This window comes from Parapedobacter indicus, from assembly GCF_900113765.1.
GTDB classification, from domain to species: Bacteria; Bacteroidota; Bacteroidia; order Sphingobacteriales; family Sphingobacteriaceae; genus Parapedobacter; species Parapedobacter indicus.
The window spans coordinates 115,107-163,798 of the sequence record NZ_FOQO01000014.1; the positions used below are offsets into that span (position 1 = coordinate 115,107).

Consider the following 48,692-nt stretch of genomic DNA (forward strand, 5'->3'; position numbering starts at 1 on the left):
TGACGGAGCCATTATCATAAGCGGCAGCGAAAGAAAGCGATGATCAAATCATACCGCTTTTTGGCTAACTTTACCTAATTATAAAATCCGTCGTTATGAAAATATTAGCCTTACTTTCCATCATCCTATTGGTATCCTGTGGACGGGCCCACCGCGCATGCAAAGAAAAGAGGCTGCCTCCTGTTTGGTGGAGCTATCAGATAGATACACTGGTTCACCCATTATTTTTTCAACATCAGCTTGGGTAAATAGTTGTTCGAGATTTACGGCCGTGGTGTCCGTCTCTGACCTGATTCGCATGTGTGTTTCGGGCTGTTCGTTGACAAGCGTTTTAGGGCCACTAGGTGTTTGAGAACAGGCAGCTATTGTCGTTAGCAGCAGACTGAATAAAGCAAAAAGAAGTAGTTGTGTTCCGTGTTTTAAAGGGGAGTGCTCAAGCAAGCTTGGCACCCCCCTTTAAAATAAAATGCCCCTGCTTTTGCAGGGGCATCTTTGGCTGGTCGGGGTGGCGGGATTCGAACCCACGGCCTCTTCGTCCCGAACGAAGCGCGCTACCGGGCTGCGCTACACCCCGATGAATCCGGCAACGTGGGTGCAAAAATATTATTTCTCTTTGAAAAAGCGAAGACTTAGATTTGTAAAAAATGAAACGACGTGCTTTCATCCAAAACGGGCTCTTGGCCACTATACCATTGGCGGGTATTACCCCACCTCAGTGGCTTCTAGCCTCTCCCGCTCAGGTCATGACCGTAAACGGACCTGTGCCGGTGGGGAAACTCGGCACCGTGTTGCCGCACGAACATTTACTGGTTGATTTCGTTGGCGCCGACCAAGTGAGTCCAACGCGCTATGAACAAGACGAGGTGTTCGACACGCTACTGCCCTACCTGCGGGAAGCTCGGCGCCAAGGCGCACAGACTTTCGTGGATTGCACGCCCGAATGGCTCGGCCGCGATGTTCGGCTGCTGCAACGGTTGTCCGACGCATCCGGCATGCACATCGTTACCAATACCGGATACTACGGCGCTGCCGGCGAAAAATACCTGCCGCCTCACGCGTATACGGAAACCGCCGAGCAACTCGCCCAGCGGTGGATTACTGAATGGCGGAACGGCATTGACAACACGGGGATTAAGCCAGGCTTTATCAAAACGGGAGTAGACCGCCATCCGCTGTCGGCGGTACAGCAGAAACTGATACGGGCCGCTGCGCTTACCCATCTCGAAACGGGGTTAACCATCTTTGTACATACCGGCGACGGACGGGCGGCTCTCGAAGAGCTGGCCATTATCACGGACACTGGGGCGGCACCTAATGCTTGGGTATGGACGCATGCGCAGAATGAACCGGATCGAACACAGCATCTACAAGCTGCCAAAGCCGGAGGCTGGGTGGCTTTTGATGGCCTGTACGCGCAACTGGTAGACCGTTATGTAGCGTTCCTGCAAGACCTGAAGGCGCGGCACCTGCTACACCGCGCCCTCATCTCACACGATGCGGGATGGTATGAAGTCGGCAAACCAAACGGCGGCCACATTCGCCCGTATGTCTCCCTCTTCCAAGACTTCATTCCGGCGCTCAAAAAGGCTGGGTTTACTCTGGATGAGCAGCGTCAACTACTCGAGACCAACCCCGCCGAAGCACTGGCTGTCCGAATCAGGAAAACGCACACTTCAACTTAAGTTATTCCATGATCTGCCAGTACTAGCAGTGTCTATGGCTCACGCAATTCATGTCGCGTACCGATGTGCTGGATGTTTACGAACCGCCGCTACCCCTCATCGCCGTTCTTCAGCACCATCAGCAGTGAATATGCGTTTTTGAGTACAATGTCCTTTTCCGGCAGCCCCGAAAGAATTTGGATGTACCCATCTGCTGTGGCTCCCAGCTCCACCGGCCGCATCGCAAACCGACGCGGCCCCTCCACGCTGAATACATAGTGCTGGTTTTCCCATCGTACCACCGCCCCTTCGGGGAGTGTCTCACCCTCTTGTCCGTCAAGCTGAATATTGGCCGTCATAAATGTGCCCGGCATCAACCGCGTCGACGACGGATTGAATGCGCACCACACTTCCACCGCACGGTTTTCGTTCACGCTGCCATTGATCAGTTCGACCGTTGCCTCATACGGTTTTCCCCCGTCGGTGTTGGCATAACAAAGCACCCGCTGCCCCACCTGCAAAAGCCGGGCGTCTTTTTCATAGACAGAAAGCGCCAGGTAAACCTTGGAGGGGTCCACCAGTTCAAACAGCACATCTTCCGGTGCCGCATATTTACCGGGGTTTGCCAGTACCTTGCTCACCACCCCATTGATGGGCGACCGCAGTTCCACCTTCCGCGTAATGTTACCCTCATTCAGCGCAGCGGGGTCGATCCCGATGAGCCGCAGCTTCTCACCGTGCGAAGCCACCAATACCCGTTGGGTTTCGTATTCGGTGCGGGCTTGTTGGAAGACCTTGTCGCTGGCGGATTGCGTGCTGTTCAGCAGCTTCTGCCGCTCGTAGTCCGCCGTCGCAGCGACCAGCCTGCTCTTGGCCATCAGGTAATCCTCCTGCAGTTGGATGAACGCCATATCTTCCAGTGTAGCCATGACCGTCCCTTTCCGTACGGCAGCGCCGTTGACCAGCTGGATGCTGCTCAGGTATCCACCCATCGGAAAGCCTACCGTATAGCGGTTTTCAGGCGGAGCAACCACCAATCCGTTTACCGAAATACCAGCGGATGACGCTTTTTTCTCCGCTTTTCCCGTTACAATATCCGCATGCTGCAGCTGCACATCGGTCAGTTCCACGGTTTCGGACGTCCGGGCACTGTCGGCCGTAGCCGTTTTTTCGGGTTGTTCCACCGGCACTCCTTTTTCACCGGTACACGCGATGGCACTGCAGAGCAGCAGGAGCGCAAACGCTCCGATTTTCGTTACTTCTATCTTATTCATTGTCATGGTTACTAACTGTCAATTCTTCTATGGATATCGCCGTATGGTTCAGCTGGCGGATGGTTTCCAGGTAATCCGCTTTGGTGGTGAACACCTGGTTCACCAGCAGGGTCCATTGCAGGTAATCAATTTCTCCCGCATCCAGTTTCCGATCGACAGCGGCCAGCATCCGGTCCTGATTGGGCAATATCCCATCGTCGTACAGCGCCAACCGATTCCGTAGCTGGCGGTATTGATGGAGGAGGTTCTCCCATCGGTTGTACAAGGCTTTGTGCGCGGCATCTTCGGCCACAGAGGCCTGCCGCACCGCTACTTTCGCCGCCCGGATGCGCGCGTGCTGGGCACCTGCAAAAACCGGAATACCCAATCCCAGGCTAACGGCACTGAAGCGGTCGCCGCTGCCCAGGTACACGTCATTCCCTCGGCTGTCGGTCTGCCAGCCGATGATGCTCATGTTGCCATACCCCAGCTGGATTGTCGGAAGCAGTTTGCTGCGCTCCAGGGCGAGTGTCCGTTCCTGAACGATCGTTTCTGCCCGTTTTTCCAGCAGTGCCGGTGCCGCATGCATCGCCGCGGAATCGGCGCCTGGCAGTCCCTCTCGGTAGACAAGTGCTTCTGCCGACGGCACCCACGCCTCGTCGGCTTGGAGCAGAAATTTCATTCGGTTGGTCAGTATCTGCACTTCGGCGAGCAGCTCTTCCAGTTGCGCCTGCACCTGCAACCGCTGGTTGGCAGCTGTTGTGCGCTCCAACACATCCACATCGCCCGCAGCAAACCGGTTTTCGGTTTTGCGGAGAAATGCATCGTAAATGCTGTCGGCCTGTTGCAGCACCTGCCTTTTTGCCCCAAGCAAAAGCAGGTCGTAAAATACCGATTTGACTTCCGATTCCAGCGCCTGCTGCCACACACGCGTACCGGCAACGCTTCGGTCCAGCAGCGATTCGTTCACGGCTTTCTGCCGCGCATAGACTGTAGGAAACTGAAATCCCTGAGCGATGCTGAAGCGGTTGTCCTGGGTTCCGCTGTTCAGCTGGCCGTATTCGACGCCCACCTCCGTCTTATCGATGTCGTACGCGCTTTTAACCAACTCGCGGTAATACGCATCGTTCAACCGCGCCGCTTCCATACCCGGATGCGTGGATAAAGCCCTGTCCAACGCGTCCTCCAGCGTGATCGGTTGCTGTGCCTGTGCCAGGGTCAGCATACACATCCCGGCCACCAACAGCACTGCTTTTTTGGGCCGGAAGTAGCGGAATCCGCGTTCAAAAACAATGTACAAAATAGGCAACACAAAGAGCGTCAGCAGCGTGGATACAATCAGTCCGCCGATCACCACCGTGGCAAGCGGCTTCTGTACGGCACCCCCCGCCCCGGTGCTGATCGCCATCGGGATGAATCCCAGCGACGGGACCAGCGCCGTCATCAGTACCGCCCGGAGCTTTGACTTGGTGGCGTGGATCACCACCCGCGTCAGGTCGTCCCACCCCTCTTTCCGCAACCGGTTAAATTCGGCCACCAACAGGATACCGTTGAGTACAGCCACCCCGAAGAGTGCAATGAAGCCAACACCTGCCGAAATGCTGAACGGGAATCCGCGGATCCACAGGGCAAGAATACCGCCGATGGCCGACAGGGGGATAGCCGTATAGATGAGCAGTCCCTGTTTGACCGAATTGAATGCAAAATACAACAACAGGAAGATCAGCAGTAGCGCCACGGGAACAACGATGCCCAGCCGGGCTTTGGCCGCATTCATGTTTTCGAATGAGCCGCCATATACGATGTTGTAGCCCGCAGGAAGATCCAGCTGGCTCGCTACCTTGGCCTGGAGTTCTTCCACGATGCTCTGCACATCGCGTCCGGATACGTTGAAGCCCAATACAATGCGCCGGCGTGTATCTTCGCGCTGTATCTGGTTCACCCCCTCTTCTTCCACCACGGAAGCGACATGAAACAGCGGTATCTGCTGACCGTTAGCGGTAGTGATCAACAAATTACGGATGTCATCCACGCTGTTGCGGGTTTCCTCGTCCAAGCGGACAACCAGGTCGAAACGCCGTTCGCCCTCGAAAACCAATCCGGCGCTTTGTCCGGCAAAAGCGGTATTGACCACCCGGTTGATCGTTTCCACATCCAGCCCATAAGCCGCCATGGCCCGCCGGTCGTAGCGGATAACCACCTGTGGCATGCCCGTCACCGTTTCTTCATAGATGTTGATTGCGCCCGGAACGGTCTGTATGATGCGATTCAGCTGATGGGCATAATGGGCCAGTGAATCGAGGTCGTCGCCGAATATCTTACAGACCACGTCTTGCCGGGCGCCTGTCATCAGCTCATTGAAACGCATCTGAACCGGAAACTGGAACCCCACGGTGATACCGGGAACGGCCAGTAGTTCCTCTGTCATGCGGTCGGCCAGTTCGGGAAATGACGTGGCGCTGGTCCATTCCTTCTTGTCTTTAAGGACTACCACCATATCGCCCGCCTCCAGCGGCATGGGATCCGTCGGGATTTCCGCACTGCCTATTTTCGTAACAATCTTCTCCACCTCGGGAAATTTTTCCAGCAGGATACCGGCAGCTTGCTGGGTGGTGCGGATGGTATTGTTCAGATTGGCACCGGTAAGCAACCGCGTTTCCACCGCAAAATCGCCCTCTTCAATTTCGGGGATAAACTCGCCCCCCATTCCGCGGAGTATCCAGAAAGAACAGGCAAACAGCACCAGTACCGTCGCGATCACGGTTTTCGGATACGCCATTACCCCGCGCAACAGCGGCTGGTACCTGCGCTCCAGCCACGCCATCATCCGGTCCGCCGCCGTTTTGCGGTGATTCAGTTTCTTCTGGAGGAACAGCGCACTCATCATCGGCACATAAGTAACCGACAGTACAAATGCCCCCAAAATCGCAAAGGCAATGGTAAGCGCCATGGGCTGGAACATTTTACCCTCGATGCCCTGCAGCGAAAGAATAGGCAGGTATACGATGAGGATAATGATCTGGCTGAACACGGCCGACTTGATGGTATGGCCTGCCGAGTGCCCCACCTCTTTGTCCATATCCTGCTGGCTGATCCGCGCGATCCCCCGGAACAGTTTGGAATGCGACAGGCGGTGCATAATGGCCTCCACGACGATAACGGATCCGTCCACGATGAGGCCGAAGTCGATCGCTCCAAGGCTCATCAGGTTGCCCCCCACGCCAAAGCGGTTCATCAGGATGATGGCAAACAGCATGGATAGCGGGATTACCGAAGAAACAATCAGGCCTGCCCGCAGGCTCCCTAAAAAAAACACCAGCACGAAGACCACAATGAGGGCCCCTTCGATGAGATTGGTCTCCACCGTGGCAATGGCATTGTTGACCATTTTCGTCCGGTCGAGAAACGGCTCGATGACCACGCCCTCGGGCAAGTCCTTCTGGATTTCCGCCACCCGCTCCTTGATTCGTTTCACCACGGTAGCGGCATTTTCGCCTTTCAGCATCATCACCACAGCCCCGGCCACCTCGCCCTGATCGTTGTAGGTCATTGCGCCGTAACGGATGGCCGCGCCCAGGCCTACTTTCGCCACATCGCGCACCAGCAGCGGCATGCCGTTTTGCTGCGTCCGCACCACGATGTTGCCGATGTCTTCGGTGCCTCCGGTCAGCCCTTCGCTGCGGATGTACAGCACCGTAGGACCTTTTTCGATATAGGCCCCGCCCGTGTTCTGGTTATTCCGTTCCAGCGCGTCAAAAATATCGGTGATGCTCAGGCCATGGGCTTTCAGTCGCTCCTGCCGGATAGCGATTTCGTACTGTTTCAAATGGCCGCCGAAACTGGATACATCGGCCACGCCGGGTGTACCGAGCAACCGCCGCCGGACTATCCAGTCCTGAATGGTACGGAGTTCCATGGAAGAATATTGATCTTCGTATCCCGGCAGCGGGCGTACCACATACTGGTAAATCTCACCCAAACCCGTTGATATCGGCGCCAGCTCCGGCGTACCGATGCCCTCGGGCAGGTCGCGTGTTACCTGCTGCAGCCGCTCGCCGATCTGCTGACGTGCCCAGTACAGATCGGTATCCTCATCAAATACCACCGTGATCAGTGACAAACCGAAACGCGAGAAACTACGGATTTGCTTTAATCCGGGTATGTTACTGCATGCCTGCTCAATGGGAAAGGTGATGAGACGTTCTACATCCGGTGCGCCCAGCGAAGGCGACACCGTCAATACCTGCACCTGGTTGTCCGTAATATCGGGGAGTGCATCGATGGGCAGGCGGGTGGTTTCATAACCGCCCCAGATGATAAGGGCGGCGGTGAACAGACCAATGATCAGCTTATTCCGGATGGAAAAGCCGATGATTTTATTCAGCATAATCTATTTACTGTTAATTGAATGGTTTAAATAAACCGATGGGCCGCGCATCCCGTTGGGGAAGCACGTCGTTACCTAGCACAGTTGTTAATTAAAGAAACCGCTCAGGAACGTGGGGGTTTAAACTGTGATTGCTGGAAAGGCGTAGGTATGTGAAAGGAGTAATCCATTGGAAACGACGATTTGCTGCAACGCTCCGAAACCTTGGGAAGATGCAGGGGCTTTATTGCTGCGTGGAAATCAAACCCGGCCAAGAGCGAAAGATGGCCTTTGAAAGGCAGCTGCATGTCGCGGCTTTCATCGTTGTCCGTATGCTTTTCAAACGAATAGTGATGGGTGAGAAAATCCAGGAAAGAAATGCGGGCATCCACCTGCCGATGTTCTTTGAAATGCTCAAAAAGTACAGGGGCCTTCAGCAATTGTGCCAGGGAAAACACATTGGCCGTAACGGTAACTAATAAGATGTATGCAAAGACCTTTTTCACCGGCCCAAAAGTAGGCTATATTTTAAAAAAACAAAAAGGGAGACTATTTTTTTACAAACGACGCTCCGTGTGTCGGAACAGATGCGGGCCGCTACCTCGCTAACCATCGCACGATTGCAATGTGCTGAAAATTTTTGGTGCCGTTGTCGCAAAACACGTAACTTTACCAATTTCAGTATTTAGCAACAAAACAGCCGTTATGCAAACCATGACAATACCAGACTACCTGAATACGTATTTCAGCCATTTTGAACCGAACCTGAGAACGGCTTTGGCCGAAGGATGTACCGTGAAGACATTCCCAGCGGGCGAACAACTGATGCAGACCGGCCAGTATTTCAAGTCGACCATGCTGCTTGTGGGCGGACTCGTCAAAGTATACCGGCAGGGGGACGATGGAGGGGAATTTTTCGTCTATCACCTGGAACCGGGCAGTGCCTGTGCACTGTCGATGATATGCGCCACCAAACAGGAAAAAAGCGAAGTACTGGCCACTGCTGTCGAAGATACCACCGCATTACTGGTTCCGATTGCGATGATGGATGACCTGATGCAGGACTATAAAACGTGGTATTATTTCGTGCTGGAGACCTACCGCTCGCGTTTTGAGGAATTGCTGGAGGTCATCGACCATATTGCCTTCAAAAGTATGGACGAGCGGCTAGCCTATCACCTCGAAAAGCTTAGCAAACAGCAGGGCTCCAAGGAACTTTACACCACCCACCAACAGATTGCCAACGACCTGGGTTCCTCCCGGGAAGTGATTTCGCGGTTACTGAAAAAGATGGAGCAGCACGGAAAAGTGCTGCTCCAACGGAATTCCATCCAACTGATATCGGCCGTGTGACCTGAGTCACCAACAACAGGCTATGCCGTGACCGACCTTTGCAAACATGGAAATCGTCGGTTATCTCGCTTCATTGTTCATCGGTATCGCCCTCGGCCTTATTGGTGGCGGTGGCTCCATACTCACCGTGCCCGTATTGGTCTATCTTTTCGGACTTCCGCCCATTACCGCCACGGCCTACTCGCTGTTCATCGTAGGCGCTACCAGTCTCGTAGGCGCATGGCCCAAATACCGCAACGGGTTGGTGGATGTCAAGACTGCCCTTATCTTCGGCATTCCTTCCATCGCCGCGGTATATGCCACACGCAAGTTTTTAGTTCCGGCCATTCCGGATACGATCTTCACCCTGGGCGATTTTACCGTCGGAAAACCCATGGCTATCATGCTGTTGTTTGCTGTGATGATGGTTGCGGCTTCCATCTCCATGATCCGGAAAAAGCCCTGCAGGGACTGTCCGGACGATGCCGATATCCGGTACAATTACCCGATGATCCTGCTGGAAGGAATGTTGGTCGGCACCCTTACCGGGCTGGTCGGCGCCGGTGGTGGGTTCCTCATCATCCCCGCGCTGGTACTGCTGAGCAAGTTGTCCATGAAAAAGGCCGTAGGCACCTCGCTGCTGATCATCGCGGCCAAATCCCTCCTTGGCTTCACCGGAGACATTGCCAACATGACCATTGAATGGGGATTTCTGCTGCTGGTTACAGGGCTGGCCATCCTCGGATTCTACGTGGGGAACGGGATTTCGGGCAAGGTATCCAGCCACAAGCTGCAAAAGGGTTTCGGCTGGTTTGTGCTCCTTATGAGCATCTATATTCTCATTACCGAACTTTTTGTTAACCATCCGATCCAAACGTGACCGAAGTCACTGAATCGAGGCAACTACCGTTGGTATCTTTGTATAATGAATAAAAAAATCAATGAACGCTTATGATTGAATGGTTGAAACAACCGTGGCCGTGGTATATCGCCGGCCCATTGGTGGGACTCACCGTCCCCGTACTTCTGATTTTCGGCAACAAGCACTTCGGCATTTCGGCCAACCTGCGCCATGCCTGTGCCACCTGCTTTCCTTCGGACATCAAATTCTTCAAGTACGATTACCGAAAGGAATTCTGGAATCTCTTTTTTGTCGTCGGTGCTTTCGGCGGCGGAATCATCGCCATGTGGCTATTGGCAGATCCCAATCCCATCGTGGTCCATCCGGCACTGGTTAACGAACTTGCCGGATACGGCATCAACGACTATTCCAGCATGGTCCCGCGACAGCTCTACAACTGGGATTACCTATTGTCAGCAAAGGGTCTCATGATGATGGTAGGTGGCGGATTCCTCGTCGGCTTCGGCTCCCGCTATGCCGGAGGCTGCACCAGCGGGCATTCCATCATGGGGCTGAGTACCCTGCAATGGCCCTCGCTCGTCGCAACCGTCTGTTTTATGATCGGTGGGTTTTTAATGGCCAACCTATTTTTACCAGTTATTTTAGGATAAACGATGAATAATTCAGCAATAAAGCAAACAGATTTTGAGATCCGTGCCCAGGATACGATATGCATCAATGAATCGCAGCTGCAACACAAATGGTATCACAACATCAAGTACCTCATCGTGGGTATCTTATTCGGGATTGTCTTCGTCAAAGCCGAGGTCATCAGTTGGTTCCGTATCCAGGAAATGTTCCGCCTGCAATCGTTCCACATGTACGGCATCATCGGGTCGGCGATCGCCGTGGGTGTCCTGTCCGTTTGGTTGATCAGGAAATTTAACATCAAGACCATCTACGGCGAGCCTATCACGTTCACCCCGAAAAAATTCAACAAAGGGCAGATTTACGGGGGGCTGATCTTCGGCCTAGGCTGGAGCCTCACCGGCGCTTGCCCGGGGCCTTTGTTTGTCCAGATCGGCACAGGTGCCACCGTGGTAGCCGTTGTGCTGCTCAGTGCAATCGCAGGCACCTGGATGTATGGTAAACTGCGGGATAACTTGCCGCATTAATGCAATAAAATAAAAAGCTATGTTTTTTCAACACATTTATGATCAATCACTCGCGCAGGGTAGTTACCTGATCGGATGTCAGGCGACCGGCGAATCCATCGTGATCGATGCCAAGCGCGACGTCGACACTTATCTTACCATTGCAAAGCAGAATGGACTTCGGATTACGCATGTCACGGAAACGCATATCCATGCGGATTTCCTATCCGGCACACGCGAACTCGCCGCACTGACCGGGGCTACGATGTACCTTTCGGACGAGGGTGGGCCCGATTGGCAGTACCAATTTGCGCACGAAGGGCTGCGCGATGGCAGCATTATTAAGGTGGGCAACCTCACTTTAGAGGTCATCCACACACCGGGACACACGCCGGAAAGCATCAGCTTTCTGCTGCGCGACCATCCGGCCACGGACGAGCCGATCATGCTCTTTACCGGCGACTTCGTCTTCGTGGGGGACATCGGCCGCCCCGATCTGCTGGAAAAAGCAGCAGGACTGGTGGGCACACAGGAGATCGGTGCACATCAACTGTTCCAGTCGCTGACGAAATTCAGCAACCTGCCCCCTTATGTACAGGTATGGCCGGGGCATGGTGCCGGATCGGCCTGTGGCAAAGCGCTCGGTGCGGTACCCAGTACCACCGTGGGATATGAATTGATACGGAACTGGGCGTTCCGTTTCGAAAACGACGAAAAGGAGTTTACCGACTACCTACTCACCGGACAACCCGAACCGCCGACGTATTTTGCTACGATGAAAAAGCTCAACAAGGTGGATCGCCCGCTGTTGACTGAAGTACCGCAGCATCCAAAGCTCACGAAAGACCAATTCCTTTCGGCATACCAGGGCGGTGCCAAGATCATTGATACCCGTCCCAAAATCAAGCATGCCTCCGGAGCGATCCCGGGTAGCCTCGGCATCGAAAACAGCCGGTCGTTCTCCACATGGGTGGGCTGGCTGGTCGGGTACGACGAACAGATCGTACTCGTGGCCGACGATGCACAGGTCGAAGACCTGACGCGTAAGCTCATGCGCATCGGCCTGGACAACATCCTAGGATATATATCCAGCGTGGATGACCTCGGGCTTGCTTTGGAAACGCGCAGCATCATCGACATGGATACCTTCAAGTCGTTGCTCGGCAAAGCAGATGTACAGGTGGTGGACGTACGCGGCGCTTCCGAGTATGCGGCCGGACACATACCGGGTGCCGTTAACCTGTTTGTCGGCACGCTGGCCGACCACCTGGACGAACTGGATCGGAGCAAACAACTGGTTATCCACTGCCAAAGCGGCGCACGGGCAGCCATTGCCCAATCTGTACTGGCCGCCCACGGTTTCAAAGATGTGCAGAATTTCTCGGGCGGTATGGCGGAGTGGCGGCGACAACCCATGCCCAACGCGACGGAATAATCCGTAACTTTAACGTGTCATCACGTTCAGCAATATGCCCTATCAGATCCCCGGCCATCTAAAAGGCCTTACCGACAGCGAAGTAGCCGCTTCCAGGAAGCAATACGGCTATAACCAGTTAGCCACCGTCCGGAAAAGCTCCTGGCTGTCGCTGCTCATTGATATCGTCAAAGAACCGATGCTCATCCTGCTCGTTGTCATCTCACTCATCTATGTGATTGTGGGCGATTACGGCGAAGCGGCGTTTATGTTTGCGGCCATCGTGGCCGTTTCTGCCATTTCTTTCTATCAAGATAACCGCAGCAAAAAAGCATTGGAAGCGCTGGAAAAGCTCAACGAACCGCTGAGCCGGGTGATCCGGGATTCCGCCGTTGTCGACATCCCCACCCACGAGATTGCCGTAGGTGATCTCTGTATCACCGAAGAAGGAAAAATCATCAATGCCGATGGGCGTATCGTACACAGCAACGATTTCTCCGTCAACGAAGCGTCGCTTACCGGCGAGAGTTTCTCCGTATTCAAGGACAGCCGGTCGGAAGACAACCGGGTTTACAGCGGAACGCTCACCGTTTCCGGGCTGGCTGTTTTCGAGGTAACGGAAGTCGGGAAGGAAACCCGTATCGGCAAGATCGGCGAGTCGCTGCTGACGATAAAGGCGGAACCCTCTCCCCTACAGCTTCAGATCACCCGGTTCGTAAAAACGATGGCTATTATCGGCATCGTCATTTTCCTGATGGTCTGCCTCTTCCGGTACTACGAGACCGGCGACTTCGTTGCAAGCCTGCTTAACGGGCTGACGCTGGCCATGTCGGTACTGCCCGAAGAAATCCCGGTTGCGTTCACCACCTTCATGGCATTGGGTGCCTGGAAACTGATGCAGCAGGGCATCATCATCAAGCGAAGCAGCATCGTGGAAACATTGGGCAGCACCACCGTCATTTGTACCGACAAAACCGGTACCATTACCGAAAACTCGATGCAGCTGATCAACCTGTATGATTTCCGGACCGACAAGACCTACGACACGCCATCCTTCGGCAATCCGGAGTTGTCGACCCTCATCAGCTATGCCATGTGGAGCAGTGAGCCTGCCCCTTTTGACCCCATGGAGAAAACGCTGCACAACGTCTACGAGCAAACACAGCCGAGCGACCTACGGGGCGACTACCGTATGTTCCATGAATATCCGCTCGAAGGAAAACCTCCGATGATGACGCACCTCTTTGCCGATGCCCGCAAAAACCGGATCGTTGCTGCCAAAGGTGCCCCCGAAGCCATCCTCAGCGTGTCCCGGCTTTCCGCCGATGAAAAAGAACGGGTACGGGAGCGGATCAAAACATTCGCCCAGCAGGGATACCGCATACTGGGTGTGGCTAAATCCCTATTCGAAGGGGATGACTTCCCCAAAAAACAGCAGGATTTCGTCTTTGAATTCCTGGGGCTGACCGTCTTCTACGACCCACCCAAGAAAGGCATCAAAGAGGTATTCCAACGGATTTACGACGCCGGGATTGCTGTCAAAGTCATCACGGGGGATAACGCCGATACCACGAACGCCATCGCCGCCCAGGCAGGCATCGTTAGCGATGCCCCACCTGTAAACGGTGCCGAGATCATCAACCATTCGGAAGAAGAACTGATGCAGCTCTCGGCGCGCACCACGCTGTTTACGCGGATGTTTCCCGAAGCCAAACTGGCGGTGGTGAATGCACTGAAAAAACGGGGCGAAGTGGTGGCGATGCTGGGCGATGGCGTAAACGATGGTCCCGCCCTGAAAGCGGCCCACATCGGGGTGGCCATGGGCAATAAAGGGACGGAAATCGCCAAATCGGCCGCTGCCCTGGTGATCACCAACGACGATCTGGAAAAGCTGATCACGGGCATTGCCGCCGGAAGACGGATCTATGCCAACATCAAAAAAGCCATCCAATACATCATTTCCATCCACATCCCCATCATTTTAACGGTCTCCCTGCCGCTGTTTCTGGGGTGGGTATTCCCGCAGATCTTTACCCCCGTCCATGTCATCTTCCTGGAGCTGGTGATGGGGCCTACTTGTTCCATCGTCTATGAAAATGAACCCATGGAACGGAACGCCATGCAACGACCGCCCAGGATCATGACCGACACGTTTTTAAACGGGCGTGAGCTGATGATCAGCATCGTCCAGGGGTTGGTCATTACCGCCGGTGTGCTGTTTGCCTACCAACTGACTGCCCAGGCTGGCGGAAGCGAAGAAAAAACGAGAACGATGGTATTTACCACATTGATTTTCGCGAATATCCTGTTGAGCTTTGCCAACCGCTCGTTCTACTACAGCATTTTTGAGCGTTTCAAGGGCCGGAATCCCCTGCTCACCGGCATCACGGTGGGGGTGTTAGCGATGCTCTTTGCCATCCTATACGTGAAGCCCCTGTCCCGATTTTTTGACGTGACATCCCTGCGCGCATCCGAATTGGCGATTTGCATCGCGGTAGCCGTGGTCTCCGTGTTGTGGTTTGAAGTTTATAAATGGTTCCGCAGGAAAAGGAATACCTTGTCTGCACACGCCGGGCAGGCACATGACGGTTCCCGGGATAGGTTGTAATCGGACAACCGCCCGCAGGCGAAGCACAATTCCACCGGGCCCTGCAGCGGTTCGTCGTCGTATATCGGTTTGCCGGCATTATCCACCCCGCCAATACAGAACGGGCAGCACAACTCATCATCGTGTATTTCCATATGCGGTCATTATCTCCCCACAACCAGCCATTCAGGTGGGTGCAATCGGATACGACCACCTAAAAGACCTCGACTGGGGCGTTAAAAATAGTACTAATTTTTTTAGTATAAAAATTTATTTGAAAAATTTGTGAAAGGATCCCGGTAATCGCGAAAACGCCCTGTGGGGCCTCTTCCCGAACAAAACACGCCATCGGGCTGTGTATGCGCCCCTAAAACCGACAGGAGTTACTGCAATATCATTTCTGTTTGAACAAGCGAAAACTTAGATTTGTGAAAATAAACTTTTAGTTAACACTTTCTTAATCGCAGAAATTTAGGTTTGCTACAATTTTGTTGATGACAATGGCAGAGCTTGGTGATGAACTACTCATAAAACGGATAAAAGCTAACGATCAGAAAGCCCTCGAGCTTCTTTTCGAAAAGTATTATTTTCCCTATGCCACTTTGCGAAATCATTCGTCGTCAGCACCGATCTATCCGAAGAAATTGTGTCTGACGTATTCCTGAAGCTCTGGCTCAACCGCGAGAAAATCGAGATCAGAAGCAGCCTGAAAGCCTACCTGTTCATTGCCATCAAAAACCAGGCGCTCAATCTGATCAAAAAGAACCATTTTCCGTTTGAAAACCTCGATCACAGCGAAGTGCATGACCTACAAACTGAAAATTCGGCCGAGCAGCCAGTCACGTACGCTGAAACCGAAAAAGAGCTTTTGGCCATCATTGACCAACTCCCGCCCCAGCGCAGAACCATTTTTAAATTAAACCGCATTGAGGGACTGATGTACAAGGAGATTGCCGAAGTGCTCTCTATTTCGGTCAATACCGTGCAGAAGCAAATGGTCGAAGCCATTAAATACGTATCCAAATACAAATCGCAGTTTTATCAGCTCTGTATTAACGGCCTTACACTAACCACCTTCCTCCTCTCCTAGCGAGATTTCATACGTTACATACCCACAACCTACTGTTAACAAAAATTTAACCGCCACCAATGGTAGGTAGGGGCAAAAAAAATTGTCATGTCCTTGAAAACCCGTTAATACGCTAACAATGGACAAAAGCACCTTTTTCGAATTAGCCACCAAAATATTGGCCGGGGAAGCCTCAGCAGCGGAACAGGAAAAATTCAATAGCTACCTGCGCAACGAGGAATACCTCAAACTCTACAACTGGTTGCGGGAAGAGTGGCAAAAAGAACTTAAATACAAGCCGGGCGAATTCGATCTGGAAAGAGGGCTTCGCAAACTGCGGTCCAAAATCACCGACGCAACCGAAGCGGATACCCGGCAACAATCGTCCATTTTATCCCTGAAACGCGTCCTTCAGGTTGCCGCAAGTTTACTCGTGCTCGTGAGTATCTCCATTTTGGTCTATCGGCTGAATGCGCCTCACCACGTAACACAACAGACCGATCGGGTCACGGTATCGGCCCAAAGGGGCGAACGGAAGACCTTTGAACTGCCCGATGGATCAGCCGTGTCGCTCAATTCCGGCGCAACCATCCAGTATCCCGCGGCCTTTTCCGGAGATCTCCGGGAAATCCACTTAACCGGCGAAGCCTTTTTTGACGTAACAACGGATAAAAAAAGACCGTTTGTGGTAACGGCAGGCGGATTCGAAACCACGGTACTGGGCACCTCCTTCGATATAAACCATACGGGTGGAATGATCTCCGTAACCGTAGAGACAGGCAGGGTCCGGGTGGCCAAGTCCGGCCGCCACGAGGAGGTCATCCTCGAAAAAGGCGAGCAAGCCACCTTCGATCGCTCCGCGGACCGTTTCCGCAAGACGGCGGTAATTGCAGCAAAATACACCGAGTGGAAAGACCATACCCTCCGGTTTGACGAAATCACCGTCAGGGAAGCCTTCGAAAAAATGGAAGCTTGGTACGACGTGACGATCCAATGTGATTCAGCAGCGCTGCTCAACCGCACCATCAAAGGAACCTACCACAATGAATCGCTGCAGAACGTATTGGACGACCTAGCTTTTATGATCGATATGACGTACACGTATCAAAGCGCAGACACACTCATTATTCACTAACCAAATAGACTCGATATGGAAAAATAAACACGGCCGAAAAAAGAAAACCGGAACTGCTGGTACCAGTTCCGGCATTAAAGAATCAACGTATTAAAAATCCTCTTTAATTATCGCAAAATAATGAAATTAATTCGACTTTCCACCCTTGCCTTTCTCCTGTTACTCGCATGGAGCCTAACGCCCCGGAATGTCTACGCGCAACATGAGCGTAGTCCGACGGTAACCCTTAACGTAACCAATATCACACTGGACCAGCTTTTTAAACAGCTTGAAGCCACCACGGGCTATCAATTCCGGTATACCGACGACGTGATCCATGCCAGGCGACTATACACCTATGATTTTACCAACGAAAAACTCAGCACCGTGCTGAATCAAATCGCGAAAGACAGCGGCCTGGACTACAAAATCCAGGGAAAAAACATCACCCTCAGAAAAGGCGAAAAGAAAAAGGTGGAGGGTAAGGTTACCGATGCCGAAGGAACGCCTTTAATGGGGGTATCGGTCATGGCCAAGGGTACAGCGTATACCGCTTCGACCAATGCCGACGGTATGTATTCGATTACGGTCCCATCGGGAACCACCCTGCAGTTCTCATCCGTGGGCATGGAAACACTGGAAATGGAATATACCGGCCAGCCCCGTTTGGACGCAGTTATGACCGAGGGCGCGGTGGGACTGGAAGAGGTGGTCGTGGTGGGTTATGGCACGCAAAAGAAACGAGACATCACCGGAACGGTTGCTTCACTTCCGATGGAACGGCTGGAAATGGCTCCAAACGTCAATCTGACCCAAGCCATACAAGGCGCGATCCCCGGCGTACAGGTCTCTACTTCGTCAGCCGGAGCCGCACCCTCGCAATCCGTCATGATGCGGGGCCGGAATTCCATAAAAGCCAGCACTTCCCCGCTGGTGGTCATCGATGGGATCGCCGGAGGGCTTGGCGACGTCAACCCCAACGATGTTGCTTCCGTCGAGGTGCTGAAAGACGCCTCCGCTGCGGCAATTTACGGATCCAGGGGAAGCAACGGCGTCATTCTCGTCACGACAAAATCGGGAAAGGGCGGAGACACCAAGATCCGATACAACGGCTATTATTCCATGCAGCGGTTTGCCAACCTACCGGACATCATGAAGGGAGAAGAATTCTACCGTTTCAAAATGGAACGGAATCCCGAAGCCTTCACCTCTTCGGAACTGGACATCTACGAATCGGGGGAATGGGTCGATTGGCTGGACCTGGCGCTGCGCAATGGAAAAAGCACGCAGCACAATCTTTCTTTTTCCGGCGGATTCAAGGAGACGCAATATTACATTTCCACCGGGATAACCGATGTAACCGGACTGGCCGTCAATGACGATTACCTGAAATTGACCTCCCGGATCAACGTGGATACCAAATTCAAGAACTGGCTGACCGTGGGTACCCGCACCCAGCTTGCCTACACCGATGCCGGGGGTATTGCGCCTACCTGGGATGGAGACCAGGGTGTATTCTGGATGAACCCGTTTACCAAAGCATACGACGAAAATGGCGAACTGACCATTTACCCATGGCCTGAAGACACCTATTTCCGCAATCCGCTGATGGGGACGCTCGCCAAAAATATCGACGAATCGTACCAAGTAGTATCCAATAATTATGCGGTTGTCGACTTTCCGTTTGTGAAGGGGCTGCAATACCGGGTCAATGCGGGAATCCGGTTGGGGTTCTCCAACGATGCCACCTATTACGGGCGGAATACGCAGCGCGGACTTTCCAACAGCGGCGACGCCGCAACGAGCCGAGGGTTATCCCGGAATGTGGTGATCGAAAATATCGTCAATTATAACCGGGAATTTGGCAAGCACAGTGTTTTCGCTACCGGACTTTACAGTTTTGAAAACCCCCGAAGCAACACCAACAGTGTGGACGCACAAGGCTTCCCCAACGATTTCCTGACCTGGTATTCCGCACCCCAGGCCGAACTGGTTGTCCCCGGGTTTTCAAATACCGAAACCTCGCTGCTATCAAGCATGCTGCGCATCAATTATGCCTACGATAGCCGGTATCTGCTTACGCTGACCGGGCGCAATGACGGCTATTCCGGGTTTGGCGCGAAAACAAAATGGGGCTTCTTTCCCTCATTGGCTGTTGGCTGGAATATTTCCCGGGAAGACTTCTTCGGATGGAACGACGTGGTCAATGAGCTGAAACTTCGGGCTTCGATCGGGCTCAGTGGAAACCAGGCGATTTCGGCCTATGAGACCATTTCCCGTCTCTCTTCCGAGGATATCGTGGCCGGATCAACCACGCTGCCGGGGTACGTCCCCAGCAAACTGGGGCAGGACGACCTCGGCTGGGAAACCACAAGAACGTTGAACCTGGGCCTCGATTTTGGGATCCTGAACAACCGGATTATCGGAGACGTCAATTTTTACAAGTCGAACACCTTCGACCTGCTCCTTGACCGGACCATCTCTCCCATATACGGCGTAAGCTCCATCACCCAGAACATCGGCCAAACGGAAAACAAGGGACTGGAAGTATCGTTTACCTCCCGGAACCTAACCACGGAGAATTTCCAATGGGAAACCACCGGAAATATCTCTTTTGTAAAGAACAAAATCGTTTCCCTTTACGGGATGCTGGATGAGAACGGAAATGAAATCGACGATGTTGCCAGCACCTGGTTTATCGGAAAGCCCATATTGGTGAATTACGGCTATAAATGGGACGGTGTCTGGCAATTGGATGAAGCCGAAGAAGCCAAGGCTTACGGAACCCAGCCGGGGTATATCAAAATCAAAGACGTCAGCGGGCCGGATGGTGTACCAGATGGCGTGCTTTCCCCCGATTACGACCGGGTCATCATCGGGCAGCGAGATCCGAAATATATCTGGGGGATGAACAATTCGTTTTCGTACAAAAACCTAACACTCAATGTGTTTATCCATGGCGTGCATGGGGTAACCAAAAACAACACGCTACTGAACGATACGGACGTAGATCAAGCCGTTCGGATGACCACCACCAAAAAGAACTGGTGGCGGCCGGATAACCCGACAAACGAATGGTACATGAACACATGGAATGCCAACCTTCAGGACGGGAAAAGCGCAGCTCCTTATGAACACGCAGGCTTTGTCCGGATCAAGGATGTTTCAATCGCATACGATTTCGCGAAAAGCGCTTTGTCGCGTTACGGTATCGGCAAATGCCAGCTTTACCTTACTGGCAGGAACCTCTTTACCCTCACCCGATTCGGGGGGATGGATCCCGAATTGAACGGACAGCGGAATATTCCCCTGCAAAAGGAATACGTGATCGGCTTAAATCTTGAATTTTAATTGTAAACGCTTCATAGTATAGCTAATGAAAAAGTTGTTAAACATTGCCTTTGTTTCCGCCATCGTATGGATTGCGGCAGGTTGTTCCCAGGGTTGGCTGGACGAAACGCCACCCCACTTGATCACCGCTGAAACCCTGTATACAAACCTCGATGGATTTGAAGCAGGCCTGAATGGATTATATTCACTGGTTAGAAGGGAAAGAGAAGCAGTTAATGGTGCCAGCAATAACCTGACTGCGATGATTGCGACCGTTGGAACGGACAATTTAGTCGCCCACAATTCCGCTTATATCGGCTCCATCACGCAAAATTGGAAAAGCCTGAACGTTTCCACCAATTCGGGCCTCTCAGGTGTTTTTCTGTGGTTATACAAAATCGTGAATGCCGCCAATACCATTATCAACCGGGCAGAAAGCGGAACGGAAGTTGACTGGACCGGCGGCGGCGCAACCCCCGAGCAGAACAAAAACCGGGTCATTGCAGAAGCCAAGGCATTGCGCGCATGGGCATACCGGCACTTAACGTTTTGCTGGGGCGATGTGCCCATGTCGCTGGAAGAAGCCCAGGGATCTGACATAAAAACGGACTGGGAACGCACCCCCCGGGCGGAAGTCCGCAACCAGATAAAAGCAGACTGGCTGTTTGCCGAGCAATACCTATCCGCAGAACCTGCCATACGCGGAAAAATTAGCAAAGGCGCTGTTCAGCATTATCTTTCCGAATTATACCTGACGATAGGCAAGCCCGACAGCGCGTTGTATTGGGCCGACCAGTGCATCAACACCCCGGCCTATAAACTGATTACCGAAAGGTACGGCGTGAAAAGCAATGAACCCGGTTCGGCTTTCATGGATATGTTTTATGAGGGCAATTCGAACCGCGAAGAAGGCAACACCGAAGCCCTTTGGGTATGGCAATGGGAGTATAACGTGGTAGGAGGCGGCGGGAGCCTGATGCGGAGGGAATACAGCAACACCAATTTCAACAGCCAAATCAAAATCGGCGGCATTGCGCCGCTGCAATACACCGTGGAGCGGGGCGGTCGCGGAATCGCACGTGCGCTTCCGTCGCAATGGGCCATCAATCTGTACGAACCCGGTGACGTCCGCGGTTCCAACGACGCCATACGCACCTATTATATCCTGAAGGATGCCATACAGAACGCGCCCGGCGAGGCCGACCGATTACCTTCCGGATACAACTACGGAGATACCGTCAAGTTGGATTGGTCGGAAGACCTGGTGTATACCACCAAGAGTTCCCGCAACGACTGGCCGTTTATCCGGAAATGGGATAACACCATTTCCGCCGACCTGCAAGCATCGTTACAGTATAACGACCAGGTGTATCTCCGGCTGGCTGAAACCTACCTGCTCAAAGCAGAGGCCCAGTTTAAACAGGGTAACAACACCGGGGCGGCAGAAACCCTCAACATCATCCGGAGAAGAGCGCAAGCCCACGAAATATCGGCCGCTGATGTTACCCTGGATTTCATCCTGGACGAGCGCTCGCGGGAATTAATTACGGAAGAACACCGCCGCTACACCCTGATCCGGACGGGAAAATGGCTGGAGCGGGTGCAAGCCCACAATTTTGCCGGCGGAAACCAGACCGCCACAGCGCGGGATACGCTGTACCCGATTCCCCAGGTGGTAATCGATGCCAACCTGACGAAAGAAATGCCACAGAACCCCGGTTTTTAGTCATGAAACGGAACCATATCATTCTATCCGTCACGATTTGCCTGCTGGCGTTCGGCCTCCGTACGGCGGCCAACCAGATTGTGTATCCCTGGCGTGCCTGCCCGGCAATTGTACCCGTAGGCAAATCCATCGACATTCTCTATGATAACCCGGCCGCACTGCCGGTAGACTCGGTCATCCTCTCCGGACCCTATAACCGGGTGATCCTTTCTGCAGATACCATCCAAAGCGGCCGGTTCGAATACGATTCCTTCACCCAAGCAGCGGTCGGTACGCTGATCCGGATTACGATACCCGAGGGCACGCCCGAAGAACTGTACGACCTGGTTGTCAAAAGCGGGGGCGAAACCAACGTCTCCCGGCGGTCGGTCAAGGTACTCAACGCCTTCCGCAACCCGCATCGCTTCATCCACATCAGCGATCCGCATATGTCGCGGCAATGGGTCGGCACGCCGGAAAATGGATACGCCAAGGAACTGGAACTGCTCGATCGGTTTATCGAGGTGGCCAACATCATCCATCCCGAATACGTCATCGTCACCGGCGACATCATCCACGATTATACCCGTTTCGATGCCGATTCATTGGGTTGGGGCGGTGTCGTTCGCTCCGGATTTGACCATCCGCCGCTGGCGGAAGAGAAATACAAGAATTTCTTTGAAGGAGCGCATGGATTTTCGGGCGTTTACGGATTCGACGCCCCGGTGTTCTCCATCCCCGGCAACCACGATTTCTACGGCCCCAAGGCCGATGAATACCCCGCCAAAGCCGCCCAGTGGAATCGGTTGATGGGCAAACGCGTGTATGGCTTTTCCTACCTCGATACGCGCATCGTCGGCTCGGATGACTACCTGGGCGATCCCGTTGTCGACATCCCCGATCACGCGCCGATGTCGGGACTGCAGGGAAAACTGCTGGACAGCTTCCTGAACACCGAAGGCCCCGGCAAGCTGCGAATCATGGCGCAGCACCGTCCCGACCGCGTGGACACCGCGTTCATGAACCGCCACCGGATCAACATCCTGCTCAATGGCCACAGCCACCGGCCCCACGAATCGCTTGTCGGCACCACACCCACGCTCAACATCCGGCCGGGCGCCGTCTGCCGGAGCGGGGAAATTGCCAACTGGGAAAAAATATTGGGTTTCTTTCGCCTGTTCACAGTCGATGGCGATACGTTTCACCATACGCCACCCCTCCGATTCTGCGAAAACCCGACCGCACCCTACGACCAGCTTCTGCTGAACCTGACGCTGGAATTCAGCCAGGACAATACCGGACGGTCAGCCGCCAACGAAGCGGTGCTAACCAACCGGTTTGACCTGGATCTGCCGGATTGTCACATTCGGTTTGTGATGCCCAAAAACAAAGACGGGTATCGCGTGTCCGGCGGCGAGGTCTATCAAACCATCGAAAATTCGCGTGTGGTGGTGCTGGACGTCCGTGCCGACGTAAGCGCCAACAGCCAAAAAACGGTTACCGTTTCTGCTCACGGTACGCAGGCCGATTAACAGACAATCCCCGGTCCGGATTGATGCCGGACCGGGGATGTTATACGGATCCAGCCGTGTGTTTTGCAGGCTCGTAGTACAGCACGATGGCACCGGAACCAAATGTTTCGGTCTTTATGAGCTTCAGAAAGGTCATATCGCTACTGTTTTTAAATAACGGCAAGCCTTTTCCCGCGATCATGGGGTGGACACAGAGCTGGAATTCATTAACTAATTTAAGTTCCGTTGCGGCCGCAATCAAACTCGGGCTGCCTATCAAAATGTCTTGATCCGATTGCTGCTTGAGCGCCAACACTTCTTCTTCGAAACTCCGCGTTGCGATTCTTGCACTTTCCCAATCCACCTTTTTTAGTGTCCTGGAAAATACAATTTTGGGAACGCTGTCCATGATCACCGCGAATTCATCTATTGCCCGGTTACCGGTCGGATTTTTGACGATCGGCGGCCAGTACTCCATCAGCTGGTAGGTTATCCTTCCGTATAGAATGGTACCGGTGCTGCTTAACAGGTCACTGTAATGCTCATGCAATTCATCGTCTGCAATTCCGTACGTGTGGTCGCAAAACCCATCAAGCGTCATGTTGATTGCTGCTATTAGTTTTCCCATGCTGTGTTGTTTTAATCGTCGCTAGACAAAGATACCATTGGCATTTGGCAATGAGGCTGGGAAAAGGAGACAACCTGCAGGGGTGGAAAAGACATTAATTTGTCCGACTCTTACACAATAAAACCACCTATTTTCAGTTGCTATTAGTGAAGCTTGACCCCTATTCTGATCGAAAAAATGAAAAAGAAAATTTTGTATGCCGAAGATGACGGCGATATGCAGGAGGTTGTCGCCGAATTCATGCAGTTTGAAGACTACGAAGTGATCACCGACAATGGCAAAACGATTGGAAAAAAACTGGAGCAGCATGCGATCGGTTTAATTTTACTCGACGAAAACCTAACCTGGGGCTGGGGAAGCGACATTTGTGTGCTCCTGAAATCCGATGAAAAGACGGCCGACATACCGGTGATCCTGATTTCGGCTCTACCAACGATCGATGAAATCGCGGAACGGTGCGGCGCGGATGGCTACATCCGTAAACCGTTCGATATTTACGACGTTATTGATGTAGTTAACGAATACTATCGGGAGCCGCGGGAATTTTAAAATTCTGGTTACCGGCAAAAAGGGAGATTAGCGCCACAGATTGAGCAATTTCTCCGTATAATCGACCATGAACAATGGAATGTTTAACATGCCATTGTCCATTTTCAGGTTTCTTAAGGAATACCGAAGTCGTACGGGTGGGTTATAGTGCTGGTTATAAATAGTGAGACTTCGACCCCTCACGTTTTCTTCTGCCTTGACTTCAATGGGAATGATGTCATTTTTCACCTGCAACAGAAAATCGACCTCAGCTTGATTCCCTGACGTCCAATACCGAGGTGTGCCTTCAAAACAAGCTACCAGATGCTGCAACACAAAATTTTCGGTCAGCGCCCCTTTAAATTCAGTAAATAGCCGGTTGCCTTCCTTGACGGCAATGGGATCCAACAAGGAGAGCCGACGCAGCAGCCCGACATCCAGGAGGTATGTTAATAGTATCACGTATTAACTGCCAAAAATGTGATTTTTTTCACATAATAGACAGTTAATCTGTGAGCACGATAGCCATAAGGTACCTGTATTCTCAGCGGGAAACGCGATAAAAAAATCAAGCCTGAAGAGCCGCGTAAGCGATCTCTTCAGGCTTGAAGGAGACCTCAGCCGATTACCGGCGTCTTCGCCATAAACGTTGCAGCAGCCACGTCACCACGAAGCTCACCACGGCACCGATGGCGGCGAGCAGTGCTGTGCGCAGCACATCGTGCACACCCAACTGGCCAATGACGCTTAGCAGCGTACCACTTGTCGTGCCGATACCAAGCTGCTGGTTAGTCTTCATCGCCTTCCCTCCTATCCTTGGCTGCGCCTTCCACCGCTTCCAATACACCCAGTGCCAATGCAAGGTATTTGGCTACCACTACGAGTTTGGGCGGCAGCTTCAGCGGTGATGCAATGACTAGCTGGCTCGCCACCGCGAGTCCTTCTTTGATTCGTTCGTAAATTGTCGGTTTTCCCGCTTCGGGTAGGCCGACTGTTTCTTGGTTTTCTTTCATCTCTTTGTTGTTTTCGGTAGTCGTTTTGGGTGCGCTTTGGTTACGCAACGCAACTGGAACGCTCGTTTCACTCACGCTCCTAGGTTGCTTATGCGCATCCAAAGTCGCCCCAGTGTTTTCTACATCGATTTAAGACTCGTGCCCGACGTCGAATCTGGAGCACTTATTTCTTCCCTAAGCAGCTTAGTAAGCCCATAAGGAACCTAGTGACGTGACCAAACCGAACGAAGTGAGCTCATGAACGCCGTTGAAAAGCAAGCAATGAGTGAATAACGGAGCGTTACAGTTCCGGTGGGCTTGCTAACTGCGTCCCTTTCTCCACCACAACCCGATCGTTACCCCGTTCAATCTCCTCCACCAGCAGCGGATACACATATTTATACGCCGCTGCCGAGTGTAGCACCTGGTAATCACCATCCAGCCGCTGCCAGTACGAGCCCGTCAGCGGACAACCCACGGTTTGCGTGTGGTAATTGCCGATGTGGATGAATACCAAACTATAGTTCGGGATTCCCGTGATCTCGATCATGCCCCGGTGCAGGCGCGGGTACTTGGGTGTATACTTGGCATTCATGCCTGCCCATGTGTTGAGTCGCAACCTATATTCGCCTTCCGGTATGCACGTAAGGCCCTGTATTTTCTCCATCCGGATGCTATCTTCCAGCAAGTAGCAGCAGAAAAGGCTGCCGATGTATAAGTGGCTAAGGGTACTGTTCTTCCCCTGAGCCACACGGATGATTTTTATCTGTTCCATCTTTCCGCTCCCTAAAATTCGCCCAGATACCGGCTATTCGACCATTTCCGCCTGTCGCGGTCGTGCGTCATCAGGTAAAGATGCACCGGCTTGTCCGCCAGAAGGGGTGGCAGTTGCAATGCAACAATACCTTCTTCGCGAAGGCACTCCTCATCGTTGATCCCTGCCACGCGCAGTCCGGGATGGTATGCACAGAGCACCAGGCAGTCGTCCCAGGCCAGATTCAGTCCTGTGATATCGCCCATCTGCGATGTTGCTTCCACCCGTATCAGCGCCCCTTGGCGGCTCACCTCAATTTCCACCGGATTCTGCAGTATGCCTTCGCTCAGCCGTACCTGTGCCGGATTGACATATTGATTGGGGTACGCTCCCTCTACCGCCCGCAGTAGCAGGTAAGACATGGCGCGGCCATGCGCGGTTTTCCCTTTCTGTTGGGTAGCAAAGCCCTGGGCAACGATTGCAGACAACGGCCGCAGGAATTCACCTGCCAGTTTGAAGCGTTGGCGCACCGCCAGTCGGCCATCGATCGATCCCGCCAGCTTCCGTTTGTTTGTTAAAACTTGTCTCATTTTTCTTGCTGATTACGGAAGCCGGCCGTGTGCCACCTCCCCAAGGGTAGCATGTCACACGGCACGGTTTCCGGGGTTTAACGGATTAGCCCAGGGTTACCTCACCGAGGTACACGCTTTTGGACACATTCTTATCCTTGCGGTCGGCCGTGAACAACCACACGTGCCCCACTCCCGACTGGAAATGCGCGGGCAGCGTGATGGTCGCCGAGCCATCCATCCGCTGCGGCGGCTCTGGCGTGGTCATGAACTGGTCGGTCCCCGGATGGTACAGCACAATGTACACCGCGTCATCCGCTTCCTGCTTATACACCTTGTTGAGCGTCGTATCCCACGACACGGTGAGCTCGCCGTCGGCTACGGTGGCAGACTCTGCTCCGCCGGCCGAGTACCCCTCGGCAATGCGGATCTGCCCGTAGTCCAACTCATAATCCGGGTAACTGCCCGTTACCGTCCGGTTGATGTTGTCTTTGAACGCCACATTCATCGGGGTCTGGGTATCTGCACGGCGCTGTCCGTAGCCGATCCGGATAAACGGTGCCACCGGCAGGAGAAAACGCATCAGCAGCGTGAATTTCGCCTGTTGCATCAACTGCTCTTCGGTGGCCGGTTTCGTCCGTTTCTTGTACAGCCCCTTGATGTAATCGATGCTTTTCCAGCTGCTGCCGATCACACTTCCGGCTTTTCCTTTGAAGCCTCCGTTGGCTCCTCTTCTGATTACTCCCATTTTCTGGTTTCCTTTCTTTTAGTTTTTTGTTTTACTTCTATTCATTTGATCGTTCGTGCTACCGGTATGCGATGATCATGGAGGCAAACGTAATACACCAAACCCCAAAAAACCAGCGGGTTGGAACGGTTGACGGGGTATTGACGGGGTTCTATCGGGAAATTGACGGGAAGGTGAAGGGATGTGACGGGACAGCGCGGAAGCTGCGGGGTTGTGACTTCCGTAAATCGGACCAACTTCCGGTCAATGTTGCGCTTCCTCCCGCCGGTATGCGGGAGTTATCCGTTGTTTATCCGTGTGCGATCCGTGCAAACCCCGCATGACGCACGGATGGCACGCGGATGGTCAGCACATTAAACTGGAAGAAAAGCAGTATCAAAGCCGGGAAAAGGGCAGGGAAAAACGGGCAGGTCAAAACAATCGGCCGTCCCACTCGAAGTCTTCGACCGATGATAAGGAAACTTTAAGGGAAAAGTCGGGATGTGTTGTATTAATCAGGAAATTATGTTCCCAGGGAATCGAAGCAGAAGGTACTTTAAGCAACAGGGAACTTTTCTGCTGGTACCACCGCGAACCTATTTCCTGTAATGCCGGGTATTGGCTGACCGATCGCCAATTTGCCGGTAAACTTGCCAGTTGGATTTCAGTGACATCACTTTGGTCAACCGCTAAATCGATGAACAGTAATTTATAACTGGTATTCAGGTTTATCGCACTGCGATGGGCAACCAGCTCAAGCGTTGACAGCGCAATGGATCCTCCTGTATAAACAATGAATTCGTCCTCTCTGTTCCATCGATTGGCTACTCCTGATGCCGTCAATCTCCCGGCATATCTGGCTCGTCTGATGTTGTACACGATCATCGGTCAGACATTCTCCCCATATTCCAACGCTGTCAACCGATTATCAATGAACTTTATGCCTGAAACGGTCGTCAAAAAAGAATACGGAGCTTCATTGTCCAACAAGCGGTTTTTTTCCGTAAGCCAGTGCTCAAAATCAGCGGTATTACCGAATACCTCCACTCCGTGTTTGTACAAAGAGAGCAGCAGAACGATGTGCTCTTTTACATTTCCTTTCAGCACCACATCCGTATTTTGCTTGTAGTTCCGATACGTTCGGGGCGTAATGTTCAACCAATCCGAGAGCACACTGTCATTCAAGCCGATTATGCTGTCCAAGAGCATGACAAGTTCGTGATTTGATTTGTTGTTTATGGTGTAAAAATAAATCCCGGAAAAATCGCTCACCGGTGGAATCCCGGCAATTATCCGCTCCTGCTTCCTATCTAATGTCCCTGTAACCATACGATCTTACCATCCTTTCCCGGTAAAGGTACGGAATATTTTATCTATGAAAAAGGAAATTTTTCCGAATCTGTTATTTTTATTCGATCCCGCGATAGCTTTTGCGCAGACGTTCTACATCTTCATCCCGGAAATATTTTTTGCCTTTAGCCCGTTTGGCCACTTCAATTTCACCGCGCTGCTGGCAACGAAGCAATGTACTTTCGCTGATGCCCACACGTTCGCACGTATATCCGGCATCGCGGAGCACCGGTTCCGGATCCGGGACAGGGGTCTTTTCGACCGGATAGTCCGGCACTAATTTCAGACAACAATCGGCAATCACGCCTAATTTTTCATCGATGGAAACCAGGTAGGCTTCGCAGCGTTCAAGTTGCTCTAACATAGGAGATACGTTAAAGCCAGCGCCAGCTCGCCGGACTCCGGAAACGAATCCGGGCGTAAAACCGCTCTTACCCGCAGATCATCCGTTTCTCCAAAAATGGGGATGGCTTGGTTAAAATAAAAAATTAGTTCATACGTAGTTAAGATTCCTCTTCGGCAGATTTGTTACGCTTGCGACGGTACCACCAATGCCGGATACGCACCCAGAGCAAACCAAAAATTGTTGTACCCAGCACACGGTTCGGCACCGTCTCCGGGAAAAACCGGTTGACCGGCGTATCCAATGCTTTACCCAATTTGAAAAGTGTTCCGGTTCCAGGCAGGGATTTGCCACTTTCGATCTGCGTGATGGCGGGTTGCGAACGACCGATGGCTTTTGCCAGCTGATCTTGGGTCATTCCCTTTTTTAGCCGCGCCTTCATGATACGGGCTCCCAATTCAAATTTGTATTTCTCAAAATTCATACCACCTAGGTCCATACCGGCCAACTGCCATTAAAATATAACTGTAGTTTATATAAACAACTACATATTAGGTATTTACATCAAAAATACACAGTTTCACCCCCGTCTTCCGATGGAGGAAGGCCTTAAATCCAAAACATATGTATTCAAAAACCATTCATTCTTCAATCTTGGAAATCCCCCAGGGGATGAACCGTTTGCCTGTCCATCACTCGGACGCTATAGAAGGCGGTAAACGCCGGGAAGGCGCTTTCCTCGGCCGTGCCATCATCGGCATGATCGGCGGCATGATCGTCCCCGGTGGGTTTATTATTGCTTTCTTCTGATGCAACGGAAAAATCTGCGTTTCGTATGATTTCAGTCATGGAAGCTGGCCTGATCAAAAAAGCCAGGAGGATACCTGCCAGTGCGCCGTACAGATGGATGGCGCCTGCAGGATCCTTTAGTAAGGCAAGGATGCCCAATGCGGCCAGTAATACCAATGCGATCCACAACGGCAAGACATCCGATGCGAATGCAGGCATTCCGGCTATGGGTTCTACAGGAAAATATATCAGGAAAAATAGCACGAGCGCCATGACCAACGCCGAAGCACCGGCAGACCAGTGCTTTCTTTGCTTCCTGTATTGGATTGCTGTGAGCATGCCTACAAACAAGGCGGCAAACAAAATGAAAAATAACAAGAGCAAGCGCCCATTGATTACGCCGAAGTCATCCACCAACATGTATTCAACCTCAGGCAACGCCAAGCATAGCAGCATGCTGTTAATCAGCAAATGCATTTCGTTGATATGTACAAATACCGATGTCAATATGGAACGTATCCTTCGCCCCCGGTAAATGGAATACGGATGCATGCGCCAGGTATCGAACAACCGTGGGTTCCGCAGTGCGGATATACTCACCGCGACAATGGCAGCAATGATCAAATAAGCCAACGGCGTATGATGCACAGGAGCAAACATAGACAACTATTTTAGGTCCGTTTAGGGACAATCGGCAGTTCAAACGATCACTAAAGTAATTAATTCCATTTCGGAATACCAAACCTCAATTGTAACAAACACATGACAACCATCCGCCAGCACGATCGCAGCGACTGCGGAGCGGCGTGCCTAGCCGGCATTGCCACTCACTATGGCAAATCCCTTTCGGTAGCCCATGTTCGGCTGCTGGCCGGTACAGATGCCACCGGAACCACGCTTTCCGACTTGCACCGGGCAGCGCTCAAATTGGGTTTCCAAGCCGAGTCTGTAGTTGGGGATTACGCCGGGCTGTCACAAGCCCCGCTTCCTGCCATCGTACACCTTGACCATGCCGATACCGGTGCCCATTTCGTGGTCATCGTCCGCGTGGGAAAACGCACCGTTACGCTGCTTGATCCGGCCGACGGGCACCGGCATCGCTGGCCGGTAGAACGTTTCAATAGCTATTGGAGTGGAGCCGCTCTCCTGCTTCTTCCCGGTCCGGGGTTTCTCATGGATGACTGTGCCCCTGCCCCTACCATCCGGCGGCGCATCGTTCAACTGCTGCTTCCGTACCGGCGCCGTCTCGCACGTGCGCTTTTGCTGGCGCTGCTCGTCACGGTACTCGCCATGGCTGGTGCATTATTCGTCGGCCTGCTCACCGACCGCATCATACCCTTCGGAAAAACAGACTCCCTGCATCGCATGGGTGTGCTCTTCGTACTCATCCTCCTGCTGCAGGTGGCCGCCAGCGCGGTTCGGAAATCCATCACACTGCATACGGCGCGGCTCCTAGACAGCAGGCTTTTACGCAGTTACATCACGCACCTGTTACAGCTTCCTCAATCTGTATTTAACAGCATGCAGCCCGGCGAGCTGCTTTCTCGCATGGGCGATGCCCTGCTGATCCGGCGCCTGGTCAACGACCTGCTGATCCAGTCGGGCGTACCGGCACTTTCACTGGTGGCGGTGCTGCTCATAGCGCTTGTACGCCACCCCTTGCTGGCGATCTGGCTGTTACTCAGCATCGGGGTATATGCAGGTATCTACGCGCTGGCTAACACCTTTCACCGCACCGTGCAGCACCGGCTACTGATTTCCGAAGCAGCGCTGGATGCCCGGTTCACCGAAACCTTCGCCGCCATCCATACCGTCAAGCAACTTGGCTCGGAACGATTGCATCGTACCCGCTTGGATGCACATACGCACGACTTCCTCTCTGCCGCGCATACCGCCGGCCGGGTGGGCCTATGGGCCGAGGAAGCGACCTCCCTCCTCGCCCAGGGCTTTTCACTGGCGCTGCTGTGGGGCGGGGGCACACTGGTGCTCAATGGCGGACTTTCGCTCGGCGAGCTGTTGGCTTTTTATACGCTCAGTGGTTATTTCAGCACGGCCGCGGCCCAGCTGATGCCGCTGGCCCGGCATGTGCAGGAGGCCCGCATCGCTGCGGAACGCCTTTTCGACCTGTGGGACATTCCGGCTACCGATCCACCTGGTGCCACGCGATTTACGCCCGAAGATATCTTTCCCGTTGTACTGGATGACGTGCATTTTACGTACCGTGACCGGGTTGAAACGCTACGCGGAATATCACTTACCCTCGCGCGGGGAACCCTCACCGTTATCCGTGGAGCCTCCGGCTCGGGCAAAAGCACCCTGATTTCGTTACTTCTGCGCCAATATGTTCCAACAACAGGACACATTCATCTGGGCATCCACCCACTGGAACTAATCGACCGGGAAACCTTGCATCGGCATATCGCGGTTGTGCCTCAACACACGCAGCTCATTGACGATTCCTTTGCGGCCAACATATGCCTGGGTGAAACACCCAATCCGGAAAAGCTGGAAACACTCTGCAACGAGCTCGGACTGCTGCCGCTCATCGGCACCTGGCCTAAGGGACTTGACACACCCATCGGACCCGATGGGTGCCTGCTCAGTGGTGGGCAACGCCAGCTCGTCGCACTTGCCCGGGCGCTTTATCGGCAGCCTAAGTTGCTACTACTGGATGAAGCCACTGCGGCATTGGACCCTGCTACCGAAGCCCGAGTACACCGCCTCCTGATGCGCCGGAAAGCTACCGGCATGACCATCCTATGGATCTGCCACAAGGAAAACAGCCTGCCATTTGCAGACGTCGTATATCAATTGGAAGATGGCCGGCTCCTTCCTTCCACATACCGCACCACGGGTACAGCCGCCACCGCCATACCGGACCATGGCGTGGCGGCCAGGGCCCAACCTCCCGGCGCCTAATCTTGAAAACACCATGCTTCCCGCCATCCAGGTAGCCGATGATCATGCCCGCGTCCGGGACGAAGCCACCCTCGCAGCGATACGGACAGAATGCCGCTATCAGCTGCCGGGGGCCATACCGGATGTCTGGAAACGCCCGGACTGGCAGGTGGTGGAGCAGGCCTTCGACCTACCGGACGTTTATGTGAGCTATATCGAAGTACGGACCTACGCGGCTTCCACATGCATCCCCATCCAATGCCCCCGGTATGATCTCTATTGGTTGTATCTGGTGCGTGGCGCAATGGATATTACCACACCGGACACAAGGAAAGCCCTGGTAACAACAACGGAAAAACACTACCGGGTGAGCTACCTCCCCGCAGGCCGGTATGCGTGCAGCTTCGGCGAAGGCACGCATCACATTTTTTATGTAGTGCACAAGCCGAAGGCATTGTTCCGTGAAGAAAGCCCGGAGCTAGGCATGGAGGCTACGGTCATCAGCGCCGTGAAAACCCGGCTTGCCGTGCATGCCGCCAGCTACGAACTTTCCATGCAGGATGGCTCAGCAGCGTCTATCCTTCGGTTTCTGCGTGCACCCGGAAATACGTATCTCAGGCGCAGCCAATCTATTATGCACCTCTCGCTTGAACTGGTGTTCATCGCCCACCAAACCCTGCTCGGCCATGCCGAAGGAAAAGCCATCGGTGCCGAATGGGCTGAACAGCTAAAAGCATACATTAATCGATGCATTTTGGAGGGCACACCGATAACTGCCGACAGCGTTGCGGAACAATTCCGGATATCGGCCGTCTATGCCCGAAGGTTATTCAAAACACACCACGGTGAAACGATAGGCAGCTACATCACGCGGCAGAAGTTGGAACTGGCCGTACAGCTGTTGCAGGAAGGGGACCCGCCTGTCCGGGTAGCCCGTTATCTCGGCTGGACGCCTGCGCATTTCAGCCGGGCCTACCGCGCTAAATTCGGACACCCGCCGAGCCAGCGCCATTTATAAGTATACGAGATGCCCCAAATGCAGGTCGACTATTTATTGGAAATATCCATGTTGTTTGGTAACTTTGTGTATTATGGAGCGTATTGTATTAGAAGTAGATGGAAACATAGCCGCTAAGTGGAAGCAGGCTTCCGCAGAGAAGCGGAGTAAGGTTTTAGCCTTTCTCAACAATGCCCTTGACCTTATTGATGAGCCTACGGCCAATGGTGGCGTTAACAAGGGTTATGCCCTTCCCAGCGAACGGAAGATGCGTCGCCATGACGAGCGGGTACAAAGCAAAACGCCAGAATACCTGAAATTTCTAGACGAAATGGGGGAAATAGCTGCAAAGAACGGGCTAACGCAGCAAGCACTCGATGAATTGCTTGCTGAAGATGAATAAACCAATATTTGTCTTTGATTGCAATGCGCTGATCAGCGCACATCTCATCCCAAAATCCATTAGCCGAAAAGCTTTTGAAAAAGCAATGCAGGCTGGCATATTGGTTCGTTCTCCAACGACATTTTTAGAATTCTCGACACGGTTTGCACGCTCAAAGTTTGACAAATATCTCTCCTTAGAAAATCGACTGGCCATCGTCTCGGCATTTAAACAACAAAGCTTGCTTATCGAACCTACCGTAAGTATTAAAGCCGTTGACGATCCCGATGACGATAAATACCTCGAACTGGCTATTGCTTCAAATGCTGCCTGTATCGTATCAGGCGACAAACATTTGCTAAATTTACACCCGTTCGAGAACATTCCTATTCTGTCGACAGCTGATTTTTTTGATAAATTTTAAATTCCACATAAGCGAGAATGCTATGTCAGACGTGCAACTTTACACCAAACTATCCAGTCTTCCTTCTTCTTTGAAGAGCGAGGTTGCTGATTTTATTGATTTTCTTTTGTATAAATCAAAGGCTAAAGAAAAGAAAGAGAGATCCAGGATTGCGGGAAAAGCCAAAGGTTTAATTGTGATGAAATCTGATTTCGACGATCCCATACCCGGGTTTGAAGACTACACGAAATGAATCTCTTGCTGGATACCCATGCGCTGCTTTGGTATATAACCGATGCTTGAACCACCAATAACTCTTCTTAAACAAGAAAACGATTCCCTAAGCTACCCATAATCGGCACAGCAATTGGTGGCGCCAACGTATCAAATAAATCAACACTTTCCAGATCAAATAAATCAAAAGTACCCCTCTGCCCTGCCCTACTTTTGCTTTCATGAAAGAAGCAGAAGACACCCTTATTAAGGCAACAAACATTATCGCTAAAGCCGAAGCAATCCGGCCGGTTCCAGCCACCACACCGGAGATGATGGAGTACTACCGACAGCATCTCCAACTGAACCATAGCAATAAGGACCTACTGATCGGGGCCGGATTCGCCGTTCTTGGCCCCCGGCTCACCGCCGACCTGAATGCTGATCGTTTTACCATCCGGCTTTCCAACCCCATCTACACCAAGGGAGACGTGGCATACCTCACGCTGGCCAATGGAACCGTCAACTGGCGGTACGCCCATTCAGAAGTACGCTATGCGCGCTGTCCTACCGTGCGTGACCCGGTGTTGATGCAATGGTTGGATGGACTGTTTGCTGCCTTTTACCTCCAGGCCGAACTCCCCGAATCGCTGAACGGTGCGCTTGAAATGCTCGGCCCGTGGGACCGTGTACGTTGGGTGCGAACCAACTTATTTGAGGGCGGCCGCCCCGAGGAAACACTTTCGGAGGAAATCGATATGTGGGTGTATGATCTCCACTCGACCGAACGGTTAGAGATCTTCTTTCGCTGGATCTCCGAGGGGTTGGATAAAGACGAAAAGCATTTCCGCTACACCGTCTGTTGCGAAGGCGACGAAGACACCGTGTTCTACCTGCTCCGCTACCGCGAACGCGAAGCATTGGCCTTTCCGGCGGGAAAAGAGCAGCCCGTCCTCTACCTGGCCGCGGTGCTGAATAGCATACTGCAGCCCGACTACGAGCTGCGCCGCTTCCGCGACAAGAAGCTGGGCAAAGACGGTATACTGATGCCGATGACACCCAAGGATTGGGAAACCCTGTCTGGTATCTATGGCCCCATGGCCATCGAAGCCCGGTTTAGCCCGATTCATGGACACGTCAAAACAACTAAGGGAAGGAGGCCAACCATGGATCCCTGATAAACTGCCTACCCACGGAAAGCCCGTCCAGGACGGTTCCGCTGGAAACGAAAATTGGCCGTGGTGGGCCATTCAAAAAACTAACCAAACACAAAAACATCGTATAAGATGAAAGTATTTGAATTAACATCAGGCTTTATAGCCGCCGTAGTTATCGCACTAGGTGTATATAGCTACGTAAACGACACCAAGGTTGAGGAAGAACCCGTGGTAAAGAATCAGAAAGCGAATATTCAGGCCACCGAATGGTTTATTTACGATTCCGGTTCACCGTCAAACGAAACGCAAGCCACGACTCCTGGAAATTACCGTCCACTGGCGTCTGATGATCTGAGTGAACTTTGTGAAGGATCGGACGTTATTTGTGCGGTCAACGTGCCTGCACAACCCGCACCCAATCAAAACCTGCCGGATTTTACGGATATGGCTGCACAAAATACGGTTGCTGAAATCGAAAAGCACTTTGATGAGGAGAATGAAGATCCGATCAACACAAACCTGATCCGGCTAAAGCTGGAATAAGCCGAATGATTGATTGCTTTTTCAGAACCCGTGTACCGGCTTTGAAACCGGCACACGGGTTCCCTTTATCAACGATCGGTAATTATCAACCTATCCAGATTTCGGATCGTCTTTACCACCCTGAGGTTAAAAGGCTCTAATCGCTTGTTTAGCAGTCCTATTTCTTGCCAGAAATCTCCATTGCTTTCCAATGGTATATTAATATCTTCCGTTAGCCCACTTTCATCAATAGTCGGTATAGAAGATCCTTTATTCAGCACATCCACTAAATCAGCACTTGTGAAATGCGCGGGCATTGAATTTCTGGATATATCCACCTGCTGTTCTTTGAAGGGGAGATCCCTAATTCTGGTAAGCACGAAGCACTCCGTGGGTTGATTTTCGACCCGGCCGTTCAAGTCAAAATAGGTATTCAAATCTGCCAGCATAGCCTCCATCATGATCCGATTGTCCGTGTGCCCAGCCCATATCGATTCATAGCAAAAGGTATTTTTACGCAGCCAGCTCGCCTTATAATGTTTTGTTTTATCATATATCAGGCGACCCGTGTCGCTCACCTTGATGACGATCCGGTTGTCCGGTCCGATACCCTTCCCGCCGATTCCGCGGATGGCCTGCCGATACAGGCCAATGATCGGATAGTTAACCAATAACACCTGCTTCGAATTCTCACCGCGCAGGGTATCGAACATCGTCCGTGTCTTCACTCCGTCAAGGTGCGGCGTTATTGAACGGTATTGTACCTTAGTGGTTAGTACAGAATCATGCTGGTAGTGCTGAGGCAGCATCGGCTTACTGAAATCAAAGAAGCCTTCATTATTACCCACATATGGCCAATCAATGGCTTTACCGTTAATTGCTTTGGTCACATTTCTTTCATCGACGTATTGGCTGTCCGTAAACCCCATCACGGTGCCATCCGTATCAATCCATACCACAAAAGGCACCCCGACATGCGGAAAATACGCAGACAGCAAGGTATCTTCCACTACCGTTGGCAGCGAAACGGATTGCGTGTATTCATTTTTGGACCAAAATGCACTTATCATCCGGCGGTCCTGCCCGGTTACAGGCAAAATGAACAAATGATCGGCGTACTTACGCTGCAACGAATCCGATTTTGGGAACGACTTGATGCACGGAGCACACCAGGTTGACCAAAAATCCAGCATTAAGATCTTGCCTCTTACATCAGCGAGGTCAATTTTTCCACCTGCGTAGTTGAGCACATTGGAGAGTACGACATGCGGAAGGGTATCACCGATATGGAGTTGCCGCACCTGGGAAATCGAACGGTTTGCCAAACAGGCAAACGCTATTATCAAATAAATTGTATAATTTTTCATTTTATCGGTGTGTTAATTTTGCTGGATTCCGCTACGCTCAATCACATAGTTTGGTATAAGCAACACATACCCATCCGGTGGATCGAGCGAGTATGTACGACCTTCGATCTGACGCGTGGGGGTTATTGCATACTTTGGGTCGAGGGATAATCGCCGGATGTCGATCCAACGGCTATCCCTGAACAGCAGCTGTTTCCTTCGTTCTTCCAATATCGCCGTTATTGCCTCATCGGCCGTCAGGAATCGGAGCGGCTCAAATTTCCCGGTTTCCCACCTTGTGGCAAGCAAATGGTTTAAATCATCGGCCGCTTTTTCCAGCTGATTTTGGCGCGCATGGCATTCGGATCGGATAAGAAACATTTCGTCTGTAATTACCCCGGAAAACACGTAACCGTTCGAGGAAATTCCCCGTCCGTCGTAGTCCCCCTTAAATGCGATGCTGCTGTCCGGGTTGTGCACAAAAAATAAGCGGGATCTGATATCCCGTTTATCATAAAGCCTGTAAAGTGTGGTATCCACTTTCGCCCGGGAATTAATCAGGATACTCTGCCGGGTTGAACGCATCTGAAACAGAACTTCCTCGTTAAACTCTGGTATGGGTGCATTTGCAGTGGTATCGAGCAGGTTATAATCCAGCAGACGGTCGTAGCGCGACAGGCAGGAATCGGCATAATGCCCGGCTTTTTCATAGTCGCACATAGACAGGTAAACCTTTGAAAGCATACCGTATGCTGCCACCTTCGACGGCCTGCTTTCCAGTGAGGACCGTTCCGGCAGGAGCCGGATTGCCTGTTCAAGATCGTGGATGATCAATTCATAGGTATCAGACAGCGAAGCACGAACCGACTTTACGCTATAATCCGCTTGCGTATGCAACGGCAGGCCAAGGATGTTATCAGCCTGTTCGGCTTGGTAGGGCTTGGTAAACAATTGTGAGAGCGCAAAATACTGGATTGCACGCAGGAACAGCGCACTTCCCTTAACGGTTGTCATGGCCGCGGATTCCCACGGATCGGTGACAATGCGTTCAGCTTCTTCGAGAACAACATTAAGCGTATAAATATTCGTGTAGGGTCTTGACCAAAACTCGGCCGTGTTTTCATCGGGCTGCCAGATATAGAGGTTGCGTGTCATTTGGTTTGACAATGCCGCCCAGTGTTCCGTGGTAACAAAATAATCATCGGCCATGATGCCAAATGCATAGGGATAATTGCTATTAAACAAATTATAGTTATCCAGCATCAGTTGCAGATCGGATGCCGATGACGGTACCGCCATTTTTTTATCGGGTTTCAGGTCGAGGTAGCTGTTGCAGGAAGCTGCAAGCAAACTACCTGAAATCAGGGCATACATAAAGAGTTTATCGGTTTTCATACAAGCAGGTTTGAAACGATTAAAGGACGTTCTAAAAATCAAATGCTAAGCCAACGGCTATACTTTTGTTTGGCAGCAGCCCTTCGGGATATTCCGGGTCGATGCCTTTGTCATTGGCTTTCCATAACATTACATTCAGGTTACTCAGGTAACCGTACAAACGGAGGTTGGTTGCCAAACGCGGGATCGTGAAATCATAACTGAGGCGGATATCCGTGAAGCGTATGCTGGAACTGTTGATTACATTTATCTCTGCGTCGCCATAAAAGCTATCCCTGTTGACACTTGGGTTGGGATAAACCAGGGATGGAACGTCCGTATATTTCTCGTCGCCCGGTTTTTGCCACCTCTGTAGGTAATCAATATGGGGATCACCCGTTGCAAACAAGTTCCCATAGTTTACACTGCTCAACCTCGTATAATGGCCCATTCGCCAAGTAATATTGAACGAAAGAGCCAGCTGTTTATAGGTTAACGTGTTGATTATATTCCCGAAAAATGGCGGCAGTGCAGGCCCATGGATTACCTGTTCTTCACCGGGATTGCGAAGCAGCTCACGGTAATCTTTGCTTATTTCCCCACCCACATAACCCATTGGATCACCTGTTTCGGAATCCAGTCCGGCCCAGCGATGGCTTACCAACAGATACGGATTATATCCCACAAAGGGTGAAATCAACCCTCCGCTGCTCGTGTATCCCAGCATGCTGCGTTCCGTGAGGTAGCGGGTCACTTTGTAAGTTACATAATTGAAATTTGTGCTTAGATCCCAATGCACCGGCCTTCTTTTAAACATGCTAAACCGCAATTGCACATCCAACCCTTCGCCGTTAACGTGGGCAGAATTTGTGAGGAGCGAAGCGGTTCCCACCGTCGGATCCAGGGGTTCCATACCTAAAACGTCCGTTGATTTCTTGAAGTAGTATTCGATACTGCCCGACACGGAACCTTCCTTTTCCCTGAAGTCCAAAGCCATGTTTATCGTCCGTGTTTTTTCCCATCGAAGGTTTGGATTGGGTCGTTGGGATATAATCGCATACGGCAAGTTGGTCGGTTGCTCGTTTGCACTGCGGTATTCAATCGTGGTATATGCAGACATTCCGGTATTTACATTGCCGCCATAGCCGTATGTTGCCCGAAAAGCGAGATAAGGGAATGCTGAAATCCGATAGAACCGTTCTTTTGCGATATCCCATTTCACCCCCGCGGACCACAGGGGTACACCCCTTCTATTTGCTTTCACACCGAAGAGGTTGGAAGCATCCTTGCGTACGCTTGCCGTAACGTGGTAGGTGGTTCGAAATGAATATCCGGCATTGGCATATACGGAAATATACCGATTGGTAATATCCGAAAACCAGGCGTTATTGGGCACGAGTATATTTCCTGCAATCCCGGCAAATGTCGGCAATCTGTTTACGTAGTCGACATTGCTGGTTGTGAGCACATCGCTGTAACCGTATGTGCGGTACATGTTGGCCGCATTCATAGCCTGGCGTGCTTCGCCACCGGCAAATGCATTGATGCTGTGGAGCCGGTATGTGTTTTTAAAATTAAGCTGCCCCCTGATGCTATGGCTTTGGATACCGGTTGTTGTCAAATCCAATATCCCGTCGTTGGGCACGCCGTAGCGCATTTCGCCGCCATCGGGCACACTGAATAAATTAATAAGATTGCGTGCATAGAAATTCTCCCCGCTATAGTAGTCACGGTCTGTGCGTTGGGTTTGCTGATACTGATACCTCACATCTGCCACGAGAAAAGGGGCAATTTCGTAATTGACTGCCACATTGCCTGTCAGGGCGCGACTGCGCGACGAGCGATCCTGTGCGGCCATTTCATCAAGCGGGCGGTACTTCCAGTCGAGGAGCATTCCGTTACCTGCTGTATCGGTAAAAAGAGCGCGATAGTCGCGATCGATGGAGTTTGCGCTGCCATCTTCGTTCATAAGGGAATGGTAATTCGGCATGGTTCGGCTCCCGAACTTATAAGCAGCGCTGCCATAGCCCCCCAAACTGTTATTTATATCACGGTGTTCCGTGTAGCCCAGACCGATTTCCACGGTCAGCTTTTTATAAGGGCGATAAGTTGTTGTTGAACGTAAGCTAACGCGGTCATAGGTATTGCCTACCAGTTCCTCGATATTCTTATCAACCCCTGCCGATAGGTAGTAACTGATGTTGCCCGCACCTCCTGATATTCCCGCACTGTATTGCTGATTTACCGCCGGCCGGTTTATATATTTTTCGAAATCCCTGCGTGCGTCGTCTTCTGATAACCGCCCCAACTCAGCCATGGCCGCTTGTTCGCTTAATGTTCCATCGCGTTGGGCAGCCAATATTTCAACCACAGGGGTAAGTGCCGGAAAACCCGTCCGATCGGCTATCTGCGCATCGAAATACCCGTTGTCAAACAGGAACTTTTCCATTTCGATGATATCCTTCGGCCCCGGTTCAGGCCTGTCAAACAGGTTGGTTCTTTCCATTATTGTTACATTGGAGCTGAAATGCACACGCCCGGGTTTATTGAACGCACCTCTTTTAGTGGTGATGACAATGACGCCATTTGCTGCCCGTGCTCCCCAGATCGAAGAAGCCGCCGCATCCTTTAACACGGTGATGTTTTCCACATCATTCGGGTTTATATCTCCGATATCTCCTTCGTATGGAAAATTGTCGACCACAATCAGTGGTTCGGACATGTGCTGGGTGAGCGTATTCAATCCCCTGACCTGTATTCGTGGTTTGGCACCCCGCTTATCAAAAAGCATACTGTTTGTGATGCCATCAAGGCGTTCAAGCAGGTTGGTGCTTATGCTACGGTTCAACAATTCGTTATCAATTAGTACAAAACTACCTGTTGCTCGCTCCTTGGGTAGTCGCTGGTAGCCCGTATTTACCTGGACCTCTTCGATTGTTATCGTATCCCGGACGTTGGAAGTTGTGTCAGTGCCCGGAGGCACAGCCCCGGAATGATCCGGGGACTGTGCGCGGGCTTCCAAACACATGATCGTTGCTACAGCCAATAGGCTGATATATTGTATATAAGCGTATTTAAGTTTATGTTTGGAAAGGGCATACCCCTCCCCTATGCGTAAATTTAATTTCATTCAGCATTGGTAATTAAAGGTTTAAGAAAAATTTATTTTCGTAAACCGACCGCCAAGCCGAAGAAATTTTACGCGATTATTTGCAGGTATAAGAAAAAGCGACTACTTTTAGCGTTGACATTATATACCGAAAATAGACACCTTCTCCAACCTGAGCTAAAAACGGGTTTTCCATTCAGCATTGGGGTCGGTAGCAGTCCGAGGAATTTGGGCCATTTTATTGGCCGCGCTTTGGATTTTAGCCATTTTGGCTGTATATCTCCTTGCTCCACGGGCTGTTTATCGTCGGTTTCTTATTCGGGATTTTTTTTGACGTTCTTTAAGATTGATTGTCGAGGTTTGGGTTGTACCCGTTTGCTATCGCAAATCGCGATGTCAAACGCAAGTGGCTTGCGGCGATAATAAACTGGCGGTTTGGTATTGCTCGTTTTCATAAACATTTTGATCAAAATGAACGAGCAAGCTAAAGGCGGGAAACTGTATCCTACTGACAATCCAGGGACTAGCAGCCCTCAACGCAATATTCAACAGATCCCGCCTAAAGATTGTGCAAATTTACACAATATCTTTAGACGTGGATTAAACCTGTTGCCTCGCGTTGATTTTTGAAGTTTTGCTAGTCTTCGGATTGTTTGCCGAGGCTCGTTCAACTCACGCTCTATCTATATCAGTAGACGTAGTTATCGTATTTCATGTCAATCCTTGATCGACAAAGCAAATATAAAAACTAAGTATATACTAAGCAAGTGTTTTTGAAAAAATATGCCGAAAACAAAAATCGAATGGTTAATTGCTCGAAATGTTCGGACAATTAGAAAGGCAAAAAAGAAGACGCAACGAGATATCGCTTCTTGTTTAAATGTTTCTGCGGGGTACATTGGCCAGATTGAAACAGAAGACTCGGCGAGCATGTATTCCTTTGATAATTTAAATGAGCTAGCAAAGTATCTTGGATGTAGCATGCGGGATTTTATGCCCGAGAATCCTTTATAATCTAAAAGGCCAAAGCGCAGCAATGGTAAGGAAGTTATGCCTAATTATAAAATTAACCGGATATCAGAAGTTTTAGAGGAAAAAGGAATAAAGAATAATGACCTAATTGGTCATCTGAAAGTCAAGAAAGAGACTGTTTCTAGGTGGGTTAATAATAAACAACAACCCACTTTGAACACGCTTAACGATATCGCCAAATTTCTTAAAGTGGACATAAGAGAATTACTCCATCAAAGTGAGTGGGTGAAGAATAAATAGACATAGTTTTTAAGGGAAAAAATGTGAAGGTGATGGAAGTGTGGCCTATTTAAAAATTAAATCAACTTAAATGATTTGGAAAGAAATTAAGCAGCAAATCGAGAAAGAATACAATAACTGTAATCGGGGACTCTCTAGCTTAAAGACCAAGGTTAAGAGGATTAGACAGCATTGAGCAATTACTTCTAAATGAATAAATTAAAACCAAACATATTTTTAGGAAAGGGAAATCAAAAAGTAGAGCAAGAGCTATCCAAAATCACAAAAAAACGGTACAGAAAACATCTAACACAATTTATCCCGCTATAAATGAGGACTCATCCCGATTAATTCTAACGCCTAGAAGAAATATGAGTAAAATTTGGCCGTCATAGATAGTAATCCACAATAAATTATAAACCGATTATCCAAGAAACCTAGCTAATGAAACTAAGCCCTTTACACCTTTTTGTAAAAGCTAAAGCTTTTAATGAAACCCGCAGTGAGGTCTGAGCAAAGTTGCGTAGGTTATGAATTAATCATAAACAACTTATTATTCAATGAAATTATATTCGTTAAAAATATCAGGTTACAAGAGACTCAAAGAAATAAAGGTGCTCTTTGGAGACGCAACATTTCTTATCGGCCAAAACAACTGCGGAAAAAGCTCGGTGATCAAAGCTGTTGAGATATTATTATCCGCAAAAAAACAAATTACAAGTGCTGAATATCATTCAATAGTTGACGAGGAAACTAATGAGGTAAAAGTTGATATTAATACGGTATTACTCGAGGCTGAATTTAGAAATTTACCCAAACAGTCGAAAACTTGGAGAGGCTTTAAGGGTAGAATTTTCGAATATGATATTCCGGACGGAAGCGAAGAAACAGGTCTATCTGTTATTTATAGAAAGACATATGAACTAGGAAAAGATGTTGTAATTGAATTTAAGTCGAAAGTAAGAACCTTAAAGGGTGAATACGCCAATTGTAAAAAACCGACAGATTACATTGACAAGGGGTTACATCAGGAAATTATCGAGGAATATTTCCCCGACTTAGATTCTAATATTGGAAAAAGTAAAGTCGCTCTTGAAAAATTAGAATTAATAGATGAATTATGGGAAATTTCCGATGAGGAAACGTGGTTCCAAAATCCTGGTGGCATCCCGGGAAATGTCTTAAAGATGCTGCCTAGATTTCTGTTAATCCCTGTCGATGTTGGACTGCATGAAATTCAAGGATCAGGCAATGGAGTTTTAAGTACGACATTGGGAGAATTATTTCATACAGTCAGAGAGAGTTCAGATCATTTTAAAAATGCTCAAATTCATTTAAATAATCTTGCCAAACAATTAGACCCTCAGGATGGTGATTCTGAATTTGGAAAGATGATGACCGATCTTAATAACGTTTTGTCTACCGTATTTCCCGAGTCTAAATTACATGCAACCACGAGCTTGAGCGACCCCACAAATCTTAAACCTACATTCAACGTAGAAATGTCAAGCAATATAAAAACAGCAGTTGCCGACCAAGGAACTGGTATGATTAGAGCAGCTGTTTTTGGCATGTTAAGATATAGGCAATTATGGTTATCGAAAAGAGAAGATGAGCATGCTCGTTCGCTAATAATTTGTTTTGAAGAACCAGAAACATATTTACATCCCAGTGCCGCCAATCAAATGAGAGAAGCAATTTATGAGTTGAGTTCACATAACTCTCAAATTATAGCGTCGACACATTCTCCATACATCATTGATTTATCCCGTAAACCAAAACAGGTCCTTAATAGATTATATAATTGCGGAAACCATGTTGAATGTGACACATTCAATGTTAGTGAAAATTTTAAAGCACTCCAAGCCGACGATAAAGATTATGTGAAAATGATATTAAAAATTGACAGTTATATCGCAAGAATATTTTTCACAAAATATGTAGTGATAATTGAAGGAGATACAGAAGACATTTTAATAAAGGAAACTTTAAAAAAATTAAGCAAAGCCGAATATTTCAAGATTTTATCTGATTTTGAGATCATTAAGGCAAGAGGCAAGGCTGCCATCATTGGATTAGTCAAATATTTAACTTCTATGGGAATCAAACCTATTGTAGTACATGACTCAGACGCGGAAGAACCCAATGCGGCCAAGTATAACCAACCAATACAAGATGCCTTAGATGGAAACGGGAGAATTGTAACCATGGATAACAATGTAGAGGAAGTATTAGAATATGAAGCCAACTACGAAAAGCCATATCAAGCTTTCAAGAAAACTATTGAATGGGGTGATAATTGGGAAGAAATACCCGAGAGATGGAAAATTAAAATGCAAGAAATTTTCGGCGAGTACATATAGATTTCTCCAAACTTGTTGTTTTAAAATAAGCTTACTTTACCTTTATTTAGGTAAACTAATTATAATGCGTCTTGACAAGAAGGAACCTCATATTTTTCAAGGATATTGCAGCAAGTATTAACTTTTACGTTATATCGTCAAATGAATTATCATCTTGAAGTATTAAATGACAAAGAGTTCGAACAACTTTCCAAGGACCTGCTTGAAAAGGTATTAGGTATTCCTCTGCAAAATTTTAAGACGGGAAAGGATGGTGGAATAGATTTGAGATACTCATCGCACATTCAAAATGACATTATAATTCAGGCTAAGGCATATACAAAGTCTAATTATGCAAACTTAAGGGCTACGATGAATAAGGAGAAAGTAAAAATGAACAAGCTTTCACCTTCTCCCAAAAGATATATTTTGACCACAACTTGTGCCCTTTCTCCAAAGGAAGTCGATGAAATTATGGTTATAATGAATCCATATATCTTATCAACACAAGATATATACGGACGGGATAGAATAGAATCTTTAATCAGTGGTCATCACGACATCGAAAAGAAATACTATAAGCTTTGGCTGACTAGCACAAATATTTTAGAAACTATATTACATAACGGACAAAGATCCCAATCGGAGTTTTTTAGGGATAAAGTCCTCAAAAAAGCCAGTATCTATGTACCTACTAAGAATCTTCAAGATGCTATTGACAAACTCAATGAGAACAAATTTGTAATCATCTCAGGCGAACCTGGAGTAGGAAAGACCACTATTGCTTACATTTTAATATGTGATTTGTTGAGTAATGGATACGAATTAATTAATATTGACGACAAGATAAGTGATGCATTAAACTTACTTTCGCTTAACCCTGATATTAAGCAAGTTTTCTTTTTTGATGACTTTTTAGGAGCCAATATCAATGAAATATTAAATCCAAAGAATACCGAAAGCAAGATTATAAATTTTATTGAGCAGATCGAGTCATCTAAGAATAAATTTTTAATTCTAACTTCAAGAACCACTATTCTTAATCAAGCAAAGGATAATTACGAACATTTCGCTCGTCAAAAATTTGACAGGAGATCGAAATATGAACTCAGGTTAAATGAGTATTCACTATTAAACAAAGCAAAAATTGTATATAATCACCTATATTTCAATGATATTTCGAAACAGTTTAAAAGCAGCTTTTTCGAAAACAAAAATTATCTAAAAATTGTTGAACACAAGAATTATTTTCCTCGCTTAATAGAATTTATCACCAGTCAACATAATTACGATCCAGACTATTACAAATCTGTCGATGAGTTTATTTTTAAAAACCTAGCCAATCCTACTGAAATATGGAAAGTCGCCTTTGAACGTCAACTCGAAGACGAAGATAGGTTCCTCTTGTTTACACTATTTTCATTTGCACAGCCGCGTGTACGTCATGAAATACTCGAACATGCCTTTGACAGCCGCTATCGATACGAAATAAAGGAAAACGGTATTCAAAAAAAAATAGATCCGTTTAATAGAGCGTTAAAAAAGACACTCGGCAGCTTTATCACATCGGTAAAAGTAAGGGATGGCGTCAACGAGTATCAGTTATTGAATCCTTCCATTGCAGACTTTCTATTGAATTATATAAGGGATAGTACGGAAGAACGAAATAGGATTTTATTCTCGATAGGCGATATAGACCAGTTGACTGGCTATTTTGATATAGAAAGGAAAGACAAAATAGTCCTTACAAGAGATTTCTTAAAATCATACTATCCTGTTTTTATCAATTGCCTACATAACATTAATAACAAAGAACTTAGTTTTGCTATTCTCAATATTCTATATTGCTTCGACAAATTCTTCAACCCCAAGATAATTAACGACCATTCAGCATTCCTAACCTATTTCCAAAAGCTAATAAAATCTGAATACAAAGATTATATTTCATCAAGTCGATTCATAACAATCCTAGAAAACATTCCGAACAACTATCCAAACGAAATAAAAGAATTAGTGATTTCTAATTGGAGTAAACTGATGTTGTCCATAATTAAAAATGCCTATGGAACAGAAGATTTGGCAAGTTTAGAAAACCTACATGAATTATATTCCATGGATTTAGCTAAAAGCATTGAAAATGAGAAAATAAACGAAGAGATCGGAATAAAAATAAATTCTTTATTTGACGATTATGTAAAAGATTATGAAGTTGTTGTTTCTGAGAGCGATGTATTAAATACATATCATGATTCAGATGAAACATATACTCGATTTTACATTGAAGACAAATATTGGGATTCATATTCGTCTTTCTTCTTTGATTGTGGCTTAAATGACTACTATGATAATTTTAATCATGAATTGGACATTAACTCCGAAGAGATACTAGATAAGATACTGAAAAACTATAGTTACGAAGAAGACGATTATCGATCAGAGGCCATAGTTGACGAAGACTATTCACGCGAAGACGAGATAAAAATGATTGAAGATTTATTCGAAGAATAAGGTTGCGCGACGCTTAGATTAAGGTTACTTCATCTCGATGATAAAAATCGATGCAAATAAATCCACTATATATAAACTACCCGTTGTGCGGTTTGAGGAAGTTATAGTTTATGGCAGTTAAATTAACAAATAAGTTGTGCACTATACTGAAATTCAGTATATTAGAAAAGTTT

At 49.8% G+C, this 48,692-nt stretch carries 42 protein-coding genes, 1 tRNA gene and 1 pseudogene; 25 read left to right on the plus strand and 19 right to left on the minus strand.

Features of this window, described 5'->3' with window-relative positions:
* Positions 1–497: 497 nt before the first annotated feature.
* Positions 498–574, minus strand: a tRNA-Pro gene (locus BMZ56_RS23330).
* 70 nt (positions 575–644) lie between these two features.
* Between BMZ56_RS23330 and BMZ56_RS23335 the strand changes: the two genes are divergently transcribed.
* Positions 645–1,682, plus strand: coding sequence for a phosphotriesterase family protein (locus BMZ56_RS23335; protein ID WP_090631683.1), 1,038 nt, complete (start codon positions 645–647; stop codon positions 1,680–1,682).
* An 89-nt stretch (positions 1,683–1,771) separates the two neighbouring features.
* On the opposite strand, the gene BMZ56_RS23340 is transcribed toward BMZ56_RS23335, so the two are convergent.
* The 3 genes from BMZ56_RS23340 to BMZ56_RS23350 all read right to left on the minus strand — a co-directional run bounded on the left by BMZ56_RS23340 (position 1,772) and on the right by BMZ56_RS23350 (position 7,786).
* Positions 1,772–2,935, minus strand: coding sequence for an efflux RND transporter periplasmic adaptor subunit (locus BMZ56_RS23340; RefSeq protein ID WP_177195283.1), 1,164 nt, complete (start codon positions 2,933–2,935; stop codon positions 1,772–1,774).
* Positions 2,928–7,301, minus strand: a complete 4,374-nt coding sequence (locus BMZ56_RS23345; RefSeq protein WP_090631688.1) for a CusA/CzcA family heavy metal efflux RND transporter — start codon at positions 7,299–7,301, stop codon at positions 2,928–2,930. Before BMZ56_RS23345 ends, BMZ56_RS23340 begins: the two co-directional genes overlap by 8 nt.
* 104 nt (positions 7,302–7,405) lie before the next feature.
* Positions 7,406–7,786 (minus strand): hypothetical protein, encoded by a 381-nt coding sequence (locus BMZ56_RS23350; protein ID WP_090631689.1) that lies wholly within the window; start codon positions 7,784–7,786, stop codon positions 7,406–7,408.
* A gap of 199 nt (positions 7,787–7,985) precedes the next feature.
* Between BMZ56_RS23350 and BMZ56_RS23355 the strand changes: the two genes are divergently transcribed.
* From BMZ56_RS23355 to BMZ56_RS26035, 11 genes and pseudogenes are all read left to right on the plus strand, one after another.
* A complete protein-coding gene (locus tag BMZ56_RS23355; RefSeq protein ID WP_090631691.1) occupies positions 7,986–8,633 on the plus strand; it encodes a Crp/Fnr family transcriptional regulator in 648 nt (215 codons plus the stop codon).
* Between the two features lie 46 nt (positions 8,634–8,679).
* The gene (locus BMZ56_RS23360) at positions 8,680–9,492 is read left to right on the plus strand and encodes a sulfite exporter TauE/SafE family protein (RefSeq protein WP_090631694.1); all 813 of its coding nucleotides are present in this window, start codon (positions 8,680–8,682) and stop codon (positions 9,490–9,492) included.
* A gap of 71 nt (positions 9,493–9,563) precedes the next feature.
* Positions 9,564–10,124: a YeeE/YedE family protein gene (locus tag BMZ56_RS23365; protein ID WP_090631698.1), complete on the plus strand. Its 561-nt coding sequence runs from the start codon at positions 9,564–9,566 to the stop codon at positions 10,122–10,124.
* Between the two features lie 3 nt (positions 10,125–10,127).
* A complete protein-coding gene (locus tag BMZ56_RS23370; protein ID WP_090631700.1) occupies positions 10,128–10,628 on the plus strand; it encodes a DUF6691 family protein in 501 nt (166 codons plus the stop codon).
* 19 nt (positions 10,629–10,647) lie between these two features.
* Positions 10,648–12,042: an MBL fold metallo-hydrolase gene (locus BMZ56_RS23375; protein WP_090631702.1), complete on the plus strand. Its 1,395-nt coding sequence runs from the start codon at positions 10,648–10,650 to the stop codon at positions 12,040–12,042.
* A 34-nt stretch (positions 12,043–12,076) separates the two neighbouring features.
* Positions 12,077–14,629: a cation-translocating P-type ATPase gene (locus BMZ56_RS23380; protein WP_090631705.1), complete on the plus strand. Its 2,553-nt coding sequence runs from the start codon at positions 12,077–12,079 to the stop codon at positions 14,627–14,629.
* Positions 14,630–15,185: 556 nt separating this feature from the next.
* Positions 15,186–15,698 (plus strand): annotated as a pseudogene (locus BMZ56_RS23385) (RNA polymerase sigma-70 factor); the annotation flags it as partial.
* A gap of 118 nt (positions 15,699–15,816) precedes the next feature.
* Positions 15,817–16,812: a FecR family protein gene (locus BMZ56_RS23390; RefSeq protein ID WP_090631712.1), complete on the plus strand. Its 996-nt coding sequence runs from the start codon at positions 15,817–15,819 to the stop codon at positions 16,810–16,812.
* A 120-nt stretch (positions 16,813–16,932) separates the two neighbouring features.
* Positions 16,933–20,142 (plus strand): SusC/RagA family TonB-linked outer membrane protein, encoded by a 3,210-nt coding sequence (locus BMZ56_RS23395; protein ID WP_090631714.1) that lies wholly within the window; start codon positions 16,933–16,935, stop codon positions 20,140–20,142.
* A 25-nt stretch (positions 20,143–20,167) separates the two neighbouring features.
* The gene (locus tag BMZ56_RS23400) at positions 20,168–21,847 is read left to right on the plus strand and encodes a RagB/SusD family nutrient uptake outer membrane protein (protein ID WP_090631718.1); all 1,680 of its coding nucleotides are present in this window, start codon (positions 20,168–20,170) and stop codon (positions 21,845–21,847) included.
* A 2-nt stretch (positions 21,848–21,849) separates the two neighbouring features.
* The gene (locus BMZ56_RS26035) at positions 21,850–23,358 is read left to right on the plus strand and encodes a metallophosphoesterase family protein (RefSeq protein WP_090631721.1); all 1,509 of its coding nucleotides are present in this window, start codon (positions 21,850–21,852) and stop codon (positions 23,356–23,358) included.
* A 40-nt stretch (positions 23,359–23,398) separates the two neighbouring features.
* Here BMZ56_RS26035 and BMZ56_RS23410 read toward each other — a convergent pair whose 3' ends face one another.
* On the minus strand, positions 23,399–23,965 hold the full coding sequence (locus BMZ56_RS23410; protein WP_090631723.1) for a dihydrofolate reductase family protein: 567 nt from the start codon (positions 23,963–23,965) through the stop codon (positions 23,399–23,401).
* A 177-nt stretch (positions 23,966–24,142) separates the two neighbouring features.
* Between BMZ56_RS23410 and BMZ56_RS23415 the strand changes: the two genes are divergently transcribed.
* Complete coding sequence (locus BMZ56_RS23415) at positions 24,143–24,514, plus strand: response regulator (RefSeq protein ID WP_143073008.1); 372 nt, start codon at positions 24,143–24,145, stop codon at positions 24,512–24,514.
* 27 nt (positions 24,515–24,541) lie between these two features.
* Here the strand turns inward: BMZ56_RS23415 and BMZ56_RS23420 are convergent, their stop codons facing one another.
* From BMZ56_RS23420 to BMZ56_RS23440, 6 genes are all read right to left on the minus strand, one after another.
* Positions 24,542–24,955: a DUF4143 domain-containing protein gene (locus BMZ56_RS23420; protein ID WP_090631727.1), complete on the minus strand. Its 414-nt coding sequence runs from the start codon at positions 24,953–24,955 to the stop codon at positions 24,542–24,544.
* 163 nt (positions 24,956–25,118) lie between these two features.
* A complete protein-coding gene (locus BMZ56_RS25505; RefSeq protein WP_177195284.1) occupies positions 25,119–25,292 on the minus strand; it encodes a hypothetical protein in 174 nt (57 codons plus the stop codon).
* Entirely contained in the window at positions 25,282–25,506 is a 225-nt protein-coding gene (locus BMZ56_RS23425; RefSeq protein ID WP_177195285.1) for a hypothetical protein, read from the minus strand. Before BMZ56_RS23425 ends, BMZ56_RS25505 begins: the two co-directional genes overlap by 11 nt.
* A gap of 280 nt (positions 25,507–25,786) precedes the next feature.
* On the minus strand, positions 25,787–26,260 hold the full coding sequence (locus tag BMZ56_RS23430; protein ID WP_090631732.1) for a DUF5675 family protein: 474 nt from the start codon (positions 26,258–26,260) through the stop codon (positions 25,787–25,789).
* 11 nt (positions 26,261–26,271) lie between these two features.
* Positions 26,272–26,829: a DUF6266 family protein gene (locus BMZ56_RS23435; RefSeq protein ID WP_090631735.1), complete on the minus strand. Its 558-nt coding sequence runs from the start codon at positions 26,827–26,829 to the stop codon at positions 26,272–26,274.
* Positions 26,830–26,914: 85 nt separating this feature from the next.
* Entirely contained in the window at positions 26,915–27,556 is a 642-nt protein-coding gene (locus BMZ56_RS23440) for a DUF6266 family protein (RefSeq protein WP_090631738.1), read from the minus strand.
* Between the two features lie 77 nt (positions 27,557–27,633).
* Here BMZ56_RS23440 and BMZ56_RS23445 point away from each other — a divergent pair, with 77 nt between their 5' ends.
* On the plus strand, positions 27,634–27,879 hold the full coding sequence (locus BMZ56_RS23445; RefSeq protein ID WP_143073010.1) for a hypothetical protein: 246 nt from the start codon (positions 27,634–27,636) through the stop codon (positions 27,877–27,879).
* Positions 27,880–27,967: 88 nt separating this feature from the next.
* Here BMZ56_RS23445 and BMZ56_RS23450 read toward each other — a convergent pair whose 3' ends face one another.
* The 5 genes from BMZ56_RS23450 to BMZ56_RS23470 all read right to left on the minus strand — a co-directional run bounded on the left by BMZ56_RS23450 (position 27,968) and on the right by BMZ56_RS23470 (position 30,677).
* Positions 27,968–28,420, minus strand: a complete 453-nt coding sequence (locus BMZ56_RS23450; protein WP_090631743.1) for an RES family NAD+ phosphorylase — start codon at positions 28,418–28,420, stop codon at positions 27,968–27,970.
* A 3-nt stretch (positions 28,421–28,423) separates the two neighbouring features.
* Positions 28,424–28,864, minus strand: a complete 441-nt coding sequence (locus BMZ56_RS23455) for an Xre family toxin-antitoxin system antitoxin (RefSeq protein ID WP_090631745.1) — start codon at positions 28,862–28,864, stop codon at positions 28,424–28,426.
* Between the two features lie 79 nt (positions 28,865–28,943).
* Positions 28,944–29,249: a MerR family transcriptional regulator gene (locus BMZ56_RS23460; RefSeq protein WP_090631748.1), complete on the minus strand. Its 306-nt coding sequence runs from the start codon at positions 29,247–29,249 to the stop codon at positions 28,944–28,946.
* Between the two features lie 139 nt (positions 29,250–29,388).
* Positions 29,389–29,727: a helix-turn-helix domain-containing protein gene (locus BMZ56_RS23465; RefSeq protein WP_090631751.1), complete on the minus strand. Its 339-nt coding sequence runs from the start codon at positions 29,725–29,727 to the stop codon at positions 29,389–29,391.
* Positions 29,728–29,876: 149 nt separating this feature from the next.
* Positions 29,877–30,677 carry a rhomboid family intramembrane serine protease gene (locus tag BMZ56_RS23470; RefSeq protein WP_090631753.1) on the minus strand — a complete coding sequence of 267 codons (801 nt, stop codon included), beginning with the start codon at positions 30,675–30,677 and terminating at the stop codon, positions 29,877–29,879.
* Between the two features lie 102 nt (positions 30,678–30,779).
* Between BMZ56_RS23470 and BMZ56_RS23475 the strand changes: the two genes are divergently transcribed.
* The 7 genes from BMZ56_RS23475 (at position 30,780) to BMZ56_RS23505 (ending at position 36,610) form a co-directional block, all read left to right on the plus strand.
* Positions 30,780–32,936: a peptidase domain-containing ABC transporter gene (locus BMZ56_RS23475; protein ID WP_090631756.1), complete on the plus strand. Its 2,157-nt coding sequence runs from the start codon at positions 30,780–30,782 to the stop codon at positions 32,934–32,936.
* Entirely contained in the window at positions 32,899–33,933 is a 1,035-nt protein-coding gene (locus BMZ56_RS23480; RefSeq protein ID WP_177195286.1) for a helix-turn-helix transcriptional regulator, read from the plus strand. Before BMZ56_RS23475 ends, BMZ56_RS23480 begins: the two co-directional genes overlap by 38 nt.
* A gap of 73 nt (positions 33,934–34,006) precedes the next feature.
* Complete coding sequence (locus BMZ56_RS23485; RefSeq protein ID WP_090631760.1) at positions 34,007–34,315, plus strand: hypothetical protein; 309 nt, start codon at positions 34,007–34,009, stop codon at positions 34,313–34,315.
* Positions 34,308–34,718, plus strand: a complete 411-nt coding sequence (locus tag BMZ56_RS23490) for a putative toxin-antitoxin system toxin component, PIN family (RefSeq protein ID WP_177195287.1) — start codon at positions 34,308–34,310, stop codon at positions 34,716–34,718. The genes BMZ56_RS23485 and BMZ56_RS23490 overlap by 8 nt, the downstream gene beginning before the upstream one ends.
* A gap of 22 nt (positions 34,719–34,740) precedes the next feature.
* Positions 34,741–34,950, plus strand: a complete 210-nt coding sequence (vapB, locus tag BMZ56_RS23495) for a type II toxin-antitoxin system VapB family antitoxin (protein WP_090631826.1) — start codon at positions 34,741–34,743, stop codon at positions 34,948–34,950.
* A 202-nt stretch (positions 34,951–35,152) separates the two neighbouring features.
* Positions 35,153–36,088, plus strand: a complete 936-nt coding sequence (locus BMZ56_RS23500; RefSeq protein WP_090631766.1) for a hypothetical protein — start codon at positions 35,153–35,155, stop codon at positions 36,086–36,088.
* 108 nt (positions 36,089–36,196) lie between these two features.
* Positions 36,197–36,610 (plus strand): hypothetical protein, encoded by a 414-nt coding sequence (locus BMZ56_RS23505; RefSeq protein WP_090631768.1) that lies wholly within the window; start codon positions 36,197–36,199, stop codon positions 36,608–36,610.
* Between the two features lie 68 nt (positions 36,611–36,678).
* Here BMZ56_RS23505 and BMZ56_RS23510 read toward each other — a convergent pair whose 3' ends face one another.
* Genes BMZ56_RS23510 through BMZ56_RS23520 form a run of 3 tightly spaced genes read right to left on the minus strand, consistent with a single transcriptional unit; the run spans position 36,679 to position 42,439 of the window.
* Positions 36,679–37,956, minus strand: coding sequence for a TlpA family protein disulfide reductase (locus BMZ56_RS23510; RefSeq protein ID WP_090631771.1), 1,278 nt, complete (start codon positions 37,954–37,956; stop codon positions 36,679–36,681).
* A 12-nt stretch (positions 37,957–37,968) separates the two neighbouring features.
* A complete protein-coding gene (locus BMZ56_RS23515; RefSeq protein WP_090631773.1) occupies positions 37,969–39,330 on the minus strand; it encodes a RagB/SusD family nutrient uptake outer membrane protein in 1,362 nt (453 codons plus the stop codon).
* 31 nt (positions 39,331–39,361) lie between these two features.
* Positions 39,362–42,439: a SusC/RagA family TonB-linked outer membrane protein gene (locus BMZ56_RS23520; protein WP_090631776.1), complete on the minus strand. Its 3,078-nt coding sequence runs from the start codon at positions 42,437–42,439 to the stop codon at positions 39,362–39,364.
* 762 nt (positions 42,440–43,201) lie between these two features.
* Here BMZ56_RS23520 and BMZ56_RS26205 point away from each other — a divergent pair.
* The 4 genes from BMZ56_RS26205 (at position 43,202) to BMZ56_RS23540 (ending at position 48,519) form a co-directional block, all read left to right on the plus strand.
* Positions 43,202–43,432, plus strand: a complete 231-nt coding sequence (locus BMZ56_RS26205) for a helix-turn-helix domain-containing protein (protein ID WP_090631779.1) — start codon at positions 43,202–43,204, stop codon at positions 43,430–43,432.
* 36 nt (positions 43,433–43,468) lie between these two features.
* On the plus strand, positions 43,469–43,690 hold the full coding sequence (locus tag BMZ56_RS23530; protein WP_090631781.1) for a helix-turn-helix domain-containing protein: 222 nt from the start codon (positions 43,469–43,471) through the stop codon (positions 43,688–43,690).
* A 539-nt stretch (positions 43,691–44,229) separates the two neighbouring features.
* Entirely contained in the window at positions 44,230–46,032 is a 1,803-nt protein-coding gene (locus BMZ56_RS23535) for an AAA family ATPase (protein WP_090631785.1), read from the plus strand.
* 141 nt (positions 46,033–46,173) lie between these two features.
* Entirely contained in the window at positions 46,174–48,519 is a 2,346-nt protein-coding gene (locus BMZ56_RS23540; RefSeq protein ID WP_090631788.1) for an nSTAND3 domain-containing NTPase, read from the plus strand.
* Positions 48,520–48,692: the final 173 nt, after the last annotated feature.

Bases quoted from the DNA above. Each gene is read 5' to 3' on its own strand.
- BMZ56_RS23520 (WP_090631776.1), bottom strand. From the start codon at position 42,439: ATGAAATTAAATTTACGCATAGGGGAGGGGTATGCCCTTTCCAAACAT.
- BMZ56_RS23380 (WP_090631705.1), top strand. From the start codon at position 12,077: ATGCCCTATCAGATCCCCGGCCATCTAAAAGGCCTTACCGACAGCGAA.
- BMZ56_RS26205 (WP_090631779.1), top strand. From the start codon at position 43,202: ATGCCGAAAACAAAAATCGAATGGTTAATTGCTCGAAATGTTCGGACA.
- BMZ56_RS23510 (WP_090631771.1), bottom strand. From the start codon at position 37,956: ATGAAAAATTATACAATTTATTTGATAATAGCGTTTGCCTGTTTGGCA.
- BMZ56_RS23415 (WP_143073008.1), top strand. From the start codon at position 24,143: ATGAAAAAGAAAATTTTGTATGCCGAAGATGACGGCGATATGCAGGAG.
- BMZ56_RS23335 (WP_090631683.1), top strand. From the start codon at position 645: ATGAAACGACGTGCTTTCATCCAAAACGGGCTCTTGGCCACTATACCA.
- BMZ56_RS23410 (WP_090631723.1), bottom strand. From the start codon at position 23,965: ATGGGAAAACTAATAGCAGCAATCAACATGACGCTTGATGGGTTTTGC.
- BMZ56_RS23370 (WP_090631700.1), top strand. From the start codon at position 10,128: ATGAATAATTCAGCAATAAAGCAAACAGATTTTGAGATCCGTGCCCAG.
- BMZ56_RS23435 (WP_090631735.1), bottom strand. From the start codon at position 26,829: ATGAGACAAGTTTTAACAAACAAACGGAAGCTGGCGGGATCGATCGAT.
- BMZ56_RS23490 (WP_177195287.1), top strand. From the start codon at position 34,308: ATGAATAAACCAATATTTGTCTTTGATTGCAATGCGCTGATCAGCGCA.
- BMZ56_RS23430 (WP_090631732.1), bottom strand. From the start codon at position 26,260: ATGGAACAGATAAAAATCATCCGTGTGGCTCAGGGGAAGAACAGTACC.
- BMZ56_RS23445 (WP_143073010.1), top strand. From the start codon at position 27,634: ATGGAGGCAAACGTAATACACCAAACCCCAAAAAACCAGCGGGTTGGA.
- BMZ56_RS23530 (WP_090631781.1), top strand. From the start codon at position 43,469: ATGCCTAATTATAAAATTAACCGGATATCAGAAGTTTTAGAGGAAAAA.
- BMZ56_RS23500 (WP_090631766.1), top strand. From the start codon at position 35,153: ATGAAAGAAGCAGAAGACACCCTTATTAAGGCAACAAACATTATCGCT.
- BMZ56_RS26035 (WP_090631721.1), top strand. From the start codon at position 21,850: ATGAAACGGAACCATATCATTCTATCCGTCACGATTTGCCTGCTGGCG.
- BMZ56_RS23465 (WP_090631751.1), bottom strand. From the start codon at position 29,727: ATGGACCTAGGTGGTATGAATTTTGAGAAATACAAATTTGAATTGGGA.
- BMZ56_RS23455 (WP_090631745.1), bottom strand. From the start codon at position 28,864: ATGGTTACAGGGACATTAGATAGGAAGCAGGAGCGGATAATTGCCGGG.
- BMZ56_RS23375 (WP_090631702.1), top strand. From the start codon at position 10,648: ATGTTTTTTCAACACATTTATGATCAATCACTCGCGCAGGGTAGTTAC.
- BMZ56_RS23355 (WP_090631691.1), top strand. From the start codon at position 7,986: ATGCAAACCATGACAATACCAGACTACCTGAATACGTATTTCAGCCAT.
- BMZ56_RS23360 (WP_090631694.1), top strand. From the start codon at position 8,680: ATGGAAATCGTCGGTTATCTCGCTTCATTGTTCATCGGTATCGCCCTC.
- BMZ56_RS23425 (WP_177195285.1), bottom strand. From the start codon at position 25,506: ATGAAAGAAAACCAAGAAACAGTCGGCCTACCCGAAGCGGGAAAACCG.
- BMZ56_RS23535 (WP_090631785.1), top strand. From the start codon at position 44,230: ATGAAATTATATTCGTTAAAAATATCAGGTTACAAGAGACTCAAAGAA.
- BMZ56_RS23475 (WP_090631756.1), top strand. From the start codon at position 30,780: ATGACAACCATCCGCCAGCACGATCGCAGCGACTGCGGAGCGGCGTGC.
- vapB (WP_090631826.1), top strand. From the start codon at position 34,741: ATGTCAGACGTGCAACTTTACACCAAACTATCCAGTCTTCCTTCTTCT.
- BMZ56_RS23505 (WP_090631768.1), top strand. From the start codon at position 36,197: ATGAAAGTATTTGAATTAACATCAGGCTTTATAGCCGCCGTAGTTATC.
- BMZ56_RS23470 (WP_090631753.1), bottom strand. From the start codon at position 30,677: ATGTTTGCTCCTGTGCATCATACGCCGTTGGCTTATTTGATCATTGCT.
- BMZ56_RS23400 (WP_090631718.1), top strand. From the start codon at position 20,168: ATGAAAAAGTTGTTAAACATTGCCTTTGTTTCCGCCATCGTATGGATT.
- BMZ56_RS23480 (WP_177195286.1), top strand. From the start codon at position 32,899: ATGGCGTGGCGGCCAGGGCCCAACCTCCCGGCGCCTAATCTTGAAAAC.
- BMZ56_RS23485 (WP_090631760.1), top strand. From the start codon at position 34,007: ATGGAGCGTATTGTATTAGAAGTAGATGGAAACATAGCCGCTAAGTGG.
- BMZ56_RS23345 (WP_090631688.1), bottom strand. From the start codon at position 7,301: ATGCTGAATAAAATCATCGGCTTTTCCATCCGGAATAAGCTGATCATT.
- BMZ56_RS23460 (WP_090631748.1), bottom strand. From the start codon at position 29,249: ATGTTAGAGCAACTTGAACGCTGCGAAGCCTACCTGGTTTCCATCGAT.
- BMZ56_RS23390 (WP_090631712.1), top strand. From the start codon at position 15,817: ATGGACAAAAGCACCTTTTTCGAATTAGCCACCAAAATATTGGCCGGG.
- BMZ56_RS23365 (WP_090631698.1), top strand. From the start codon at position 9,564: ATGATTGAATGGTTGAAACAACCGTGGCCGTGGTATATCGCCGGCCCA.
- BMZ56_RS23540 (WP_090631788.1), top strand. From the start codon at position 46,174: ATGAATTATCATCTTGAAGTATTAAATGACAAAGAGTTCGAACAACTT.
- BMZ56_RS23450 (WP_090631743.1), bottom strand. From the start codon at position 28,420: ATGATCGTGTACAACATCAGACGAGCCAGATATGCCGGGAGATTGACG.
- BMZ56_RS23395 (WP_090631714.1), top strand. From the start codon at position 16,933: ATGAAATTAATTCGACTTTCCACCCTTGCCTTTCTCCTGTTACTCGCA.
- BMZ56_RS23440 (WP_090631738.1), bottom strand. From the start codon at position 27,556: ATGGGAGTAATCAGAAGAGGAGCCAACGGAGGCTTCAAAGGAAAAGCC.
- BMZ56_RS23340 (WP_177195283.1), bottom strand. From the start codon at position 2,935: ATGAATAAGATAGAAGTAACGAAAATCGGAGCGTTTGCGCTCCTGCTG.
- BMZ56_RS25505 (WP_177195284.1), bottom strand. From the start codon at position 25,292: ATGAAGACTAACCAGCAGCTTGGTATCGGCACGACAAGTGGTACGCTG.
- BMZ56_RS23515 (WP_090631773.1), bottom strand. From the start codon at position 39,330: ATGAAAACCGATAAACTCTTTATGTATGCCCTGATTTCAGGTAGTTTG.